This window comes from Aliikangiella maris (genome assembly GCF_040719265.1).
In the GTDB taxonomy this organism is placed as follows: Bacteria; Pseudomonadota; Gammaproteobacteria; order Enterobacterales; family Kangiellaceae; genus Aliikangiella; species Aliikangiella maris.
Window position 1 is genome coordinate 1 of the sequence record NZ_JBFDAH010000007.1, and the last position, 57,671, is coordinate 57,671.

Here is a 57,671-nt window from a genome sequence, read left to right on the forward strand (position 1 = left end):
TGGATTATTCTCATTTAATTCAGGCATTGCCAACAGCAAGGGTATCGGTGTTTTAATGTGTGCAATCACCGGTTCGGCAGCAAGCAACTGTAAATTATAAACCGCCAATTTAATAATTCGCTCATACTGAGCTGAAAAATATAAACCTTCGTCAATTTCAATTTGGATTTGTTCAAATAATTGAGAGGGAACCAAAGCTAGTTTGGCGGGCTCTCCCTGACTATTAGAAAACTCACTTTCAGCGTAGGCACAAATACCCGCTTTAAAAGAAAAATAATTCATTCGACTACTATCACCAATGGCGGTAATCAAATTGGTGGCTGCGATGTAAACTGGGGGATATTGCACGTTAAACTCCTTTTTAAAAAGTACTTTGGTTTCCGTTATATTGTTCGAGCTTGTCTTGTTCGGTTATGTCTTGTTCGGTTATGTCTTGTTCGGTTATGTCTTGTTCGGTTATGTCTTGTTGGTGTTCTGCTTTGTGTGCAGTACAACACTCTTTCACTTTTTAGTTAGCTTATGTAGCTTATTGCCTAAAAACACATTAGACCAGCCAATTAATTAAAAAGCAGTGAAACAAATCACAAAAATAGCTGGCTATTAAAGTTATGCTAGCTATTATCATATTATATCGACTTTAGCTCACCTCTCTTATCTGAATCTCTTAAAGCTCAATAGTTAAAACAACTCAATTGAGATTTTAAGTGTATTGCTTTCATCAAATTCATTAAGCTAAGCAAACAACCAAAACTATTTAGACAAAGCAGAAGACTAAACTAAATATAGTCTTTTAAAAAAGACTTATGAAGCCGGTGCAGTTTCATTTCATATAAAAAAGGCGCATAAAACTATGCGCCTGAAGTAAACTACGGTTCAGTGTGTTGTAGATAATTAAATAACACCACGCCTTTCTTGGTCACGTTCAATTGAATCAAACAGTGCCTGAAAATTACCTTCACCAAAACCGTTATCACCTTCACGCTGAATTAACTCAATAAAAATTGGGCCAAATAAATTTTTAGTGAAAATTTGCAATAAATAAGTATTATCCGCTTGACTATCCACTAAAATTTGATGTTCCTGAATACGTTTTTTATCTTCTTTGACAAAAGGTACTCGCTGAAAAACATTTTGGTAGTAATCATCACCAATATCGAGCGTATCAATTTTATTAGCATCCAGTAAATCACACGACTTAACCAAATCATCCGTTAAAAAAGCTAAATGTTGAACGCCTGGGCCATTATAAACATCCAAATATTCATCAATCTGATTGTTATTATCATCCTTACCTTCATTAATTGGAATGCAAAAATTACCACATGGGCTTTGCAGTGCATAAGATAATAAAGCGGTTTTGCTACCTTTAATATCGAAGTAACGTACTTCAGTAAATCCAAAAACCTCTGTGTAAAAATTTGCCCAAGTTTCCATTGTACCTTTATAAACATTGTTAGTAAGATGATCGATTCTTAAAAAACCTTTATCTTCAACAATAATCGGCTCAGGTAAATCTGCAAACTCAGTATCCCAAATAGCATTACCTGGCTGATAGCGATCGATAAAATAAATCAAACTGTCGCCAATACCATAAATGGCTGGATAAGGTAGATCTTTTGCTACATCATCAGCAGGTTTTGCGCCGCGTTTTACGGCTGTTTCAAAAGCATAGTCGGCATCTTTCACTCGCCATCCCATTGATGCAATCGCAGGCCCATGCGACTTTACAAAGTCTGCTGTAAAACCTTTTTTCTCATTGTTAAGCAAAAAGTGAATATCATTTTGTTTGTAATAAACAATATCTTTACCTTTAAACTTTTTCAATTTTGAAAAGCCGAACTCAAGAAACACATCATGCATAAAACCACTATCTGGTGATGCAAACTCGGTAAAGTCGATACCTGTCAGCCCCAATGGATTATTATTTGCTGTCATCTTTCCCCCCTTAACTTACTTTTCTAACCAGCTTTGGTTATAGTCTTTAACCATGCAATTTCTAAAATTATCCGTTAACTTTAGTGGAACAAAAGTATCCACCATAACGGCATATTCAAATGTATCTTCAACACCAATTGACTCTTCAGTTTTACCGGGCTGAGGACCATGAGGAATACCTTTTGGATGTAAAGTAATAGAGCCGGGTTCTATATCGGTACGACTCATAAAGTTACCATGTACATAGTAAAGTACTTCATCACTGTCGATATTGGTGTGATAGTAAGGTGCTGGGATTGCTTCTTTATGGAAATCATAAAGTCTTGGAACAAAATTACATACCACAAAATTATTCGCCGTAAATACCAAGTGATCAGAAGGTGGTAAATGAATTTGTCCAACTTTGGGGGCAAACTCTTTCATGTTAAATGCCCAAGGATAGCAAGCACCGTCCCATCCAACCAAATCATAAGGATGCCACTGCAAAACTGAAACCTGATATTGAGCGCCATATTTAATCACCAGCTCAAACTCACCTTCTTCAACTTTTGCATCTTGTAGAATAGGCGTACGAATATCTCTCTCACAGTAAGGTGCCGATTCAGTCAGTTGACCGGTCGGAATACGATAATGTGCAGGAATCGTCACCATTGTCGCTGACTCAATAACCATCAACTTATTGTCGCTATAGTCATCAAATTTAAGTTGATAGGTCGTACCTTTAGGAATAACCAGATAGTCATATTCTTCAAAACGAATATTGCCGTATTCAGAGGTCAGCTCACCACTTCCTTGATGAACAAATACAATTTCATCGGCATAAGCGTTTCGATAAAACTGTGATGTATCTTCTGTAACTTTTGCCGTATAAATTGCAACATCATCATTAAACAAGTGCATTTTGCGTGATTCAAAAAAGTTACCTTCGCTGTTACATTGTGAAGTGTGCACTTTATAATTTTGTAGTAAAGAATCTCTCCATTGTTCGCCATGAAATATCTGATGAGGTTTCACTTCACTAACTTTACATGGCATATTGTGATGATATTTATTTGAATAAATATTTGAGAATCCATGCGTCGAAAATAACTCTTCGCGATATAGCTCTCCATTTTCTTTTTCAAATTTAATGTGTCTTTTGTGTGGGATTTTTCCCTGACGAATATAAAATGGCATAACTTTTCTCCTCAATAAGTGATTTCAATTTGAGGAATATGCTACTCACAAAAATTATCATTCGATTGATCTAAATCAATACAATTTCCAAATCAAAGTGGGAAATACCGATACAGATCATCTGTTAAAACGATTATTTAACATGAAACTATATAGATTTATTAGATTTTAATTCGAGCAAATTGAACATAAGGTTTTGTAATTTAAAATATTTTTGTTAGCCCTAACTAAATACCAAACTCTAGTTCATCATAACCAATTCCTTGTCGTCGAATGAGTGTACCAGTGTATGATTTCTAGATTTTTCAAAATGCCTATAGCTAGCCTAACCGATGATATGCTCTAAAATTCAAACTATAGACTTCAACCCAAGCGATTATCTTGTTCAAATAAATTGAAGCCAAATAATTGCAAAAATTAGTGAACACAAATATTAAATTTAAACAATTGCTAAAACAAATAAGCGCTCCCAAAAATATTTTTCTTATAATCAATACTCAACCTGTTCACTTAAAAACCATTAAGCAACCAACCACTGTTCAAAAAATCATAATTAAATAAGCACACGAGAAATGTGTGTCCATATAAAAGCCTTCATAATCAGTAAAAACATTTAACGAGACTTCTGAATATGAAAAAAGTTAAAAGATATTTAGTTAGCGTAATAGCTTGTGACTTTACTTACTATTTATTTTACTTATTTTCGCTGCACCTCGGTCCAGTAATTAATAAAATAATCAAACTACAGCTTACTTCTGAATAAATTGATCAAAATAAATTCACATAACACCATCTTTAATTATGCAACACTACGTAGTGACCACAAACTGGTCAGCATTCAATTTTTATTAATTATTTTTTCAAAATCTCCAACTTCAATACCGTTAACTAATTCTCATCGAAAAAAATATTACAAGCCAAGACTCTTTAATTTTAAAATCTTGGTATGCAATCTTAGACCAAGAAAAACAAGCCAATAAAAACATTTTAAAATATATCTCTTTTTTTAGATTTATAACTAGCTATTCAAAAACGTTTGATTTTTTTTAAACAGTTTCGTAAAAAAATAATTAATAAGCTTGTCACAAATCAATGAGAGCATCTTTGTTGCTTACAAAAGAAACGAACAATTTTTTATTTTCTTACTTTTTTTATTTGCTCACTGACGCACAGAAAATAAATTTAATTCACCTATATTGGCAGTTGCTTTATCTGCTTAAAAAAATTTAATCACACAAACAAAGATTCAACTGGAGGCTTTCAGTGAAATATGAAATTACAAATGGGACTATCAATCAAGTTATCGTTGATGATTTTGATCCAGAAAAAGTAACAGATGCTGAGCTAAAAAAATTAAAAGAACTTATATATAAAAACAAAATTGCTGTGTTAAAAAATCAATTCTTAACACCTGAGCAATATATAAATTTATCAAAGCGCTTGGGTACGCCTGAAGAATATTATCAACCAATGTATCACCACCCAGAAGTTAAAGAAATATTTGTTTCATCAAATATTCCTAAAAATGGTGAGCAATTTGGTGTACCTAAAACCGGCAAATTCTGGCACGCAGATTATGCGTTTATGCCAAAACCTTTTGCGTTTACTCTGATTTACCCACAAGTTATTCCGCAACAAAACAGAGGTACATTCTTTATCGACATGGGAAAGGCTTACAACAATTTATCCGATGAGCTAAAAGCAAAAGCAGAATCATTAATTTGTCGTCATAGTGTTCGTCGTTATTTTAAAATAAGACCAACTGATATTTATAAACCTATTAGCGAAGTGCTAAAAGAAATTGAACAAGAAACACCCGAAGTTCAACATTCTTGTGTGTTTACTCACCCTATTACACAAGAAAAAACCCTTTATATTTCTGAAGGATTTAGCGAAGGGTTAATCGATAAAAACGGTAAATCACTTGACCAAGGTGAACTAGACGAATTACTTGAAGCTACTGGTCAAAAGGATAAAGCTTATAAAAATCCAGCTATCCATTTACAAACCTTTGAAAAAGGCGATATTCTAATTTGGGATAATCGTAGTCTTGTTCATTGCGCACTACATACTTCAGCACCAGAACCCGCGGAGTCATTCAGAATCACACTACATGATGAATTTGATTTTTACGAAGGTGTTAACGACTTTAACCAACAAATCGCTGCGGTTGCCTAAATAAACCGCAATTACTTTAAACTTGAATATTAAATACTCGGAAAATTGAACATGATAGTTTCAGAAAGTTTACGTGAACAAATCAAATTTAACGATGATCCAGATTTAATGGCAAAAGTTCTCACTCCATATAAAGATCATTGTCAATATTTAAAAATTGCTACCGTCACTTCGGAAGGTAATCGTGAAAATGAAGAATATCTAGCTTCATCAGCTATGTTTCAGATCCCGGAGTCTTGCTATATCGACGATACGGGACATTTTAATTCGGTCGAATTTAACATTTGCTATAACCAGTTGATGTATTACACCATTGCTAAATCAATTGCAGAAAATGCCTCGCCGATGTTTGCCGACTGGACAATGGAAAAATACTGGCAAAAACAACTACCTGACATTTTAATTATCAACTTCAAAAGTAATTTTAAACGACCAATCAATGCTTCACGATTTAGTGGCGAAATGGAGTTTATTAAAACCACATTCAAGAAAAATATTCAATTTGTTAACACAATTATTCGTTATTGGGACGACAATAATGGCTATTGTGAAGGTGCAGTTGATCTAGCTATCGTTAATATGTAAAGGAAGTAAATCTATGTCTTCAGGTGTATTAGATACCATTCAAAACAAGCCGCAATCTGATCGTAAAGAAGAAATTCAGCGATATTTATCGAGTGAATTTAAGAAGTCGCTTTTTATGCAAGAAAATGAAGAAATCCCCTTACATACCAGTGTATTTGATTTAGGCCTTAATTCACTCGGTGCAGAAGCATTAAAGCAAACATTTGAATCAACGCTTAACTGTCAGATTGATACGGTTGACTTTTTCAATCATCCAACTATTGCTCATTTAACAGAGCGCTTATATAACGAACTATTTAATACGCCTGGGTCATCATCGCAGCTCAATCAGGTGCAAGACGAAACGCGAGAAACGGTTAGTGCCATGTTAAATTCGATGTATCAATATTAGAGACATCATTTAGCAGATAATTTCATAAAGCTATTTTTTCCTTGGTCGTTTATTTAATTTTTAATAAACGACTGAGGTGTTATTAACGTACACAGGTTTAATAACAGCGCCATTTTAGTACTTTTTACCGCGCTAGCTTTTAATTAGCGCAGCAAGATTAAACACAAAATTCAGATAAGCAATTATCAAGTTAAGCAAATTATATTGTTGTTCAAAATGAATCACTTTTATTGATGATAAGTGCTTAAACTAAATGCCATTTAAGGCTAAAAAACCAATTTAATTGACTGAACCATAAATACATAGCAAAGCGTCATATCCTATTATATTTGGTTCGGTTATCTAAAAAATCTGTTAATAACAGGAGATTCCACGCGATGGAAACTATTGACAATTCAACTATTAGTGCCGAAAAACAGCAATTGAATGCACTATTAATGGAAAAATATGAACCTATCGCAATTATCGGTATAGGTTTGAGACTTCCCGGCAATAACTTAACCAGCGATGACTTTGTACAGTTTTTAAAAAATAAAGGTGATGGAATTGTCGATATACCTGTCGATCGCTGGAACAATAAAGAGTTTTATCAAAATTCACCAGAGAGAGGCAAAATAAAAACCAATAAAGGTGGTTACTTAAATAACATCACCGATTTTGATGCCAAATTTTTTAACATTTCGCCCAAAGAAGCCCACTATATTGATCCTCAACAGCGTATTGTTCTAGAGTCATCCTGGGAAGCATTAGAAAATGCCAACGTCAATATTGAGGCTCTCAAAGGCAGTGATGGTGGCGTTTTTATGGGGGTCAGTTCAATTGATTATTCACTTGAAGTTGTTAGCTTGCCTAATGATGAATTGGCAGCACCAATCGGTACAGGTACATCACACAGCGCAGTTGCCGGTCGTATTTCTTACTTTTTAGGTTGGAAAGGCCCAAGTGTGAGTGTAGATACGGCTTGTTCTTCTTCATTAGTCGCACTGCATCAGGCGACGCAGGCGTTACGCCGTAAAGAGTGCAGTATTGCTTTGTGTGGTGGCGTAAATGTGATTCATCATCCACGTAATTTAATGATATTTTCCGACGCCAATATGCTTTCTGCCGATGGAAGATGTAAAACTTTCGATGATACAGCCGATGGTTATGGTCGCAGTGAAGGTTGCAGTGTTGTTGTCTTAAAACGTTTATCCGATGCTATGCAAGATGGTGACCATATTTATGCAACCGTGCGCGGCTCAGCCGTTAATCAAGATGGCGAAAGTGGTGGACTAACCGTTCCCAATGGAATTGCCCAAGAATTTACCATGCGCAATGCATTGAAAGATGCAGCATTATTTCCAGAGGACATCGACTTTGTTGAGGCCCATGGCACAGGCACCAGTCTGGGCGACCCAATCGAAGTCAATGCAATCAATAATGTCTTTAAACAATCTCATAGTAAACAAAATCCACTGTATATTAGTTCGGTAAAAGGCAACATAGGCCATACCGAAGCAGCCGCCGGTATTGTTGGTGTAGTTAAAGCTGCGTTGCAATTAAATCATGCAGAAATTTACTCACACATATCGATGCATACACCATCAACGCACATACCCTGGCAACAATATATTGTTGAAGTGCCACTTGAATCGAAACCCATGCAACCTAAAGTTAACCGCGGTCTGGTTAATTCCTTTGGTTTTGCCGGCACATTATCATCAATTGTTTTAGAACAAGCCCCTAAAAAACGCGTTGATAATAACAATCAATCTGCAGCGGATAATAAACAAACCACTCAATATCCAACACCAATAATTTGTGTTAGTGCTAAGAGTAAAGCAGCGTTAAGCAATCAACTAAGCCGACTCAAAAACTATATGGAAAATAACCCTACAATTGATTTGTCTGCTTTGGCCCACGCAACAAATCAACGAACGCATTTTAATCAGCGTTTAAGTTATCCAGTCAATGTTGATGCATTACAATCTCCAGAAAAAAATACTGAAGTGTTAAACTGGCTCTCAAAGCAAATTGAAAAGTTAGCTGAAGGTAAATTTCAAGAGTCAAGTTCACCCAAAGTCGCTTTATTATTTACAGGGCAAGGTTCCCAATATACAGGGATGGGCGCCGAGCTTTATCTGGTTTCACCAATCTTTCGTGCTGCGATTGATTTGTGTGATCGCATGTTTACCCCTTATTTACAGACATCAATCAAAGCAATTATGTTTGGCGAAGATGGCGAAGCAGCACAAAAAATTAACCAAACCTTGTTCACCCAAACCAGCTTATTTACCTTTGAATATGCAATGTCTCGCTATTGGTTTAGTTTAGGTATTCAACCAAGTTGCGTCATTGGTCATAGTATTGGCGAGATTGTTGCCGCCTGTGTTGCCGGAATGCTCAGTCTGGAAAACGCAATTAAACTGGTCGCCAATCGAGCGATGCTAATGCAGTCAGTCAAAGCACAAGGAGGAATGCTCGCAGTAAAAGCCACCGAAAGCCAACTACAAAACTATTTAAGTGACTTTCCTGCCCTTGGCTTTGCAGCCATAAATAGTCCGCAACAATGTGTTATTTCGGGTGAAATTACCCAGCTTGAATCATTACAATCCGCATTGGAATCCCAAAGTATCAGTTGTAAGAAGCTCGAAGTTTCACACGCATTCCATTCACAACAAATGGAAGTTGTTTACGATGAGTTTTATCAAGCAATTAAAGATATTCCCTTTAGAGAAGCAGAGATTACACTCATCTCAAATTTAACAGGTGATGCGGTTACCTATGAACAAGTTGCCGATCCAAATTATTGGGTAAGACATATTGGCGAAGCCGTTCGTTTTGCTGATGGAATCAAGGCGATAGAAGCGCGTGGTAAGCATTTATGTATTGAGGTAGGTCCAAGTGCCGCACTAAGCAGATTGGGGCGACAAACTGTAGAAGGATTTTACTGGGTTGCCAGCACCAATCAAGGGAGTGAAAATCGAATCACTATTGCCAAGGCGGTTGCAGACTGTTATCAGGCAGGACTGAATATTGACTGGCAAGGCTACCATCATGGGTTAACTTACCCAACGATTAATCTCCCTTACTACGCTTTTAATAAGCAACCTTACTGGTTAAATATCAATCCAACAACTCGATTTAGAAACCAGCAACAAACAAGTCAGCTCCATCCATTACTTGGCGAAAAAATTGTGGCCCCAGATATTGCCACACCGCTTCAAATGACCACAACATCGACATCAAGTAATTCGTTAATCACTTTTAAGAGCAAAATTTCTTCACAGCAACCAGCCTATTTATTTGATCATCAGGTTTTTGGTCAGGTAGTTTTTCCTGGTGCTGGATTTGTCGAAACACTCATTGCTGTTGAACAAGAATTATTTGGTGAAAACGGTGGAGATATCACACAAGTTCAAATTCATGAACCACTTTATTTAACTGAATCACTTATCGAATATACCACGACTTGTCAGGCTCAGGTTGACGGTGGCTACCAGGTAACCATTCATTCACAACTATTAGATGAGGCAGCAAGTAATACAACCATTGCCTCTCAGAATGATCAAGTCAACCACAACGAGCAGCGCGACTCCATTCGTCGTCTGCATATTACCGCGACGTTATATCCATGTGAGGAGCAAGAACCTCATCAAGTAAAAATCAATAGAGGTGATGAACTGGTTGAATACTCGCAAATAAAACAGCAGAACAATACCCTAAACTCAATTAATGCCGATGACATCTATCCTGAATTTGAAAGTATTGGTCTTAATTATGGCGACGAATTTCAGCGAATTATCGATATTCAAACTGATAAAAATGAAATTGCGATAGCCCAATTAGGTTACAGTAAAAATAATGCAACCTATCAAATCAATGAGTTTATTACACCAACCCTGCTCGACTGCACCATGCAAACGATTACCACTGTGGTTAAAGGCAACAAAACCTATCTACCGGTTGCATTTGATAAAGTAAGCTTTTTTAAAAAGCCCCGCGGCCTATTAACCAGTTACTTAAAGATTACCGAATTCAATGAACATCAAGTCAAAGCTGATTTTGTTATTCGTGACCAGCAACGAACCGTTGCTTGTGTGAGAGGTTTTACTTTGCAACCTGTCTCACATGTAAATACTGCAACAAGCGCTCGTCGTTTTTTGCATACTGTCAACTGGAAAAAGCGCTCTTTATTTTCACAAAGTGAGCAAACAGAAATTCCAGCGGTTATCGCTATTAACGCACCACAAGCAATCAATCAGACAGTTTTGGCGAATACTCAAAGTAAATGGCAACTAATTACCAGTGAAACAATAGCACACCATATTACGCCAACGACACCCCCATCAACTATTCTCTTTTTCTGGCAGTCTGCTAATACACTTGAAGAAAACTATCGGGCATTGCTATCTACGATTCAATACTTGCAGCAAGACTCACTTAACAAGTTGCAATTTAGATTTTGGACCGTGACACAATCAGCACAGTTATTACCTGAAGACATTCAAGCAATTAAGGCAAACCATACAAGCAACGACAAAGCAAATTCGAATAAGTTAGATAGCCTTCATGCTGCCTCAGTATGGGGTTTTGTACATACGCTAATTAATGAATATCCTCGCTGGCAAGGTAAAGTGATCGATATGCCTGCAGAAGAGACAACTGACAACTTCATCACGCAAATTGACAACGAAATTATTTTGCAAAAAACTAATAATGATATGTTTGTCGCCTATCGACAGGGACAACGCTTTATTAAAAAAATCCAAGAGGTACTTGTCGTTAAAAATATCGACGAGAAAAATTTTGAATTACAAATTACAGAATATGGATTATTCGAAAACATTAAGCCCATTGAAGTACCACTAGAAGCTCCGCAACCGGGCGAAGTTCAAATCGAAATTCGTTCAGCCGGTTTAAACTTTAAAGATGTATTAAATGCTCTCGGTCTCTTAAAAAAATACGCAGACGAACATCAAATTGAATATACGCCACTACCGCTGGGATTTGAAGGTTCGGCAGTTGTTGTTCAATGCGGAGCAAATACCACTTTTCAGGTTGGCGATGAAGTGATGTTAAGCCAGTTAGGCTGTTTTAAAAAACGCCTCAATATTTCGCAGGACTATGTTGTCAAAAAGCCTGCGCGACTAACTCATGCACAAGCAGCGGGCATTCCAACGGCTTACATTACCGCTTATTACTCACTGCATACCCTCGCTAACATCAAAGCTGGTGATAAAGTGTTGATTCACAGCGCAGCAGGCGGTGTTGGACAAGCGGCAGTACAAATTGCTAAAGCTGCAGGTGCCATTATTTATGCAACAGCCAGTCCACGTAAATGGCCATTTTTACAAAGCCAGGGTATTGAGCACATTTTCAGTTCACGCGATCTCAACTTTAAACAAAAAATACTTGAACTCACCAATAACGAAGGCGTTGATATTGTATTAAATAGTCTTAATAAAGACTTTATTCCCGCGGGACTCGATGCACTCGGCAATGGCGGTCGTTTTGTTGAAATCGGCAAGCTTGACATCTGGAGTAATGATCAAGTCAAAGCTTATCATGATAACATTGATTATTTTAATTTCGATTTAAGTGAACTGCCCGAACAAGAACTCAATCAATTAAACAAAGATATTCTTAATCAGGTTGCACAACAAATTGAAGCCGGTAATTATCAACCCTTACCCGTTAATGAATTTGCGTTGGATGAAGTCCAAGAAGCATTTGCCATACTTAGCCGCGGCGCCAACACCGGAAAACTGGTGATTAATCTGACCCAACAGGCACCAGAGGCAACAGATATTACAATCAATGCCAATGCATACTACATCATTACTGGTGGGTTTGGTGCACTTGGTCAGTCACTCGCCAGTAAACTGATAGAGCGCGGCGCACAGCATATTGTATTGTGTGGCAGAAACCTACCTCAAGAATCACAACTCTCGCAACTACGTCAAAACTGGCCGCAACACGTGACACTTTATCCGGTCAAAACTGACATTTCCGATGCCGATTCAGTCAATAATTTATTTAATCTACTAGCGAATGATACTCGACCAATTGGTGGCGTTTTCCATACAGCCGGTGTATTAGCTGATGCGCCAATTAAAGGCCAAACACTGACTTCAATTGAAACTGTGTTTGCCCCTAAAATTACTGGAACTGATTTATTACTGGCCGCACTTAACAAATATCAAAGTGATGCATTTTTTGTCGGCTTCTCTTCAATTGCGGCCATGCTTGGTTCAATGAGCCAGGCTAACTATGCCGCCGCCAACGCCTACATCGACTACCGACTCGCGGTAGAAAATGCTACAGGACAAAGACGATGTTTAAGTATTAATTGGGGTCCTTGGGCAGAAATCGGGATGGCCGCTGAGTTAACCGAAGCACAAATCAAAGGCATCGAAGAAAAAGGTATTTTTATGCTAAAACCGAAGGATGGTTTACGTTTATTAATGCGCAGTTTATCTAGCCAGTTTGCACAACTGGCCATTTGTGAATTTGATTGGGATTTACAAACCGCTAGCAGCAATGAAGTTAATAGTTATTTTAGTGACTTATCATTTGGTGGTGGCAGCCAAAAGAAAACCACGATTAATCTTGACGAACTGACAACTGCCAACAGTGCTGAACGCCACGATAAAATTTTAGAATTTGTGCGTGCCAGTATTGCTGGGGTATTGCATTTTGAAGATATTGAAGATGTTAGCAGAGATGCAAAAATTGCAGATCTCGGACTCGACTCATTAGTTGCCGTTGAATTAAAGAATACCCTTGAAGCTAACTTAAGAGTGCCTTTGATGACTTCATTAATTTTTGACTATCCCACAATTCCATTATTGGTTGAACATCTGCTCAATGAGTTATGGTCCGATAAAAAACCAGTAGAAAAAAATAGTGACATCGATACGGTTACCCAGCTATCAGATGATGAACTCGACAAAGAACTCGCATCCCTGATGGAATAGTCGTTTTAACAAAAATCGATCTGCCAATCCGCATTATCTTGGCAGATCGTCAGGCAAATCAAATATTCAATTAATAAAAACTGAAGACAAAAAGTATGACTTACTTACCCATCAATCATTCTCACACCGAGGAGAGGTACAATGGAAACAATGTCTGTCGATAGAAAAAATTATTTTGATCATATCGCTAAAAATTTTTACCAACAAAGTCTCAGTGTAAAAATCCCTTTTCGTTATCGCTTTAATTATTGGCTTTATTATGTTTTGTTAGCACGTAAAGGCACACCGGTTCACTCAACAACGCAAGATGCACTCTATGCTGATGGCCGATTAAAGCGGGGTTACGAAAAATATCTTGCCAAGATCAACCAGTGGATATGCCAAAATTATCCCGAAACAGAGCATCATATCCAAATTCCAACATTTAACGCCGATGAAATAAAAGAATCCGAAGTGCCCTATTTAATGAACTTACGTATTCCTTTTGTGCTCAAAGGGGGGACTCGCGATTTAAAAATGATGGACTGGGATCTGGATTATTTTGAACAAAACTTTGGTGACTGTGATATTCCCATTAACACCGCCCCAGATAAACCCGCACAAAATAAGTTCGAAAAAACTAAAGCATCAAACTACTATGACTTTCGCCCGGGTAAAGTCAAAGAAGTCATTGACTCAATTAAACAAGGCGGCAACTTGCGTTCAGTTGCCGTAGAAGATGTTATGCACCAGCAAGATGGTCGATTAATTAGCGACCTAAATATTCCTAAATTTGAACGCATGAGCGGTTGGATTGATTACCAACATGACAAACTAAAATCGCGCTTTAGAGTGGGCCATATTTTGTCAAAACAATTATTTTTACAGCCCAGTTATGCCTACACAGTATGGCATCTCGAACCGGGTGACAATTTCTTTTTACTCAATTCAGGTCACAAAACCTGGACTATGGCACATCCTTATTACAGCGCGGCATTTTTTCCAAGAGTGAAGAAAACTACCACTTATCATGGAAGCAGTATTGATGTGCGCGAGGACAATGAAGCACAGCGGCAACGTGGTTACGATGCTTATACCCGAATTCCTAAATTACAGTTTGATGTAGAACCAGGAGATATCGTCAGACTACCCAATTACTGGTGGCATACGGTAGAAACCCATGCTGAACAATATGCCATTGCAGTTACTTTAAGGGCTTCGTGTATGCCAAACACAACATCCATTGCTTATTTAATATTACGTATGCTCGATGAAGATTATCATCAGTTAGTTAAACGTATACAGCAAGGTGGCCGGGTTACCGATGAAGATGTTGATTTAAAAATATTTTCAGATTTAGATCAGTCAAAAAATTAAATTGAGAAAATTGTTTAAGAAGCAAATAAACTTAAATTTAGCAATAAAAAATACAATTAACCATTACGATGTTAACGCAGTTATCAATAGTGGTTAATTTTTTTATTATCTCCCAAAAAGCAAGTTGCATATTGTTTGTTACCACACATTTAAAAACAGAAGTAAAATTTTATGCGAGAATATATAGAACAAATACAACAGATGTCCCATAAACAACTCGTTTTATTACTAGCGAAAAAAAAGCAAGAAGAAACCGCTCCCCTGCCAATTGTTGGCTATGGATTTCGTTTTCCAGGCAACATTAATAACATCGAAAAACTGTGGCAGAGCATGACCGATAAAGCCATTCATATTATAGACTACCCCGAAGGACCACCGGGCACTCAAGCAAGGCCACGCTGGAATCCCCAAAGCTATGGCAACCAGTTGACACTGCGGCACGGCGCATATCTCGAGTCGTTAGATGCGCTTTATCAAATGGACAATATGCAAACCGACGAAGCCACCTATCTCGATCCGCAGCAACGTCTGCTAATGCAATGTTGTCACGAAGCAATGGCCAGCGCAGGACTCCCACTCGATGCTTTAGCCAATAAAAAAGTCGGTATTTTTATTGGCATTAGTACCGCAGAATTTTTTCATGCCAGTTTACATAACCAACTAACTGCCGCTCAACTCTCACCTTATATGGGTACGGGTATTGCACTCAGTGCGACGGCAGGCAGACTGGCTATGATGCTGGGTAGTCAAGGGCCAACTCTAGCCATTGATACCGCCTGTTCGTCGGGACTAAGTGCACTGCATACCGCAAAAAACAGTTTACGCCGCGGCGAGTGTGATTGGGCATTAGTTGGGGTTAGTCATTTATTACTTTCCCCGTTTACTTCACTGGCTTTTGAACAAGCCGGGATGCTCTCCCCTGACGGACAGTCACGCCCCTTTGATATGGCTGCTAACGGTCATGTCAGAGGCGAAGGCGTTGGTGTCATATTACTTACTAAAAAATCCATTGCAGAGAATGAAAAACTAAACATCAAAGCCTGGGTGAAAGGCAGTGCTATTCATCAGCAAGGTAATCGCCCGGCTATGTCAGCTTCAACCGGAAAAAGCCAGCAACACATTTTGTGTGAGGCACTAGAAGATGCCGGTTTAACAACTAACGACATTGACTATATTGAAGCACATGCGGTTGGCAACAAATTAGGCGCACAAATTGAAATAGAAAGTCTTCGTGCTGTTTATGATAGCAACAAATATGATAGTAAAAAAAATATTTATGTGGGTTCTGCTAAAGCCAACTGGGGGCACCTTGAAACGGCATCAGGCTTGTTGAGTGTAATGAAAACTATCGCACTCATGCAACATCGAGAAATTCCGCCACAAACTGCCATCGAGCAATTGGATGAGTGTATTGACCAACCGCAAAGTCATATTCAAGTTAACTTACAACCCGTCTCGCTAAGCCATCAATTACCAATTCGATGCGGGATCAGTAGTTTTGGTTTTACCGGAACAAACGCGCACGTCATACTGGAATCAAATAGCGCAGCTAATATTGATGATAGAAATTCAAGTAGCCAATCATCAACAACTATACCAACTACCCATTTATGGCCCACTAATAATGTCTGGAAATAGGATATACCATGATTCATTTTGCTGAAATTAATACACTTGCCCAAACACTGCCTTTTCATGCCGAACGAACCCCAGAAAAACTGGCGCTGGTTAGTAAGGATGGTGAGGTAACTTATCAACAACTCAATGAGCTTAGCGGTCGCGCTGCAAATGCATTACTGGCAGAAGGTATTCCATCTGGTTCAAGAGTTGCTTATCTCGGTAAAGAAAGTCAAGCCTACTTTGAATTAATTTTTGCCTGTGCAAAAACCAAAAATGTTATTGTACCCATTAACTGGCGTTTAACTTCAGATGAAGTTAAACATATTTTGTCTGATTCCGAATCGGTTATTTTAGTCGTTGATCATGATTTAACTGCTATTATTGATCCAATAAAGTCCGAACTAAAACACCTTAATAAAATTTTACTGGCTGATAGCCCACATTCACTTTCTCAAAATTCACCAACACAATCACAGAACAATACCGATTTAGTAGAGACCACTAAAGACTACACTTATCAAAATTGGCGTGACAGCGCCAGCGACACTCATATAGAAATTAAAGTAAAAGGTAAAGATGCCGTTGCGCAACTTTACACCAGTGGAACAACAGGCTTACCCAAAGGCGTGGTACTGCCCCATCAAAGTTATTTTAAAGTGAGAGATGCACTACAGAGTGAATCGTTACATTGGATCGACTGGCAAGAAGGTGACAACAGTTTAATTGGCATTCCTGGTTTTCATGTAGGTGGATTATGGTGGTCTGCGCAAGGTTTTAATGCGGGAATCACCAATATTTCGATTCCGGTTTTTTCATCTCAATTGGCAATCAAACTTATTAAAGACTATCCCATTACCACTATGTGTGTTGTGCCAGCAATGATTCAAATGATCTTGAGTGAAAAAAATATACAATCCAGTGACTTTCATTCACTTAGAAAAGTGGTTTATGGCGGCTCGCCAATTGGCGAAACATTATTAAGCCGCGGCATCGAAATAATGGATTGTGATTTCGCACAAATTTACGGATTAACTGAAACCGGTAATACTGCGGTTTGTCTGCCACCCGAAGCTCATCAAATTGGTTCTGAATTATTAAAAGCCGCAGGCCGCCCTTATCCTGGTTTTGCATTAAAGATCATTGATAGTAACAATAATATTTTAACCACGGGTGAAGTCGGCGAAGTCTGTATTAAAACGCCTTCGCATATGTTGGAGTATTGGAAAAATCCCAAGGCGACTTTTGAAACACTGGTAGACGGATGGATTCACACCGGCGATGCCGGTTATTTAAATGCTGCCGGATACTTATTTATCTGTGATAGAATAAAAGATACAATTATCGTCGCCGGTGAAAATGTATACCCTGCTGAGATAGAAAATGCACTTGGCAAATGTGACGGTGTTGTTGAATCAGCAGTCATTGGTATTCCAGACGAGCGTTGGGGTGAAGCCATTTTAGCTTTTATCGTTTTTGATGAGTCGGCAGAACAATCTATTCGTCAAGTCTGCCTGGCATTACAAAACAAATTAGCCAGCTTTAAAATTCCAACTCAATTTAAAATTGTCGATAAAATCCCACGTAATGCCAGTGGTAAAATTTTAAGACGAATTTTACGCGATGAGTTTTGGAAAAATAAAGAACGTATGGTTAACTAATTTTTTAATTCATTTTAATTACCATTTTATAATCAGTTGTGAGCGTCTTATGAGAAATACAATCATTAAAATAATTGGCATAGTCATTAAACTGGTGAGTATTTTCTCAACGCAAAAAGCAGTCGACATTACCTTTAAACTATTTTGCTTTCCTGCGGGTCGTCCACCGGTCAGACCGCAGGAACAAGCCATTTATGATGCGGCACAATGTGAAGAAATGACCTATAAGGATGACGTTGTAAAAATTTATCGCTGGGGCGTCGAAAATAACAAACCGGTTTTACTCATTCACGGATGGGAATCGCGCGCCTCACGTTACTACCGTATAGTAGAACGACTCGTAAAAGAAGGATACAGCCCCATCAGTTTTGATTTACCCGGACACGGCGACTCAGGCAGCAACAGCACGACCATTTTAGAATGTAAAGAAATCTGTCAGTATATTCAAAATAAGTACGGCGATTTCGAAGCGGTTATTGCCCACTCTTTTGGCGTACTCTGCGCTTTTTATGCGGTAAAAAATCAATCAGTCAAAGTGAATAAAATTGTTGCCATTGGCGGTGTTACCGAATTTAAATACCTGGTTGATGAATTTGGGCGAATGTTTTCATTAGCACCAAAAGTTAAAAACGGATTAATGCAAGCCGTGGAAAATTTATTTTATCTCGAACAAGATATCTGGCATCAGTTTTCAGCTTATACAACCCCCGAAAAACTTCACCAACCAATTTTAGTGATTCATGACGAAGATGATGATGTTGTTTCAGTTGAGCAAGGTTTAAAAATCATGCAATCATACACGGCACAAGCTGAGTTTTATCAAACGAAAGGACTCGGCCATAAGAAACCTTTATTTAACGATAAAGTTGTTGATCGTGTGGCGGATTTTTTGGCAGCTTAGGGGGAATCGGCAGATTATACGGTAAAAGCCGATATTCAAAATAATGCCTATTGGCATAATTCTTTAATTATTGGTGTAAGAGTTGAACCAACAACTTATCAATTAAGATACGGAAGGATAAAACGCACCAATAAAATACGCTTTAAACAATAGCAGTCCCATTTTTTCTCTTCTTCTATTTCTTCATAGGTAAGGCGAACCACATCATCATAAGCGCAATAAAAAAATGAATTAAAGCTTTTCTATCGTTATTTTATTTTCCTAAAACTAAATTTCAATCCATTTATTTAAATCACTGACACGACTAATATTCAACACATCAAAAATAAACACCATTGGCACACAAAATGCTAAACAACAATAATTAGCCCAGTTGGCAAACTATTCAATACGGAGCTTAACAATGAAGCATTTAACCCTGCAAAAATCAGAATTTCATTTTTTGATGATCTCGGCCGCATTAATACCACTGTTCAGTTTTATTGCTGGATTTTTTTTAGCCTCAAACAATTCAACCCAAACAATGCCTAACGCAATAAAACCTACTCAAGGCCAACAAGAAAAACTATTTAATATCAGCAGCTTAGAGCCAAAATCAAAAGAAAAGGATATAAGCTCAGTAGAATCGATTGCGCTGACTAACCAGCAGGAAATTAAATCGGTAACAAATGTTGAACCAGCGAAAACCGAACAGAAAGCAACTAATGATGTCAGCCAATCACCGCTGTTTGCAGCTGAGCCAAAGTATATTATTCAAGCCGGTAGATTCTCAAAAATAGATAACGCCAGAAAAATGTCAGCCATACTAACCACCAAAGGTATCAACAACCAAATAATTGACGATTCTACCACCTCCCCAACAACCTTTAGAGTCGTTACCGGCACATATCGCTTAAAAGAGACCGCCAGAGTTCAACTCCAAAGACTCCAAAAAGCCCATACCATTCGCTTATTTTTAACAACAACGACATTGCCTAAAAAAGCATCACAAATTGCTTTGCTATAATTAAAACCTTGTAAAAATTAAATCTGGTAATTATTGAAAGTGCAGCGTATGTTAAGTGCGAAAAGAATAACGTCTTAAAATGGCGTCAGATTTAGACTTAAGAGCAGAATAATGAAAGTAACAATCGAAGTATTGGTAAATGCTCCACTAGAAAAGGTTTGGGATACTTAAACATCAGCAGAGCACATCACTCCCTGGAATTTTACCAACGACGATTGGCATTGCCCGGCAGCACACTCCGATTTACAAGTAGGCGGCAGATTTAGCTACCGAATGGAAGCTGAAAATGAAAATGAAAATGAAAATCAGGTTGAACTACAACAACAAGGCTGGCAAGCTATTTTAAATAATTTTAAGCGGTATACGGAAAATCGTTAATAAAACGCCATCAGATACAAGACAAGAAAGACAATTTAAATTGTTCCCGGTGATATAATTTTAATTTTTAAAAGTGCAAACGCAATAAATGACCCAACTTAAGTATCGCATAGATATTCAAGGATTAAGAGCTGTCGCAGTTATCTTGGTCTTATTATCTCATATCAAAATTCCTTTATTTTCTGGAGGATTTATTGGTGTGGATATTTTTTTTGTAATTTCGGGATATTTAATTAGCGGATTACTGTTAAAAGAATATTCAGAGAAAAAGACCATCAATCTTTCTAATTTTTATTTTAGACGTTTAAAACGACTATTACCCGCACTTTTTGCCATGTTAATCGGCACACTACTGATTGCATCGATATTATTATCTAGTGTCCAATTAGGAGAGCAGACTAAATCACTAATCTACGCATCAACTTGGACAAGCAATTTATTTTTTACTTTTGCAGAAAAAAACTATTTTGGTCAACAGCAACAACTTGACCTGTATTTACATACTTGGTCATTAGGTGTTGAAGAACAGTTTTATTTAATATGGCCAATTTTTATCTTAATCATTGCTTACTTTTATTCTACCAATTTAAAAGCATTTACACTCATTTTACTCATCAGTCTAGTTACTAGCTTTTCGCTTTCGATTTATTGGTTAAATCAAGACTCACAGTGGTCCTTCTATCTTATGCCTGCCAGAGTTTGGCAGTTTTCACTCGGGGCCTTGGTATATCTATGGCATTCGATAAAAATTTCATCGACAGAGCCGACTTTAAAACTAATTTCTTTTCTGTCAATTGTTGGTTGTATTGTCATTATCAGTTGCTCTATAATACTCGATGACCAAACAGTTTATCCCGGTTATTGGGCAATTCTACCTTCAATTTCAACTGCATTGATACTCGCTAACCGCACTGAAAATATTTTATATAGACTTTTTGTGTCAAGCCCACTTGTTTGGATAGGTAACCGTTCTTACTCTTTGTATTTGTGGCATTGGCCACTATTGACAATTTGTTTTTCTCTAGGTTTTACCGGCAAAGATATTATTCCAGCCGTTATTCTTACTATTATTTTTGCTGCCATTAGTTACCGTTATATTGAAAAACCTATATGGAAAGGTAACATTTTTAATATGCCTGCCAAATTAGGCGTATCTATTTCTATCTTAAGCATTTTAATTTTCACTTACGGTTTGCATAAATACATCGAGTTAGCAGCAAATAATCAGCACCATCAATCAATTCAAATGTTTAGCAACGCGAAAGCAGATGTACCCATTATTTATAATCTGCACTGTGACTCATGGTACAAAAGTGCCAAATTAGAACCCTGCATATTTGGCAACCCTACAGCTTCAAAAACAGTTGTCATATTTGGCGATAGCATAATGGCGCAGTGGTTTTCATTTTTTCTTGCTTATTTCGATAATGAGCAATGGCGAATCATTGTTTTAACGAAATCATCTTGTCCAATTATCGATATTGAATTCTATTACACTATGATTGGAAAGAATTACACGGTTTGTACCACATGGCGTAACCAAGCCATTGACTATTTACAACAAATAAGACCCGAGTTTATTTTCGTCGGTAGTGCTATGTCTTACAGTTTTTCAGAAGAACAGTGGGTTAAGGGCTCTAAAAGTATTTTAACTCAACTATCAGAGCTTTCTAAACAAGTTGTTGTTTTTAAAAGCACCCCCAACCTAAGTTTCTATCCAATATCTTGCTTAACTAGACAAGTTGAATCTATTAGTTACCGGATTTTTGCAAGTGGTGCAGAATGCCAAGAAAAGATTAATTTGCAGAAGCTAGAGCAGATCACGAATTACATTCAAACGGCTATCAAAGATCTCAAGAATGTACAACTTTTAGATTTAAATGATATTGTATGTCCGCAAAAAATCTGTCGCGCACGAACGCCTAACGGAGAAATCGTATTTCGAGACAACCAACATATTACCAATTCATTTGTAGAGTCCCAATTTGATTTAATTGTAAAAGAAATAGATAAAATTGTCCGGTAAAAACTTCTCTATATTTATGATTGAATATTAAGTTCATCATAATTATTACCAAAATGAGACCAAGTTAGCCTTTCAAAATAATATTGTTTGAGATATTGATAACTTATGCTATTAAGTTTTCTAGTATCGTTTATATAAATATAAAACTCATATATGATTGAGTAGAAACAAAAATCTAACCTTAGGATATCAATATCTTATGCAGGCATCAGCATCACGATTAAAAATTATACTTTTCTCAATTTTCGCTCTTTCTGGTTTTTCCGGTTTAATCTACGAGTCAATCTGGACTCATTATATCAAGCTGATTTTAGGTCATGCAGCCTATTCTCAAACTTTAGTGCTTTCTATTTTTATGGGTGGAATGGCGATTGGTGCAGCATTAACTGGCAGGCATAAAGATAAACCGCTAAAAACGCCATTAAAATATTACGCGCTAATTGAGGGAGTCATCGCTATTTTCGCTTTTGCTTTTCACAGTGTTTTTGTGGCCAGTGAATCATTGCTGCATGAAACACTCATTCCTGCACTCGACTCGGTTATTTTAATTGAAACAGTTCGCTGGGGATTAGCAGCATTACTCATCTTACCGCAATCTATTTTACTAGGCACAACATTTCCGCTCATTGGCACTGCTGTCATTCGACTAGACGAAAAACATTCTGGCTCAACATTGGGTATGCTGTATTTCACCAACAGTATTGGTGCAGCAATGGGAGTGTTAGTCAGTGGTTTTGTATTAATAGGTTTAGTTGGTTTGCCTGGTACCATTATGACAGCTGGAATTATTAATATTTTTATTGCTATTGTTGTATGGGGGCTAAGTAAATCGGAAAGAACACCCGAAGATATCCTAGCCAATAATCTAACTACGCTCGAATCAGAGCCGGTTAATCCTCAAAAGGATTTTTCACCCAATTGGCTATTCGCCATTGCATTACTCACTGGACTGGCATCATTTCTCTATGAAATTGGCTGGATTAGAATGTTAAGCCTAGTGCTTGGCTCGTCAATGCAAGCATTTGAACTGATGTTATCAGCATTTATTACCGGTCTCGCCTTTGGCGGATTGTGGATACGCAAACGCATACAATCAACCACCAACCCTGCATTTTTTCTTGGCAAAATTCAGATCATTATGGGGCTTTGTGCAGTCGCTACCCTCCCTCTCTATACCCATATGTTCGACTTTATGGGCTTTATGGTCAACAGCCTGAATAAAAATGAAGGTGGTTATTTACTCTTTAATTTAAGTAGCCACTTAATATCAATGCTAATCATGCTACCCGCTACATTTATGGCAGGGATGACACTCCCATTAATCACTTTTACGCTACTCAAATGGAAACAAGGTGAAGCCAGCATAGGAAGAGTGTATGCATTTAATACAGTCGGCGCCATTATTGGGACATTAATTGCGGTTCATTTACTGATGCCCTTAATCGGCACAAAGGGGCTTATCGTTACCGGCGCACTGGTCGATATTGGGCTCGGCTTATTTTTAGTCTTTAAATTCATTGAAAATAAACCTCGCTTAAAGGTACAAATTTATTCTGTAGCATCAATTATTGCATTTTTGACTATCTCGGTGGTGATTGAGTTTGATCAATTGAAAATGGCTTCAGGGGTTTATAGGCATGGACGAGCAGACAGCGTCGAATCGACTCGTACAATTTTTTATAAGGATGGTAAGACCGCAACGATTTCAGTAAATGAATTTAAAAGTGGAAGTAAATCCATTTCGACAAATGGTAAGCCAGATGCCATGATTAGAGCAAACACACAAGAGCATTCTCTAGACGAAGCCACCATGATTTTAGCAGCAGCTTTGCCACTATCATTACATCCAGAAGCAACAAGCTTTGCCAATATTGGGATGGGCTCGGGATTAACATCGCATACACTCATGACTTCTGGAAGACCGATTACCCTTGACACCATCGAGATTGAATCGGCTATGGTTGAGGGCGTTTCTTATTTTGGTGAGTCAACCGAAAAATCCTACACAGACTCGCGCAGTAAAATATACATTGACGATGCTAAATCTTTTTTCTCCCGGAATAAAAAACAATATGATGTGATTATTTCAGAACCATCTAACCCTTGGGTATCAGGTGTTGCCGGTCTATTTTCTGAAGAGTTTTATTATCATATCAACCGATACTTGGCCAATGATGGCGTTTTAGTACAATGGCTTCAATTGTATGAAACCAATATAAGTTTATTTGCCTCTGTCTTTAAAGCACTCGATAAAAACTTTAAAGATTATGCTATCTACACAAGTAATTTTGGCGATATTATTATTATTGCCTCAAACGGCCGCAGTACTCTTCAGCTAGATAGCCAATTATTTGATGACCCCAGTTTAAGCAATCAATTAAAAAGAGTGAAAATAAACAATCGAGATGATTTACAAGCCACTCTAATTGGCAACAAACAACAATTTCAACCTTATTTCAACTCGATTAAATCACCGACTAACTCTGATTATTTTCCCTATCTGAGTTTAAATGCCCCCAAAGCAAGATACCTAAGAGAAAATATTTTTGATATAACAGCACTACTCAGTTCACCGTTTCCACCTTCCATGCGAACACCTTATTTCACTAATAAATTAAGCAAAGAAGCAATTGGTTCCGAAAACATAACGAGTATTTTACAAAGCAATGCTAGAGAGATTGCACGTGTATTTAATTTTTCTTTAAGCACTGAATTAAATCAAACAAATCTGAATAATAAATTATCGGCTAGTGCATTATTAATATCACAATTTACCTCTCAATGTCATAAGTCGACTGAAATAGATAATGTTATTGATGATAACCTACACTATCTAGCACTACATTTAATTCCCTTCAGAGGAAATCAAGAAGTGAACCAGTTTTGGGATAAACTTGTTAATTCAAATTGCATTGAATATTGGCCAGAACATTTAAAATTATGGGTCAATCTTTATTTTTCAGTCGCTTATAACAAACACAAAGAAATAATAAAGTATGCCAAAATAATTATTAATAGTCATCCACCTAAAAGTCGAAATAAAGCTTGGTTTCTATTAGGCGCGGCACTGAATAGTTTTATTTTATTAGAAAAAACGGCCGACGCTCGAGAGTTTAGAGATAGCGTTTTTAAGCAAATAAAACTACCCAATAATTCAAAATACCCTTTGTACTTAGAGATACTTCTCTTTCAAATAAACGAATAAAATGAGCAAATAAAACATTTCAAAAAGTGTCACTCCCATTGAGAAGTGACATTTTTTGTCACCCTAGAAATATAATAAATTTTGTAGGGCTACATTAAACAACCCAAAGAAAAAACAACTCATTTTAACCAATTGATTTTATTAGTTTTTAATCTAAATGGGTAAAACCGTTAATTGCTAAAATATATTTTCTCCCTCTTATTTTTTTTGGCATCGAAATTGCTAGAATTTAGTATGATTAAATATTTGTAGTTTTTATAAAACAAGCTACCTTTATATTCATGCTCCATCTATTTCATTTAAATTACTGAGGGTATTCTCTATGAAAAAAGTTCAAGCGGGTTTTACATTAATTGAATTAATGATCGTTATTGCGATTATTGGTATTTTAGCGGCATTTGCGATTCCAGCTTATCAGGATTACGTTGCTCGTTCACAAGCAGGCGAAGCTTATTCTTTAGCTTCAGGATTAAAAACTTCGGTTGGAGATATTTTTATGGATGAAGGTAACTTTGATAATGCTAAAAGTGGCTCATTTGGTATTCCTCCTTCAGGTTCTGTACAGGGGAAATATGTCTCCCAAGTCAACTTGGACGAAGGTAAAATCATAGCAACTCTAGGGCAACCGGCTGCTAGTGATAAAATTAATGGTAAAACGGTTACTTTATCACCAGTTGATAATGGTGGTTCAATTTCATGGACCTGTAAATTTTCAGGTGAGGCAAAGTATGCCCCTAAGGCATGCCGCAATTAATAATTAGTTCTAGCCGATCAGCTTTTACAGTCTTCGTGTTAAAGCTGATCCAAATATTTCTTAGCCTAATTCAATCGAGGTTCCAATATGCATAAAAAGGTGTCTGCTTTTACCCTTATTGAACTGATGATTGTTATCGCAATTATAGGAATATTAGCCGCTTTTGCCATTCCAGCTTACCAAGACTACGTTGCCAGATCACAGGCGGGTGAAGCCTTTATGTTATCTACTTCGCTTAAGGTGATGGCGGGTGACATTTTTATCGATGAAGGTTCATTTGATAGCGCTGACAGTGGTTATTTAAATATCCCCCCAGCTTTATCTGTAACCGGAAAATACACCAAGCAAGTATTAATCGAAAATGGTGTTATTATTGCCACCATCGGCAAAAGCGCCAGTCAGACAATTACTGGAAAAACGGTTAAACTTTCACCGATTGAAAATGGAGGTTCATTCACATGGTTATGTACCTTTGATGGTGAAGCTAAATATGCACCAAAAGCCTGCCGTACAAACTAGTTACCGATAAAAATATAATTCATAACAAAAAATGCTTTTGACAAATTATTTCCATAGAAATAGTTTTACCTACTTATATTTATTTCTTGTCTGTTTTGTTTCGGGAATTATATTTTGGCAAGGTACTTCTGGTAGTTTTCTATTCGATGACTTTGCCACTTTATCAGAACTTAAACTAGTCACTAACTTTCAAACCTTCACTCAATATGTACTAAGTGGAATAACTGGCCCAACAGGCAGGCCAATATCACTCTTGGTATTAGCGTTTAATTCTGATGCTTGGCCATCATCACCGCAAACTTTTATTATAACCAATATTGTCATACATTTAATAAATACAGTTTTAGTCTTCTTCGTCGTTAGACAAATTACTAAGCTGACTCCCTACAAAGATCAACGACTTATATTTGCACTACTTACTGCAACTATATGGTCAATTCTTCCCAACCATGTATCAACGGTCATTTATATCGTTCAAATTATGACAATGCTTGCAACACTATTTGGGCTGTTGTCAATTTTATTCACCGTTAAATATATTCTTTCAGTTGAAAGGCAAACACCTAATTTAATATTTTGGCTCATTAGTCTTTTTTTCTTGGTTCTTGGAGTCCTCAGTAAAGAAAATGCCATTACTATCCTTGTAGTTAACTATTGTTGTTTCTTTTTATTAAGCCCTTCTAAAAAACACTATTTACAATTTCAAGTCATTAAACTCATTAACAGTAGTTTCGTTCTCATATTATTTTGCTATTTAGCTTCGTTTATATTTACAGCAGAAGCAGATTACCGTTATAGAGACTTTACTTTATGGGAAAGGTTGCTAACGCAAAGTAATCTATTTATCAAACATTTTTCCTATTTTCTATTTCCAAGACCTGTAACAACGGGATTATTTAACGATCAAATAATGATTGTTCAGTCAACATTCGAGTATGCTATTGCAATTAGCATAGGCATTATAATCATCCTATTAAATTGTTTTTGTATATATCGGTTAGTAAAGCATCGGTGCTATTTTTCGTTTTGTTTATTATTTTTCTTTGCCTGCCATCTAGTCGAATCAACTGTAATTGCATTAGAGCTCTATTATGAACACAGGAATTATCTCCCTTATATTGGACTATCAGCAGCACTTGCCTATTTATTAATAAGACTTTTTAAGTATCAAAAAAATTTGGCAGCAATTGTTATATTAATAGTCATTTCTTCAAACTTATATTGTTTATATCAACGAGCCGACCTATGGGGGAAACCACTAAAAGCGGCTGCGTTTTGGGCACAATTAAATCCTAATTCAATTCGAGCTCAAGAAAATGCAGCAGTTAAATTTTCTAAAGTCTATCAATATGAACAAGCTATCTATTATTTAAAGAAAGCTTATGAACTCGAAAAATCTCCATTTATACTGTTAAATGCCATCAATTTAGCATGCAAAGGGAACTTTATATTAAATGATATTACGGTCTCACCGGGAGTATTTAAAACAACATCGCCATCTAACCGAGACTGGTATGTTGCTTTAGAGACAGTGACACTACATACAACGAGTAAGTGCTTGAGCTTTTCATTAGGTGAACTTAAAACAATGATTAACAATATGATCGACAATCCATATAATCAATCTGATGCTAAGCAACAAAAGTATTTACACTTAAGAGCACTCTTATACTTAAAAGAGAAAAATGTTAATTTAGCAATTAACGACTTTTCAAGCGCACTTTTATTAATACCGAAACCAGACATTTTATTATTGCATTCGGCAACTTTAGCAACTAATGGTTTTTGCGAGCAAGCCATTAATTATTTAGAAAATAATCAAGAAATTTTATTCAAACTCAACGAACGTGAAAAGTTAATAGACTGGTTATATCCTAGTCAAAACGAAATAGTAGAATACCAACAAAGGCTCAAGCGAAACTGTTCAAAAGAAGAATCACTGACGAATACTTAAAGCTTCATCGAAGTATTCTCTATATTCTAAAGCCATCCTCATCAATGTAAATTTTTGACAAACTTTTTCTCGATTGTACTCGCCATACTCTTTTCTCAGTGGTGGATTTTCAGCAAGCATTTTAATACCATCGACAAATTGTTGAATATTTCCTATTTCGCATAAAATACCACCCCGTTCATGATGCACCAATTCAGGTATAGCAGAACAATTACTTGAAACCACAGGCAAACCACAGGACATAGCCTCAGCTATAACCAAACCAAATCCTTCTCGTACACTTGGAAATAAAAATATATCAGCTTGTTGATATATTTGATGCATATCAAGATAATTAACCTTTCCTAAACATTGTAAATTAGAATGAGAATAGCTAGCAGGAATATTTCTCAGGCCACTGGTATATTGTATAACAATATTTTTTGGCAGTTTTTCTGCAATTAATGGCAGCCAATGAGTACCTTTTCTTAAACCTAAATTACCACAAAAAAGAACTTTGATTTTATTTGATTGTTTTATTCTTTTCTCACTAGGTATAAAACGCTGGTGGTCGACACCATTGTAAATTACTTTGATTTCTTGATTAAGATTTAGTTCCTTTTTAACTTTATTAGCCGTATATTGGCTTACTGCGCTAATATAGTCAGCGCGCTTTAAAGACAAAGCGGTAAACAATTTTAAATCTGTCAAACGATGTAAATTTTGCAGTCTAGTGAGATAAGGTCGCATAAAGTTGTCTAACGCGAAACCATGAAACGTTAAAAAGAGAGGTACGTTTCTGTGTGCATGGAAGTATCCATAATCGGCATAAGTATGTACAAGATCCGCTTTAATATTTTTACCTACTGAAAATAATGATGGCGGAAATAACGTACGATAAGGATGATAGCTAATTAGCTGATAGTTTTTAATATTTTCCGCCAACATTTTATGTACGACGTGCGCACCATTACCGCTAGCAATTGGACTAATAATTTTCAAAGCATCCCCAATAACTCATTTAACAATTCAAAAGTTTATTTTTCAACCAGCGATAGCTTAAATATAGTGGCCAGTACACATGATAGATATAAAAAAGAGATTTAGAATTACAATACTTATAATGGATTGATTGCTCTTCTAAAAAACGCTTTCTCAAAAACAGCCAGGATTTATTTGAACTAATTCCCCCATCGCCCATTTTAGCAATAACTTCGGACAAACAACCTATCTTAATATTTTTTCTATAGACCCTTAACATATGTTCATAATCCATACAGATCCGATAGGTAAGACTATAGCCACCATATTTTTCAAACAATTCACGCTTATAAATAATTCCTTGATGACATGAAAGCATTTTAAAATTTATCCAAAACATTGTGCTTTTTGGATTTAATAAAATGTTGTTTTTTCCAAAGCACACCGCAAAAAGACTTAAATCCCAATTTGAAGTATTAATTCGATACATAGCCTGCTCTAAACTGTTATTATTTAAAAACAGGTCATCCGAGTGTATAAAAATTAAATATTCACCTGATGCTAGCTTAATACCTTTATTCATTGCATCAGCTATACCTAAATCAGGCTCACTAATCCACGACGCGATTTTTTTCTCGTGTTTTTTAATTAAGGTAACAGTATTATCTTTTGAACCGCCATCAATAATGATATGTTCTTTGTTGAGGTAAGTCTGCTCTGCAACACTTAAAATACAATTTTCAATAGATTTTTGCCCATTATAAACTACACTAATAATACTAATACGGGGACTTTGTTGTTTCATAAAATACCTAAATCATTCCAAAGTGCTCTGAAATTCCAATCTACTTTTTCTTGAATAATATACCGTAAATATCATCATATTTAAAAATGCAATCAGTGTAGCAATTGCTGCACCATCTAGATCTATTAATCTTATTAGAATATAATTTAGTAGAACATTCATTAATACACTAGCTAGCGCAATTTTTGCAATAATTCTGGTTTTATTTTGGAGAAACAAATATCCAGAATAAACTTTTCTGATACCTTCTAAAGAATAAGCTAAAGAAACTATTATTATAATATATTCAACTCCGTGATACTCTGTTGGAAGAACTAATCGATAAACGACTGAAAAAAAGCCGCCGACCATAACACCTAGGATAATTGAAAACAATGAATATATCCTAGCATGTCGATTAACATCTCGCTCATCTTTAAGTGACTTAATAACTTTTGAATAAAAATAAGGATTCCAAGCTTTTAAGAAGCTATCATGAAAAACACCAACTATCATACCAAACATATATGCAACTGAGTATTTCGCAACCGCATCGGCACCCAACAAAGATTGAATGATTAACCTATCACCAACATTTAAAAATGTAAAAGATACAACATGCACAAACACAGGTAAAAGAAATGTTAGCGCACTAGTAAGAGCATTTTTTAAGTTAGCAAATTCGACTAGCTTTAAATGTGGTTTAATCACTTTTAATAGAAGAAACGCTAGCAAAATACTCCCCACCAAATCGCCAAATACGCGAGAACTCCAAGTATCATTCCAATAAAGCAAAGTAACACCTATTCCATTAGCAACTAATATAGATAGCGTTTGAAGGCTTACTAAATAGATAGCACGCTCCTGAATTTGTAATAAAACACTACAGATTTGGATAAATGCAAGTAGTAGTGATGAAAAAAGAACAAGTAGTATTAAAGTCAAATAGTCAATATGTTGGAAAAAAAATGGAGCTAGCAATAGTATTAATGGGAAGCTAACAACCAAACTAATAGGGATAAGGATTACACAAATCGTAACTTTTTCATTAAACTCAGCTATACCATCCCTTGAATATGAGCTCAGCAAATAGCTATCAGGCTTTAGACCAACAAGCAGCGAAAACATCGCCAAAAAAGCAATAAAACTTGCATAATTTCCAAACTCTTCTATTGGCATTAATCTCGTGTAAAGTGGCAATAATAAAAAAGGGATTAACTTTTGAATACTCGCTCCAACTAAATAAACCAACGCTTGTCTTCGTAGCATTGATTAAGCTCTTAAAAATTCAGCTAAGCTTAAACGAGGAAATACTTCAAGATGACCACCAACACTACAGTTATATAGTTTTCTCCCAGCTAATTCATAATTTAGCTTGGCTACTCGATATGCTAATTCACTTTGTTCTAAGTCTGGTAGTTGCCATTTAACACCATTAGAAAAATAATTTGGATCAAAATGATTAGGATCAGATTGCTCTGCAATGACTGTTTTATTAGCCTCACCTTTTGTTTCAAAATTATGATCACACCCAACTAGTGCAACTTTTTCAAATCCAAAATGAAAAGCTAATTGCATTGCTACAAATGTTACAGTGTAGCCTTGATTGATACTCATTGAGCAATCTGGGGCAAATTCGCCTGAAAAATCGGATGAATGCAGATAGCAAATATTACTACGTGCACTTAACCCTAATTTATCCGCATAAGAATCAAGAAACAAAGGTATTGAAGTATTGGCAAAATATTCCTTATTTTGCTCTAAAACATACCTATTCACCGCAACTATAGACTTAGGTCGAAATTTTACTTTTTCAAATAAGAGGTTTATTTTGTTCAAACCAAATGTATATATATTAGATGAGCTAAGCAGATCAAAATCAACTTCTAATAAAGATGGACCATTACACAAAATAACACAACTTTTTGCTAGCTGACTATTTTTAAGACTTTTTAACTTTCGGCGAGAACGCCAAGAATTTAAATTAAAGTCCCAAGCCACTCTCCCCCAAAGGAGTGAGGCAGCTCTTTTATATGGATTTAGTGTTTTCATGTAATAGTCTCAGCTATGATGGATCATAAAGTCTTGCACCAATACCACCATTAATTTCTAAAGTTGCCCCATTTAAAAAAGGACAACTATCAGAAATTAAAAATAAAACAGCTTTTGCAACTTCTTCTGGTGTACCAATTTTATTGGAAGGGTGATACAAACTAAGTTGGTTGAGTTGTTGCTCAGTGTCAAAGCCAGAAATTAACATGTCAGTTTTAATTGCGGCAGGTAAAATTGAATTCACTCGCACATATTTACCAATATCAACAGCTAGAGATTGAGTTAAACCATTTAGTCCAGCTTTACTAGTTGCATAAGAAATAAACCTTGATTTGGTAAGTTTAGAGTGAATGCTACCAATATTTATAATCGAGCCAGAGGAATACTTCAACTTATCAAATAGTAATTTAGATAAAACCAGAGGAACTGTTAAATTAATATCCAGTGTTTTTTGAAAGTCTTCAATAGATAACTCACTCAAACTTGATAAAATTTGAATTCCTGCATTATTAATAAGAGCAGATAGCTGATTACTAGATAGTTTTTCTTCCAGCAGAGCAACAAATTTTTCTCTGTCTATTTCACTATCAATTAATTTTTGTAAATCGTAACAAATAAAGTTTTTTAAATTATTTTTAGTAGAGCTTTTATCGCAACCTATTACAAGATAACCTTGCAATGCTAATTCATCACAAATAGCTCGACCTATCCCGCCATTTGATCCAGTAACCAAAACAGCTTTCAAACTAGTTTTCTCCTAAAAATTTCAATAATTTTTCTATTGCAATTTTATTTGTTCTTTCCACAGCTTCAACTGTATTCGAAGCATTATGAGACCCCAATATTGAGTAAGGATGCGCTATTAAATAACTATCTTTCGGTAGCGGTTCAATTTCAAAGACATCTAACGCCACTGAGTGAACCTTATTATTTTTTAAAGAACAAATGAGTTCGCTTTCGTTAATAAGCGCTCCTCTTGCTACATTAATTACTCTAACACCGTTTTTGCACTGTTCCATTTCTTTTCTATCCATCATATGATGATTATATTTATTAAGTGAACAAGTGAAAATTAGAAAATCACAGTTTTCAATTTTATCAGGCCACTTTTCAGCTTTAATATGAGCGTTCTCGCTTTGCATATACTGTGGGTCATAAATAACAAGTTGCATTCCCAATGCTTTTATTCTTTTGGCAACCTGTCTACCGATATCACCATAACCAATTAAACCAACAACCTTATTATCTAAAGAAATTCCTCTGTTTTTTGGCCAATAGCCAGCTCTTACCTGCCGATCTATAAAGTAACTTTCTCTTGCTAATCCAATCAAATAACCAATAGCTAAATCTGCAACTTCATTACCAAACATATTAGGTGTATGATCAACTAATATGCCAAATTCAGCGCAAGCACTAAAGTCGACATTATCTACGCCAACACCCCATTTTACTGCAGCCTTTAACTTTCCTTTACTACCTTTCTCAAATACACATCTTGTCGCAGGATCGTCGCCGATAATCCAACCATCAAATTCATGGATAATTTCTATTAATTGTGACTCCTTCATTGTCTGCACAATATTGGGAAAAATAACGTCTATACCATATCTTAAAAAGTTCTGTTCGATCTTATCTTTTAACGCATACATAGGAGGACAGGTAATTAACACTCTCATTTTAGCTCTTCCTTAACGCAATTGATTCAGCCAAGTACCAATCAGTTTCGGTATCAATATCTATCGATTCCAGAGGAGGCGTTTCCCATTTTATTGGCGTTTTACCGATACGTGAGTTTGAGTTTTTAAAAGACGCTTTAGTAAAGATGTAAATACATGAATTCTCTTCATACCAAGGCGTTAAATCTTGAGTTCTAATTAACTTTTTAGGATCGTGATTTAATGGAGTATTGTCTTCATCATAAAATCTAGACAAAAATTTATTAACTGAAAACAAAGTATCATGCTTATCTAAGTTGTCTAAATAGCATTGTACTGCGTCACTGATAGTAGATGGAGAAATTAGAGGATTAGTTGCATGAGTCATAAAAAACACATCAGCGTCAATACAGTTTATGTCATCTTCTAATATAAGATTCATACTCACATCATCACCACAGAGTTCTTTCTTTCTCGTTCTAATAACTATTTTTTCACTTTCATTCAAGCCATTATCAATCAATAGTTCTTTAGCATCTGTATTGATAATAACTTTTTCAAACTTATCACTAATAACTAGAGAATCAAGCATCCATTTAAAAAGTGGCTTTCCTGCAAATTTTCTAAAGTTCTTATTTTTAACTCTTTCACTATTTGCCTTAATAGGAAGTAACGCGACCATTTTATTTTTCATTTTAGTTCTCAATTATTTTTAGGATAAAAGTATTTTAATTTAGCTTGTCTAGATAACTTTCTATGCATACGATTCCCTTTATATGCTCCCCAGTATTGGAAAAACCTGAATTTCACAATAGAACTAATTTCCTTAATCAAACACTGTTGTCTGAGTGCAATAACGGTATCGTTATATATAGCCACAAATATATATTTGAACATATCAAAAATATTAAAGTGAATTTCTGGCATGATTTTCTGCAAAGCAAGAGCTTCTCTTTCATACCTTCTTTTTACTTGAGTCCAACTTTCATTATGAATGTGATATACACATGAATTTTCTACATAGCCAATTTTTTCCTGAGAATTAAATATTCTCTTGGCTAACTCTAAATCTTCTAGTCCTGTAAGAGACTCATCAAAATAATATTGTTCCCATGTGCTTTTATTAATTGCTGCATTAGCATTATTACAAAAATAGTTCCCTTGTGCTTTATCCTTGTTTTCCGGAAAGTACTTCTTAAACAATTGATATTCACTGAATTTAGTTGTATCTCTACCAATTTGTCTTCCATAAACATAACTATATTCTTTTTCTTTAAGTGGATTGACTAAATTAACTAACCAAGCATTATTACTTGGAACACAGTGCCCACTAATAAATACTAAATATTTACCTGATGCAAAATGGCATCCTAAATTCAAAGAACGACCAAAAGTGAAATCTTCTTTATCAATATGTAATATATTAACTTGATGCTTTTTGGCAATATCTAAAGTATTATCGGAAGAGCCAGAATCAACTAAAACAACCTCAACTTTATATTTATCAGTTATCTGATTTTCGATCGCGCACAGCAATTCATTTAAGTACCGAGACTCATTGTATGTTCTAATTATTATACTAATTACTTCAATCATTTTTTAAATCAACGGTGAACACCTTACCTGATAGTGGATAGTTTTTTAAATCAATCGAATTTAGTTTGATATTTGCACTACTAACAAATAACATTTCATTTTCGTTATAAATACAACTGGTTGGTCTTTTCGCAGCTAAAAAATATTCGTCTAATACGGTTCCATCTTTAGAGAATCGAACTACTTTATTCCCATCCCAAAAGGTGATAAAAATATCGCCTTTTGTGTTGATACACCCTCCGTCGGGCGTGCATTGAAAATGACTAAAATCTAACCAGGTCTTTTTATTAACCACTTGTGACCAATCTTGATTAAACTGAAATCGATATATTTTCTTTTCTAACGAGTCCGATATTAAAATACTAAAACTATCTTTTAATAAGATAAAAGTATTAGGAATCGAAATCCCTTCATAGCAAATAGTTAAAGTCTTATTTTTTACAAGAATAACCGCTCCGTCATTAGGTGTATATTTCTCATTCATTATTCCATAAATATACCAATCATCATCTATTTTAGTACCATCATTTGAACGATATTGTTTTGACCTATATTTTTCTGGTGATGTAATGATTTGCTCATAATTTTTACTCAGCAACGAAAACTTATAAAGCCCAGTAGCTGTTGCCAAAACTAATTTATCTTCATAACAATCTAAAATTACACTCGCACGTTCAGGTAACTGAAAAATTGTTTCGTTCTGCTTTGAAAAACAATATCTTATTAGCTTCTGCTGTTCTATATCTAACCAATATAGCTTATTCTCTTTCTCATCTAAAAATAACGATTCTCCTAACGAAGCAACATAATCAGATTCAAAGTATCTTTTTTTCATTTCTTCAAAACTTCCTAAATCTTTATTTACTTTTAAAGAACTTGCTTTAAATACCAGTCATATGTTTCTACCAGGCCTTGCCGAATTTTGACTTTGGCTCTCCAACCCAGTCGATTTATTTTACCACTATCCAATAATTTACGAAGCGTTCCATCGGGTTTGTTTAAATCAAACTTTAACTCCCCTTTGTAGTCGATAATATCAATTAACATTTTTGCTAGCTGCTCAATTGTCACTTCTTCCCCTGACCCAACATTTATGTGCGATTCCATCGGGCTGACTACTCTAGAATATGATATTTTATCAATTGACATTAAATGCACAGCAGCTTCAGCCAAATCGTAAACATGTAAAAATTCACGTAAAGCTTTACCGCTTCCCCAAATAGTCACTGATGGTGCATTTGTTTTCTTCGCATGGTGAATTCTGGCCATTAAACCTGGAATAACATGTGAATTTTCGCTATCAAAATTATCAAAAGGCCCATATAAATTTGTTGGCATAATACAACGATAGTCACGTTTAAATTGACGATTATAAGATTCGCTCAGTTTGATTCCCGCAATTTTTGCAATCGCATAAGGTTCGTTGGTTGGCTCTAACTTTCCAGTTAATAAATACTCTTCTTTAATCGGTTGATTAGCCAATTTGGGATAAATACACGATGAACCTAAGAATAGCAATTGCGGCACATTATTTTGGTGAGCTGCGTGGATAATATTACTTTCTATCATCAGATTTTGATAGATAAAATCTGCTGGAAAATCATTATTGGCCCCTATTCCACCAACTTTAGCGGCAGCAATATAAATCAGATCAAAAGGATTATTTTTGAAAAAATCGTTTACTACATTTTGATCCAATAGATTAAGCTTATCACGACCAACTGTTGTTATATGGTTATTTTTATCTTGTCGCAGTTTATCTACAATTGCTCTACCAACCATCCCTCGATGACCAGCAACAAATATTTTTTTACTCAAGTGATGACTTCCTCAGTTTTATTCACCGTGGTTTAGATGAACATCAAAACCGTGCTGTTTCAATAAACGGTCTTTTCTAGCAACTTGTAAATCGTGTTCAACCATTTCTTCAACCATTTCTTCAAAACTAATTTTGGGTTGCCAATTCAATAATTTTTTTGCCTTGTCCGGATCACCAAGCAAAGTCTCAACTTCTGCCGGTCGATAATAACGAGGATCAATTTTTAATATAATATCTCCAGGCTTTATTTGAATATCTGTGGTTAAATCGACTGTCACAACTCGAGCAACTTCATCAATACCGTTACCTTCAAAGACTAATTCTATGCCTAATTTTTTAGCCGCAATCATTACAAACTCTCTGACAGAATATTGCTGTCCCGTAGCAATCACAAAATCATCTGGTTTTTCCTGCTGAAGCATTAGCCATTGCATTTCAACATAATCTTTTGCATGGCCCCAATCTCTTTTAGCATCGATATTGCCAAGATAAAGTATTTTTTCTAGTCCTTGAGAAATATTCGCTAATGAGCGGGTAATTTTTCGTGTCACAAAAGTTTCACCACGTCGTTCAGATTCATGATTAAATAGAATTCCATTACAAGCATACATTCCATATGCTTCACGGTAATTAACGGTTATCCAATAAGCATAAAGTTTAGCAACACCATAAGGTGAACGAGGATAAAAAGGTGTTCGCTCAGATTGTGGTATCTGTTGAACTAGCCCGTATAACTCAGAAGTTGAAGCTTGATAATAACGACACTTTTTTTCTAAACCCAAAAAACGTATAGCTTCTAATAAGCGCAATGCGCCTAAGGCATCGACTTCAGCGGTATACTCAGGACTTTCGAAAGATACTGCTACATGCGACTGCGCACCAAGATTATAAATTTCATCGGGTTGCACATCTTGAATAATTCGGGTTAAATTTGAAGCGTCTGTCAAATCACCGTAGTGCAGAAAGAAGCTTGGATTTTCCTGATGTTTGTCTTGATAAATATGATCAATTCGTTGAGTATTAAATGAAGAAGCACGCCTTTTAATACCGTGTACTTCATAATTTTTAGCTAGCAGGTATTCGGCCAAATAAGAGCCATCTTGTCCAGTAATACCGGTAATTAACGCAACTTTTTTCAATGTTTAATACTCGCTTATAGTTAATCAGTTTGGTACAAATTTATTTCTACGTCCTAAAAACTATGAGGTAAATTTAATATTGCTCAAAGTATTTTTGATAATCTCCTGCAACACTTTGCCAGTCGAACCTTTGTATCACACTTTCTCGACCATTTTTAGACAATCGCAGCAATTCTTTCGAATTTTCCATTAAAAATTCAATTTTATTGGCGAGCATATGGGCATCACCAACAGTGAACATAAGACCATTATAGCCATCTTGCACAACATCACGGATAGCAGGCAAGTCAGAAGCAATGACAGCGCATCCACACCCCATTGCTTCAATTGCAACCAAACCTAAACCTTCCTGATCACCACCTTGACTAACAACCGAAGGCATTACTAAAATTTGGTGTTGTGTTAAAAGTTCAGGTAATTGCTGATGACTTTTGCTACCAACAAACTTGACATAATCTTCAATTTTCAGCTGTTGAACCTGAGCCAAAAGGTCTTGTTTTAGTGGCCCATCTCCAACAATTGTATATTTTAACGAAATTTCTTTTTGCTTTAAAATAGCAACAGCCCGTAACAGTATAGGCAATCCCTTTTTCTCAACCAAACGACCTACAAAAATAACATTTTGGCGTTCAGCAAATCTCATTTTATTATTAAAAGTATTAACTAAATCAACCCCCATCGAACGAACGGTAATCGAACAATTCCTGTCAACGTTTAAGTATTGGTAACAATAGTCTTTCATTGCAGCACTTACAACAATGAGCTGATCAGCATTTTCAATCACCCACTTTTTAATTCGATTCAAAAAGGGGCTATTCAGTCCATAAAGATCACCACCATGTGATGTAATAACAACTCTTATCGGCAACTTAAAAAGCTTACGTGCCAAAATAGCGACCAATCCTTGCGGGATTATCCAATGCGCATTAATCAAATCAATATTCTTAAGTTTAACCGTTCTGTGTAACGCGAACAGTTGGGCAAGCATTAATAAAGGTATTAATAAGTAATTTAACCGATTTCTTTTTAAGTTTTCTAAAATACCACCACCGTAGGCCAAGGTTTCCCATCGCCGAAAAACACCATATGCATAACGAATAATCCGTATTTTTCCGCGCTTTTCATTTTCCAAAGCCCCTTTTGCGCGTGGCGCGAGAACATAAATTTGAAAATCATTTTGCAGGTATGAAGCCAAATGATAAATAAATCCAGGCTGATTATCCTGCAGGTTTGTGGGAAAGGTCGTTGTGGTGATTAATAATTTTTTCACACAAGTATCATCAATAAATTATCGCTAAAGCTATAAATATGAATAATTCTGATTAATCTCGCCGACTATTCATAAATATCAAGGTATTGATCTGCTCTGAAACCAAACCAATCAAAAAAATAATTACTGAGGTTGTGAACAAAATCACACTCATGTTGGTTAACTGACCAGAGGAGATGAAAGTATATAAATAGTACAAAGTGGCAGTTAAAAACATTAAAACACTAAATGGTGTAAATACTTTTAGCGGCGAATACAACGTTCCAACTTTAAAAATGATAAGCAAAAACCGAAGCCCATCACTCAACGGATTAATATGGCTTTTACCAATTCGATCACCTGAAACAGCTTCAAAATGGTAACCAACCTGATAACCCGCTCTCAAAAAAGCCATGGTAATCGTGGTTGGATAAGAAAAACCATTTGGCAGTAAGTGTAGGAACTCATTGAATTTTTCTCGATAAACACATCTTAAACCCGAAGTCAGGTCTTTTATTGGATAATTTGTAATCTTTGAGGAAAACCAATTGTAAAATCCATTGGCTAACATGCGACTTTTACTGGCTTGCGCATGGCGTTTTCGCGCGCCCACAACCATGTCAAACCCTTGGGAAAGCTCGGTTAACAACCGCCCTACCGACTCTGCCTTATGCTGCCCATCTGCATCCATAAAACATAAAATTTCGCCTTTCGCTTTTCTTGCACCAGCCTTTATTGCCGCACCATTGCCTCGAGAAAAAATATGGGTCACCAAAGTCACCCCTAACTCTTCACAAACTTTCACGGTATCATCTTCGGAGCCGTCATTAACAATAACTATTTCCAACAGATCTGGATACATCGTTTTTAACTGAGGAATCAGTATCTTAAGGCTAACAGCCTCATTTTTGGCGGGAATAACAACACTGGTCTTGTTAAGCATCGTGATCAACTTCCGATTTATTGTACCAATATCAAACTCTGTGAATGAGTAGATATAAATGTGATGTAAGTTATGAATTTTAGCGTATATCTATTTGTTTTTTAATAAAAAAGATGAATTTTCTTTACGTTGCAATTATACTCAATAAATAGAGTAAAATGTAGATGACTGAGATTCACCCAAAATTCGCAATTTTGCGTATTTAAATTAAAATCAATAGTCATTAACCCAACAAATATAGAGAGCTATGGCTGCACCACAGACTAATATCGTACTAAGCGGGTTAGCACGTCGACTAATTCATGATGAGTTTTTGGATGAACCAACCGCTCTGGATGCTATCAGTAGCGCTCAAAAGAATAAGCAAAATCTGGTCTCATATCTGGTTAATAATAACCTCGTCGACTCCTTGTCTATCGCTGTAGCGGCATCCATTGAGTTTGGCGTACCATTGTTTGACTTACATGCCATCGATATGTCACAAATTCCAAGTGGCGCCGTTAGTGAAAAACTCATCTCGAAGCATAATGCTATCCCTTTATTTAAACGAGGTAAACGTCTTTATGTTGCTGTCTCCGATCCTACTAATTTATCGGCACTAGATGAGTTTAAATTTCATTCAGGGCTAACCACCGAGGCGGTGCTGGTTGAAGAGTCAAAACTTTCATCAATTATCACCAAAATTATTGAAGAAAAAGAAAGTGAAGAGCTGGGTGATTTTGATGATACCGATCTTGAAAATCTCGATTTAGACGCTGTCGATGAAAATGCACAAGATGACGAAGTCGATACCAATACAGATGATGCACCTATTGTCCGCTTTGTTAACAAAATATTATTAGACGCCATTAAAAAAGGTGCTTCAGACTTACATTTTGAACCTTATGAAAAACGATATCGGGTTCGCTTTCGTGTCGACGGTATCCTTTCCGAAGTCGCTGGGCCCCCCATCACTTTGGCAACTCGTATTGCTGCACGTTTGAAAGTTATGTCAAGGCTGGATATTTCAGAAAAGCGTATCCCACAAGATGGACGTATTAAACTGAAGCTATCTCGTAACAAAGCTATCGACTTTCGTGTCAGTACACTGCCCACCCTGTTTGGTGAAAAAGTCGTTATGCGGATTTTAGACCCAAGCAGTGCTCAGTTAGGTATTGATGCATTGGGCTATGAAGAAGAACAAAAAGCCCTCTTCCTTGATGCCATCCACAAACCGCAAGGTATGGTGCTCGTCACTGGGCCAACTGGGAGTGGTAAAACCGTCTCGCTCTATACCGCTGTAAATATCATCAATACGGCTGAGAGAAACATTTCAACAGCAGAAGATCCCGTTGAGATCAACCTCGAAGGGGTCAATCAGGTCAACGTTAACCCCAAGGCAGGTTTAACTTTTGCGTCGGCATTGAGAGCATTTTTACGTCAAGATCCCGACATTGTTCTGGTTGGGGAGATTCGAGACCTTGAAACTGCAGAAATTGCCATTAAAGCCGCCCAAACCGGTCACTTGGTACTTTCAACCTTGCATACCAATAGTGCGCCAGAAACATTAACACGTATGGTAAATATGGGAGTGGCTCCGTTTAATATCGCCACCAGTGTTAACCTGGTAATTGCACAAAGGTTGGCAAGACGACTTTGTGAATCCTGTAAGCATGAGGTTGATTTACCACGCGAAGTATTAATCAGTGCCGGATTTAAAGAAGAAGAACTAGGATCTTTTAAAATATTTGAACCAGTTGGTTGCGATAATTGTACAAATGGCTATAAAGGTAGAGTTGGGATCTACCAAGTTATGAAGGTCTCCGAAGAAATGGGGCGAATTATCATGGAAGGCGGAAATGCCATTGATATAGCCGATCAGGCAAGAAAAGAAGGGGTGAATGACTTACACCGTTCTGCGCTGCTCAAGGTTATTCAGGGAATTACTTCTCTTGAAGAAGTTAGTCGCGTCACTCAGCATTAATCAGCAGGACTTAATTTATGGCTGTTCAAGCAATTAAGAAAGAAAGAAAAACCACACAGAGAAAAGCCGCTAAAGCGCCTAAGCAGTTTAGCTTTAGTTGGGAAGGTGCTGATAAAAAAGGCCAGCGTGTCAAAGGCGAAATGATTAGTGAGTCGCCTGCAATCGTTAAAGCGCACCTTCGCAAACAAGGTATTAGCCCAATAAAGGTGGTAAAAAAAGCACAGCCATTATTTGGTGGTGGTAAAGGCAAACCAGTCAATGCATCAGATATTGCCCTGTTTTCGCGTCAAATTGCGACAATGATGAAAGCAGGCGTCCCTTTAGTGCAATCTTTTGACATTATTGGTCGTGGTAATGAAAAGCCTTCTGTCCAAGATCTTTTACTTGGTGTTAAAAGTGACGTTGAAGCAGGTAATACTCTAGCAGAGTCACTTCGCAAACAACCCAAATATTTTGACGATCTCTTTTGTGATTTAGTGGAAGCGGGTGAACAATCCGGTTCTCTTGAAGGAATGCTAGATAGAATTGCCACTTATAAAGAAAAAACTGAAGCACTTAAATCAAAAATTAAAAAAGCATTAACATACCCGATTGCCGTTGTTGTTATTGCGGTTGTGGTTACGGCTATATTATTAGTTAAGGTTGTCCCACAGTTTCAGGAAGTTTTCCAAAGTTTTGGCGCAGATTTGCCCGCATTTACCTTAATGGTAATTTCCATGTCCGAATTTATGCAGGAATACTGGTGGATGTTTCTATTTGGTACTATTGGCTTTTTTATGCTGCATAAACAATTACTTTTGAAATCTAAGGACTTAAGAGATCGAGAAGATAAGTTGTTATTGAAAGTCCCTGTTATTGGTGCAATCTTGCATAAAGCTGCCGTTGCCCGTTATGCTCGAACCTTATCAACTACATTCGCAGCCGGTGTACCACTGGTTGAAGCACTCGACTCTGCTGCTGGCGCTTCTGGCAACGCACTTTATCGTGATGCTATTTTACGTATACGCGATGATGTCACAACCGGTATGCAAATGAACCTAGCCATGCAATCAACGGGCGTATTCCCCAATATGGTGGTACAAATGGTGGCAATTGGTGAAGAATCTGGTTCAATTGACACGATGCTTTCAAAAATAGCTGACATTTATGAACAAGAAGTCGATGATGCTGTTGATGGTTTAAGTGCATTACTTGAACCACTGATCATGGCAGTATTAGGGATACTAATCGGCGGCTTAATTGTTGCGATGTATTTACCTATATTCCAATTGGGCGGTGTGGTTTAGTCGATTTTACTCAAAAATTGAAGAGTAGCGATTTAACCTTTTGTTCAGTTACTTAAATTCAACTCAAATAACATCCAAATGCGTCAGTAAGTTAGTCCAATAACTTACTGACTATAAATGATAATTTATGAATCAAATAATTCAGGCACTTGAGTTTTATCCCAGCATTCTCATTACAGTCACCTTAATATTTGGACTTTTGGTTGGCAGCTTTTTAAATGTTGTCATCTTTCGCTATCCAATCATGTTGTTTCGTGAGTGGGAAAACATGGCGAAAGACATGCTCACTGAGCGAGGATTTCAAATAACTGCGCCTGAAAAACCTGTTGATAACTATCCAGCAAATTTTAATTTAGTCACCCCCCGCTCAGCTTGCCCTAAATGCGATCATAAAATTTCAGCTTTAGAAAATATTCCAATTCTTAGCTATCTCTTTCTGCGAGGTCGTTGTAGGAACTGCGCAACCCCTATTTCAATACGCTATCCATTAATAGAACTATTAACTGGTCTGTGTTTTGCTGCTTGCGCTTATCAGTTTGGCTACGGTTGGCCATTAGTCATCTCGCTGGTAATCACGGCTTACTTTATTGCCATGAGCTTTATCGATATCGATCATCAATATTTGCCCGATACAATGACGCTCCCATTGGTATGGTTGGCTATTATTGCGGCTATGCAGCCTTTATATGTGTCTTTGAACGATGCACTAATTGGCGCAATTGCTGGTTACTTAAGTTTATGGAGCGTTTACTGGGTCTATAAGTTACTGACCGGAAAAGAAGGCATGGGACACGGCGACTTTAAACTGTTAGCCGTTATTGGTGCATTAGTAGGTTGGCAAAAGCTGGGGCTGGTGATTATTCTTTCGGCCGGCGTTGGTGCCATAATTGGAGGCACTTTATTACTAATTCAGGCAAAAGGTATGCAAACGCGAATCCCTTTTGGTCCCTATTTAGTGGTTGCAGGCTGGTGCACTTTCCTTTGGGGAGAACCAATGATGCAAGTCTATTTAAACCTGATTGGCGTCGCATAATCACACCTTTCATTAGAAAGTACTTGTTAAGAGACATTCAGATTGATGACGCCAATAACCAATAACTCAACATTAAAAATATCACTAACAGGCGGTATAGCTTCAGGTAAGTCACAAGTAACTCGACTATTTTCTCAACTCGGTATTGATATTATTGATGCAGATAAAATTGCTCGAGCATTATTTGCCCCTAAAGCTGTATTACTCAAAGATTTAAGACATCAGTTTGGCGATGGTATATTTTTTGACAGTGGCGAGTTAAATCGCGGTGCTTTAGGAAAAATAGTCTTTAATAACAAAGCAGCTCTAAAATGGCTTAACGAATTAACTCACCCGCTGGTTGCAGATAAAATCAGTCAACAACTGACTCAAGTGCAGTCTGATTATGTGATTTTAGATATTCCCTTATTAATCAATCAACAAGGCATCATTCCCACACATTTAAAAGCCGTTACCGATCGTGTTTTAGTGGTTGATGTTTGCCCTGAAATACAAATACAGCGCTTGTGTAAGCGCGATAATATTACTCAAGAACAAGCATTATCAATTATTAATAATCAATCAACCCGCCAACAAAAATTAGCACTTGCTGATGATATTATTGATAATAACACAGATTTTTCTACACTAGAGAGACAAGTCAATGAATTACACAGAGTTTACTTGTCTCTCGCAAGCCAATCAAAATCGAGAAATTAAATGTGACCAGCAACACTCAAACAGATTCAACATTAATTTTTGAATACCCGGCAAAACCACAAGTTCGCAGTTTTCTCAGGTTAGAATCACTTTTCAAGCGTTTCGAAAGAAACCGATTAGCAACCCACCCTGATAATCATCTATTTGCACTTAAAATTTTATTGGAAATTGTCGAAATACTTGAGCATGGTGATACTCGTTCAGAATTGACCAAGGAACTGGCAAGACTCTCTGAACAATTTTCTATTTTAAGAAAAAATCCAGAAGTTGATGTGAAAAAATTAGATACCTTTTTAGTCCAAATAAACCAACTAAAAGATTGGGTATTTGGTTATGAAGGACGATTCGGTGAAAAAATTCGTAAACATCCGTTTATTGAAAATGTGAGATATCGAACCAGTATTCCGGGTGGATATTGTCAATTTGATTGCCCAGAATTATTTTTATTTCTTAATAAAGAATACAGTGAGCGACAACAACTTTTATTAAACTGGCTCGAAAATATAAAAGGAATAAAAACCAGCGTAGAAGTCATCTTAAAACTATTGCGTGATACAACAAAGTGGCAACATCAAGAAGCACCAATGGGGACATTTTTAATTGAAGCGACCGATCCGCCTTTTCAATTAATTCGTGTAAAGCTTGAAAAAACCTTGCATATTTTTCCTGAATTTAGCGTAGGAAAACATCGGAGTACAATTATATTTAAATCGTTTAATCAAGATTACAAAAAAATTCCTCAACAAAAACAGGTTCCATTCGAACTCGCTTGTTGCCATTAAAAAAAGCCGCAAAACGGCTTTTTTAATTTTAAATATATGCCAGAGTTTTAGTTTTTACTTTGTCTTCTTGAAATGACTATCAATCCGCTCAGCAAAGCAATAAACCACCCCATCGCACCACCACCCGACTCATGACTATGAGTTGCCTCTTCTCGGTGAATCGGATCGGAATCAGTACCGACAACATCAAAATCAAAATCATAGTTATGAGACTCAATACCTAGCTGCGATAAAGCGGAAAAGTCTTGCGCCGCATTGGCAATAATTTGGTTAGTCACGACATCGATCAATTGAATCTGTACATCATACCAACCAGGTATTTGACCATTTTCAAAATAAATATCGATATATTCCGTTTGATTTCCTAAAACAAAGTTTTCCGTTTCGACATATGATGAATTAAATGTCAATGTATCCAACAAAACCACTTTTGCATAAACATTGCGTCCAGCAGCGTAAGTGTCAATATCATAGGTCAAAGATAAATGTGTATAAAAGCCATCCCTGTCACCATCCTCAGACAACTCCGATGAAACATAAGTAATCAGCGTGCTATCACTATTTAGTTCATGTTCATTATCTTCTAAAGGCAGCGCATAAAGACTATTAAAAATGTCAGCATCAACGGTATCAACAAAATCAGGATCTCCATACTCATACAGATCAATCAACACATCATAATGGTCAGTCGGAAAATCATAATTCAAACGTGTTGTTACCGAATAATAATCATCACTATCATTGCCATAAATCGTAAAAGTATCTGTAGTTTTATATAAAACCCAAGGGCCTCCATTTTTACTTAAATACAAATCTGCAAACACCTCAGCATACCCACCAGAATAGTTAGGATCAAAGTTAACCGTAAATTCTGAATAATAACCATCACCATCATGATCATAATCCAAACTGGTCCATGCCTCATAAATGACAAAGTTATGAGCGTTGTGGCTTTTTTGAGGTGTTTGACTACGGTAAATTGGTTGCTTTTGAATTTGCTGTTTATTCAGTGCGCTTGCGTGTTTTTCCGTATTGTTTTTAGCGCTCTCTTTTACGACACTACGGCGACTTATCTTAGCACTATTATTTTTGCTCGCAATCGAAACATCTTGAACTGAACGACTTGCAGCTTGCTGAATAACGGAAACATTTGGAACGACGGATTCGAGTTTAAATGAACTATTGTTCAGACTTTTAGTAGAATCGTTGAGAGTGTTATCTGTAGAACTAGCGTGTAATACACCAAGCGGAGATGCTATCAATAATATTGTCGGTATCAGTTTTTTCATGAGTAAACTCCTAACATTTATCAGCTTGAAGTGATTAAAACACTACCAGACTGAATTGAGACTGAACCGTATTTAAATGATTAGCAATAAATTTTGACGTGATTTCATCGTTAATCTCTGCATTCTAATCAACGAGATGTTAGAATGAGCGCTGTTTATTTCAAAGCCTATTATGCTTAATTTTGTATTTCGGAGTTAAAATGAAGCTTAAATTAATCAACTGTTTTATTTTCAGTCTATTTATTTTAGGCTGTAATCAGCCCTCAACGACAGATTCAACTTCGGCTGAACAAAACACGAAAAACAATCAATTAGCAGAAAGCGCGACGATCAACAACCAGATTCCATTACGTTCAGCTAATCCTAGATTTAACATTTACCAAACCGTAGCGCTGACCAGTGATTTATCCCATTTAAGTCAAAACCAAAAAACCATGTTGGGATTATTAATCGATGCGGCCCAAATAATGGATGATTTATTTTGGCAACAGGCATTTGGCAATAAACAAGAATTACTTGAATCTATAACCGATCCATTAACCAGAGAATTCATTGAAATCAATTATGGTCCGTGGGATCGTTTAAATAATAATAAGCCGTTTATCAAAGGCTACGGTGAAAAACCTGAAGGTGCCAAGTTTTATCCAGCAGATATGCAAAAATCAGAGCTGGAAACGGCCAATTTTAAAGACGCTCAATCACTTTATAGCTTAATTAAACGCAATGCTGATGGCGCTTTGTATGCGGTTCCTTATCACGAAGCTTACAAGACTGAACTTACCCAAGCTGCCACATTGCTTCAGCAAGCGGCCAAATATGCCGACAATACTCAGTTTGCTGAATATTTAAATATGCGAGCAGACGCATTATTAACCGATAACTATCAGCCCAGTGATTTTGCCTGGATGGATATGAAAGATAATCCTATCGAGTTGGTCATAGGTCCAATCGAAACCTATGAAGATTTGCTATTTGGCTATCGCAGTGCTTATGAAGCCTATGTGCTTATCAAAGATCAACAGTGGAGTCAGCGATTGACAAAATATGCAGGCATGTTACCTGCGTTACAGCGGGATTTGCCTGTCGATGAGAAATATAAACAGGAAAAGCCCGGCTCCAATTCAGATTTAAACGCTTATGATGTGATTTATTACGCCGGACATAGTAATGCGGGTTCAAAAACAATTGCCATCAACTTACCCAACGATGAGCAAGTTCAACTAGAGAAAGGAACTCGTCGCTTACAATTAAAAAACGCCATGAAAGCTAAATTTGAGCATATTCTTGTTCCCATTGCTAACGAGCTGATTGCCCAAGATCAACGTCAATTCGTGAAGTTTGATGCTTTTTTTGCTAATACCATGTTTCATGAAGTTGCCCATGGTTTAGGAATAAAGAACACAATTAATAATAAAGGCACTGTACGTACCGCTCTCAAAGAAGCTGCGTCTGCATTTGAAGAAGGCAAAGCCGATATTCTGGGTCTTTATATGGTTTCTAAACTATATGATTCCGGACATATGAGCGAAGGTTCATTAATGGATAATTATGTGACTTTTTTAGCTGGTATATTCCGCAGTATTCGCTTTGGTGCAGCCAGTGCACACGGCAAAGCCAATATGGTACGTTTTAACTATTTTAAAGAAAAAGGAGCATTTACTCGCAATGAGCGGACCGGATTATATCGTATTAACTTTGACGCGATGACTATTGCAATGAATGAATTATCAAATATATTGCTAACCGTTCAAGGTAATGGCGATTATCAGCGTGCAGTAGAAATCCTCGAAAACTGGGGAACAATTGGCGAGCAATTAGAAAAAGATCTACAAAGAATTGATAAGTCAGGAATTCCGGTGGATATTACCTTTAAACAAGGAAAAGAAATTTTAGGTTTAAAGGGTGTCAAAGCTCGCTAATTAAATAGAACCAAACCAATTAGATGGATGACTTAACCAACTCAATCAGTTGTAAGATTGTTGAATTGAGTTTTTGTGGTTAAAAACCAAACAATAAGTGATGACTAAGACGGTTTATCAAGTAGTTCAAGTTTTATTCAACTGAAACACCTGAGAGTTAATTCGTGATTGGTTAATATAAAATTTAGAAAAAGGCCATCTCCATCCGGGAGATGGCAACTAACCTAACTTTGAGTCTATTTCTCGATAGGTTAACAATCTACTCAGATGGATAATAGTGGATAAAACGGTTAAATCATAATTTTAATTTCGAATAGCTACTATTTTCAAAATCAATTAGCTATTAAAAATATCAATTGTTGATAGTAAACTTTCTAATGCCAGACCAGTTTGTCGCCGCAAGTTTCTCGCATTTTTTCCAAATAGGCTTCATGCGCCTCGATCTCGCTCTCATTGGCTTTTAACACTTTAAATGGTTGCCTATTTTGAGGTAAGCGCCTAACGCCATCTTCATCGCGCTTTGCCGAGAAATAATCTTGACGCTGAGTTAAGGTCAAATCAACCTGCCCGCCAGTCATTGCCAAATAAACATCGGCGAGTATTTCAGAGTCAAGCAACGCACCATGCAAATCTCGTTGAGAGTTATCGATAAAATAGCGTTTGCATAACGCATCCAAACTGTTTTTCTGTCCTGGGTGCATTTGTCGCGCCAGTACCAAGGTATCGAGAATCGAACAATAATCCTCTATTTTTCCCAGATTGGGGTCGTAAGCTTTAAATTCATGATTAATAAACCCCACATCAAACGGCGCATTGTGAATTATGAGTTCTGCACCTTTTACAAATTCAATAAAATCTTTCACAACATCCTGAAAGAGAGGTTTATCTGCCAAAAACTCATTGGTAATACCATGAACTTCAATAGCCCCATCATCCACTTCTCGCTGAGGATTAATATACACATGGTAGTGGTTTCCAGTTAATCGTCTATTAACCAGCTCTACACATCCAATTTCGATAATTTTATGGCCACGAGAAGGCTCTAAACCAGTTGTCTCTGTATCTAGTACAATTTGTCTCATTGATAGTCACTCAGAATCAATTAGTGATTGAATAATGTATTAACGCGATTAGCCATTTATGATTTAATTGTTTTAAGGCTGTAAATGATTATTTGCTTGAGTTCAATTCGTCAATTCCTTGATTAGCCAATGTGTCGGCTCTTTCATTTTCAGGATGTCCACTATGCCCTTTTACCCAACGCCATTCAATATCATGACGCTGATTCAATTGATCAAGAATTTGCCATAAGTCGGCATTTTTAACCGGCTTTTTTGCTGAGTTTTTCCAGCCTCTTGCTTTCCAGCCGGGAAGCCACTCGGTAATTCCTTTACGCACATATTGAGAGTCAGTCGTTAAAATCACCTTACTCGGGCGTTTAATAGCTTCGAGTGCTTTTATTGCTGCGGTGAGTTCCATGCGGTTGTTTGTGGTTTGCGATTCACCACCATAAATCTCTTTTAAGTGTTCTCCAGCGCGTAATATTGCACCCCATCCACCAGGACCAGGATTACCACGACATGCACCATCGGTAAAAATACTGATATAACTCAAAAATTAAACCTTAATAATTAATTTATAAACTGTTTTGCAACTTCAGATTGCTATTATTACTTGAACCAAAGACAGATTGAAGTCTTTCAGCAAATTATTTAAGCGCCTTATAAAGCTGCTTAAACCAGTTTTCAACTTGTGAAGTGACACTCGGCTCGGCCAAACGAGGGGGAACTAACTGCTTGTTTCGTCGCCAGCTTGGCCGAATCGGCGTTAAAGTAGATACCTTTTTACGCGCAACGATAATGTAATAACTGCAAAAATAATCACAAAACAGTTGCACTACACGCCTGACCCATGGGTAGGCATTACTTTTCTGCAGCTTTTCATTGGTCATACTGATATTAATTGTACTTTCAGTTTCTAACCCTAATAACCTAAACCAGTCAGCCAACCGAGTTCGGCTAATATCTTTATGTTTTTTCAGTTTATCAATACGTCTTTGACCAAACCAGTGTTTAATGCCATACCAGCTCAGCGGGTTTCGTCCAATAACAACTAGCACACCTTCTGGAATTAAAACCCGTTCAACTTCTCGCAGTATCTGATGAGGGTTATTACTTTGCTGCAATATTGCTGGAAGCAATGCAAGATCGATACAATCAGCGGCAACCGGCAATTCTTCAAAGCGGCACTTTACTGTCAATTGATTACCTTGCGGTCCAATGACTAATTGCTGCTTAATGCGCAGCGCATCACCACTCAGCTGATAAGCTAAATCACTGTATAAAAGCGCATTATAACCAAAGACCTGCGCCAAAACCGGGTTTAGGTTTTCTGCGATTAATTGTATTCTTTTAAGAGATAAATCACGGTGATTACTCTCTTTACCTAAATCAGACATATAGCCCTCGCAATATCATTTACGCTAGAATATCGGCTAAACCAACTTATTAATCATAGCTCAAGGTCAATATGATAGCTATCACTCCGATTCAAGCATTTAATGACAACTATTTTTGGGCGGTTCATAACAAAAAAGAAGCAATTATTGTCGATCCTGGCGATGCAGAGCCAGTAAAGCAGTTTTTGACAGATAATCAGCTTAACTTGAAAAGTATTTTAATCACGCATCACCACTGGGATCACACCAATGGTGTTGAGACATTAAAGTCGCTTTCTGGCGCGACGGTATATGCCCCCAAAAGTACCAAAATTACCGTTGCCGATATTCGCTGTCAGGATGGCGATGAAATTACACTGCTTGACGGTTCACTCCAATTAAGAATTATTGAAGTCCCTGGACACACTCTCGATCATATCGCTTATTTTTCTGCTAAAAATGCACAACACGCTAATTTGCTATTTCCCGGAGATACTTTATTTTCTGGAGGCTGTGGTCGTGTATTTGAAGGAACACCAACTCAAATGTGGCAATCCTTACAAAAACTCGCATCATTACCAGAAGATACACTAATTTATTCTGCCCATGAATACACTTTATCTAACCTGGCTTTTGCTAAATCGGTAGAACCCGGCAATTTGCAAATACACCAGCATATTAAAAAGGTTGAGCAACTACGAAAGCAGCATCAGCCTTCGTTACCCACAGTATTAGGAACAGAAAAAGCTATCAACCCATTTCTGCGAGCCGAAATCCAGCAAGTGATAGAGTTTGCTCAATCTCAAGAAAATCAACAGCCATTAACACCATCCGCGGTATTTAAGATTATTCGTCAGTGTAAAGACAATTTTTAAGCATAATTTGACACACATCGAAGTAAAAAATACCATTAGCTGTCAATATACTGAATACACTTAGAAATAGCATAATATTTACACACAAATGCATTGCTAAAATATGTGTTCAAAATCAGCAATCAAGAGGAATATCATTTGAAGTTCAAGTTGTCACTAGCCAGCCTTTTTATCGTTTTAAGTGGTTGTCAGTCAAACCTTTTGGTTCAACAGTCCGCAGATCAATCTACAGATCTTAATGCCCAACCCAAAATTCTTGCGCAGAACGATCAATTAAATACTGCTACACCACAACTCACCGAGGCAGAGCAGATTTTAGACTACCTTAATTCTTGCTTAATAGAAACAGATGCAACCGATAAAGATGCCTATTTAGACGTATGGAATCGTGTTCATTCACAACTGACTTTTCAAATTCCAGATAATCGAAGAGTCCGCGCTCAAAAATCCTGGTACTCTAAACATCCCGAATATATGAAGCGAGTAACTAGCCGTGCAGCGCCTTATTTGCATTTCATTGTAGAAGAACTAGAAAAACAGCAATTGCCCATCGAACTGGCATTGTTGCCAATTGTAGAAAGCGCCTTTGATCCTTTTGCTTACTCTCATGGCAGAGCTTCGGGTATGTGGCAATTTATTCCAGGAACCGGTAAGAATTATGGTTTAAAACAAAACTGGTGGTACGACGGACGACGAGATATTTATCTATCAACCCAGGCAGCCATTAAATACCTGACCTATTTACACAAACGATTCGATGGTAACTGGTTACATGCCCTGGCCGCTTATAACTCGGGGGAAGGTAACGTCAGTCGTGCAATCCGTAGAAACAAAAAACGCGGAAAACCAACTGACTTTTGGTCATTAAATTTGCCGCGAGAAACCAAAGCTTATGTACCTAAACTGCTAGCACTAAGCGATATGTTAGCCAATAAACACGATAATCCCGAGTTTTGGACCCCCATTTCTAACTTACCTTATTTTGCAAGAGTAACGACAGACTCTCAAATAGATTTAAGCTTGGCAGCTTCATTAGCAGAAATTTCAATGAATGATTTTTATCAGTTAAATCCCGCTTATAATCAATGGGCAACTGCACCTCAAGGACCTCATCATATTTTATTACCCATTGATAAGATTGAAGTATTTCAAAACAATCTGGCTAAAATTCCCGTTGATCATCGAATTTCTTATAAGCGCTATACCATTAAGCCCGGCGATAGCTTAATTTCGATTGCCAAAAAGTTTTCTACTAGCGTTGCTCTGTTAAAAGAAAACAACAATATTCACAACAATATGATTCGAGCTGGAAAAAGTCTGTTAATTCCTGTGGCATCGGCTAAACGCGACGAATATCATAAAAGCACCGAACAAAGATTAATTGCCAAGCAAAATACCCGACATAAAGGCCATAAGACCATCTATCAGGTGAAATCGGGCGACTCTATGTGGGAGATTTCTCGAAAATACAAAGTCAACATGAGAAAACTTGCCAAATGGAACAATATGGCACCAACAGACCCACTCAAAGTTGGACAGCAACTGGTGATATGGAATCAATATACGCCTAAGCTCGCCAGTTTATCCCAAGCGAATAAGAAGACAAAAAAAATACACTATAAGGTTAGACAAGGAGACTCTCTGGCACGAATTGCCAATAAATTTAACGTTAGTCTTGGCAATATAAAGCGTTGGAACAAAAGTACGGGTACTAAAAAATATCTACAACCAGGCGACTTAGTGACTTTATATGTTGATATTACTCAGCAATACTAATTGAAAAAGACTTAATATCAAGCTTATTAACTAATACTTTCTAGCGCGTTTTAGACTTCGTATAAAAAGTTAAGCAAACTCATTTGGGCTGATAAACCATATAAATATCAGCCCGTTGATAAATTGACTCAGCGCTTGGATGTGGTTGCTCACAAAAGCCCAATTGATGATACAAATTAATTGCAGGAACCAGTTTCCTATTCGATTCAAGGTACAACAATTGACAAGTTGACTGCTGATAATAATCAATTGCTGCTTTTGCCAGTATTTTCCCAACCCCAAGTCCTTGATAACATTCATCAACGGCCATTTTTGAAAGTTCAAGTTGATCGCCATTTGCAGGAATAAGTGCCACGGTTCCAATGATATCTCCCTGATATTGAGCAAAAAATATTTGTCCGCCAGCATCAATAATATATTTTTGTGGGCAGCCCAATACCTCTTTGTCATGTTCTTCAAGATAAAAGTATTTTTCCAGCCAGGCTTTATTCAGTGCATAAAACGCATTGTCATACTGTGCATCGTAAGCCAAAATTTGAATTTCCTGCTGTAATTTTTTCCTTTCCAGATTGGCAACCCGTCGTTTAATGCTCTGCTCTTGCAAAGCGTGTTCCAGCTGTTCAATATTCGCCAAAAGACCAAATCGGGTTTCTTTGAAAATATCGATGATGGCTTGTTCAATCCATAGCCATAGAGGAAGCAATGTTTTTACAACCGCCAAACCCTTTACAGAGAGAAACAATAATCGTCTTCGCTCATCAGCTTCATCTATGGTATGTTGAATCCACCCTTGTTGCTCCAACTTTCGACTCAATTGGCTGATTGCTGAGTGGGTCAAGCCTAAGGCATCCGCAAGCTCACTAATCGACAGCGCAGATTCAATACCAATATTTTCGGTTAATTCGTTAAGGCTTTGCGTATTTTGCTGATATTCATTGGGCAATAGCAGCTGTAACAATGGAAAACAGCGGCTTTGCAAGGGAATACCACGCGACAAATATAGCTCATCACACTGTCGGTACAACAACTCGCTAATTCGTCTAAAACGAGAACCCAACGCCATATATCCCATTTTCTCAAGACTTTGCATATCTTTTAATCCACAAAACAGTATTAATCATTTAAATAACGAATATAAAATAAAATACAATATAAAATATTATATAAGGCAATACGTAAGAATTTACATATATACTCGAAATATATACCAAAAGTAAATAGATAAACCGCTGACACTACTACCTGATTTTCATTAACACTAACTTAGCCTGACATACAAATAACTGAAAGGCCTCTTGCTGCTCTTGAGTTATTTGGGGTCCGTTAACGCCGTTATCAGCATAAAAACAACCGATAACTTTACCTTCAACAATGAGAGGTCCCCACAGTGATTGCCCTACTCCAATACGATGTTGAATCTTTTTGCGCGTTGAGCCATTTTCCCGCAGCTCTGTCTGACGCAAAATAGCCTTATTATTTAACACCTTTTGATGAATTTCGGGAATATCCTGAAAACAATCAAACTTAAAATTTTCCTTAATCTGACTCCCCATTCGCTCAACAGAATGTTTAGCTGATATACGACTCCGATCAGGACTGAGTAATCCCACCAACGCACAATTAAATCCGCCGCCTCGCTGAATTCCTTCAAGTAATTGCTGTAAAACAACATTAATATCAATTTTTTCTCGGTACAGAACCGATAATTCTTGAATAATTTCAAGTTGAAGGGTTTTATCAATATTTATCTCTAGCGGCTCGTTCACGCTTTCTCTTTCAGGCTCATTGGCTAATTTTAAATCAAGCTCTAATCCCATTTTAAGCAGGCTTTTTTGGGTTTCTTCTGTTGCCTCAATAATTTTTTCTGAAACTTTTTCAGGTGCTTTACCCGTATAACGACAAATTGACTTTATGTGCTTTTCTACCGCTTGATCCATACCTTTAATTTCACAATAGCTGGCAAAACTGTTACCCAACAATATGCTTCGCAATGGACTGGTCTCGGCATAGTGCCCGCCTATCATCTCACCAATCATTGGAGCAATATTCCATGTTTGACAAAGCCCTAATGTTAAATCGTTAAAAAAACAGCCTATTAGGTCTTTTTCTTTACCATCATGCAATGGATAAGCATTATTTAGCGGTTGATAAACCGGACTATCTTCATGAATTGTCGAATATACTGAAACTTCGCCCAAACTCATTAATAAGGCTGAAATAAATATTTCTTCAGTATTTTTTTGGCCATAGAGCTGAGCAATATTTTTTGCTTGAATAGCAGAGTGAAAACAGCGAGATAAGAGTAATTTTAAACTTTTTGAAGATTCTTTTTTCAAAAAAGATTCTATCAACATACAACTGGCACAAACTTCTTTAATGGAACGGTGTCCCAATATCATAATTGAACGACTGATGGTACGAATCGTACGGCCAGAAGTGTTGAACAAGGCACTGTTCGCCATTTTTAAAACGGAAGCGGTTAAATTAGGATCTTTTAAAATAGTCCTGGCCAGCTCTGAGGAATGTTTTTGCGTATAAGCTTCGACACTTGATAAAGCCCTTACATTTTCACCAAAGCTGGGTATTGAAGACTGCTTTAATAACTTTAACCACTCGTCTTTATTCTGCGGTGAATCTGACATCTGAAGTTTATCAATACTAAATTTATTTAAGTATAGACAAACTTCTCAGATAACCAGATTTAATTATGTAAAAGCTAATTTTTAATCTACTAACCGACTAAGATTGATATTAAAAATATCAGAATATTCGGAAAATATAAGCCAATTAGTTTCGAAATAAGACTTGTTCGCG

46 protein-coding genes and 1 pseudogene (1 of these 47 running past the window's edge) are annotated in these 57,671 nt (G+C 36.7%); 23 read left to right on the plus strand and 24 right to left on the minus strand.

The genetic code is table 11. The features are described from left to right. The 4 genes from ABVT42_RS07965 to ABVT42_RS07980 form a co-directional block, all read right to left on the minus strand. A partial coding sequence (locus ABVT42_RS07965; protein ID WP_367023621.1) for a hypothetical protein occupies positions 1-348 on the minus strand: 348 nt, incomplete at its 3' end. A 13-nt stretch (positions 349-361) separates the two neighbouring features. Continuing rightward, positions 362-505, minus strand: a complete 144-nt coding sequence (locus tag ABVT42_RS07970) for a hypothetical protein (protein ID WP_367023623.1) — start codon at positions 503-505, stop codon at positions 362-364. 386 nt (positions 506-891) lie between these two features. Then, entirely contained in the window at positions 892-1,935 is a 1,044-nt protein-coding gene (gene hppD / locus ABVT42_RS07975) for a 4-hydroxyphenylpyruvate dioxygenase (RefSeq protein ID WP_353874206.1), read from the minus strand. Positions 1,936-1,950: 15 nt separating this feature from the next. Continuing rightward, positions 1,951-3,111, minus strand: a complete 1,161-nt coding sequence (locus ABVT42_RS07980; protein WP_353874207.1) for a homogentisate 1,2-dioxygenase — start codon at positions 3,109-3,111, stop codon at positions 1,951-1,953. A gap of 1,263 nt (positions 3,112-4,374) precedes the next feature. On the opposite strand from ABVT42_RS07980, the gene scoE reads away from it, so the two are divergent. The 15 genes and pseudogenes from scoE to ABVT42_RS08055 all read left to right on the plus strand — a co-directional run bounded on the left by scoE (position 4,375) and on the right by ABVT42_RS08055 (position 28,601). After that, a complete protein-coding gene (gene scoE, locus ABVT42_RS07985; RefSeq protein ID WP_353874208.1) occupies positions 4,375-5,289 on the plus strand; it encodes a (3R)-3-[(carboxymethyl)amino]fatty acid oxygenase/decarboxylase in 915 nt (304 codons plus the stop codon). Positions 5,290-5,340: 51 nt separating this feature from the next. Further along, positions 5,341-5,874 carry an FcoT family thioesterase gene (locus ABVT42_RS07990; RefSeq protein WP_353874209.1) on the plus strand — a complete coding sequence of 178 codons (534 nt, stop codon included), beginning with the start codon at positions 5,341-5,343 and terminating at the stop codon, positions 5,872-5,874. A 13-nt stretch (positions 5,875-5,887) separates the two neighbouring features. Beyond that, positions 5,888-6,265 (plus strand): acyl carrier protein, encoded by a 378-nt coding sequence (locus ABVT42_RS07995; protein ID WP_353874210.1) that lies wholly within the window; start codon positions 5,888-5,890, stop codon positions 6,263-6,265. Between the two features lie 377 nt (positions 6,266-6,642). Further along, on the plus strand, positions 6,643-13,224 hold the full coding sequence (locus tag ABVT42_RS08000) for an SDR family NAD(P)-dependent oxidoreductase (protein WP_353874211.1): 6,582 nt from the start codon (positions 6,643-6,645) through the stop codon (positions 13,222-13,224). Between the two features lie 141 nt (positions 13,225-13,365). Beyond that, positions 13,366-14,580 carry a cupin-like domain-containing protein gene (locus ABVT42_RS08005; RefSeq protein WP_353874212.1) on the plus strand — a complete coding sequence of 405 codons (1,215 nt, stop codon included), beginning with the start codon at positions 13,366-13,368 and terminating at the stop codon, positions 14,578-14,580. A gap of 171 nt (positions 14,581-14,751) precedes the next feature. Beyond that, the gene (locus ABVT42_RS08010) at positions 14,752-16,218 is read left to right on the plus strand and encodes a beta-ketoacyl [acyl carrier protein] synthase domain-containing protein (protein WP_353874213.1); all 1,467 of its coding nucleotides are present in this window, start codon (positions 14,752-14,754) and stop codon (positions 16,216-16,218) included. An 8-nt stretch (positions 16,219-16,226) separates the two neighbouring features. Then, a complete protein-coding gene (locus tag ABVT42_RS08015) occupies positions 16,227-17,858 on the plus strand; it encodes a long-chain-fatty-acid--CoA ligase (RefSeq protein WP_353874214.1) in 1,632 nt (543 codons plus the stop codon). 49 nt (positions 17,859-17,907) lie between these two features. Then, a complete protein-coding gene (locus ABVT42_RS08020; protein ID WP_353874216.1) occupies positions 17,908-18,759 on the plus strand; it encodes an alpha/beta hydrolase in 852 nt (283 codons plus the stop codon). A 403-nt stretch (positions 18,760-19,162) separates the two neighbouring features. Beyond that, a complete protein-coding gene (locus ABVT42_RS08025; RefSeq protein ID WP_353874217.1) occupies positions 19,163-19,765 on the plus strand; it encodes an SPOR domain-containing protein in 603 nt (200 codons plus the stop codon). Between the two features lie 183 nt (positions 19,766-19,948). Then, a pseudogene (locus ABVT42_RS08030) lies at positions 19,949-20,143 on the plus strand (SRPBCC family protein); the annotation flags it as partial. Positions 20,144-20,231: 88 nt separating this feature from the next. Next, positions 20,232-22,169: an acyltransferase family protein gene (locus ABVT42_RS08035; RefSeq protein WP_353874218.1), complete on the plus strand. Its 1,938-nt coding sequence runs from the start codon at positions 20,232-20,234 to the stop codon at positions 22,167-22,169. A gap of 199 nt (positions 22,170-22,368) precedes the next feature. Further along, positions 22,369-25,374 (plus strand): fused MFS/spermidine synthase, encoded by a 3,006-nt coding sequence (locus ABVT42_RS08040; protein WP_353874219.1) that lies wholly within the window; start codon positions 22,369-22,371, stop codon positions 25,372-25,374. Positions 25,375-25,696: 322 nt separating this feature from the next. Continuing rightward, positions 25,697-26,128, plus strand: coding sequence for a pilin (locus tag ABVT42_RS08045; RefSeq protein ID WP_353874221.1), 432 nt, complete (start codon positions 25,697-25,699; stop codon positions 26,126-26,128). 87 nt (positions 26,129-26,215) lie between these two features. After that, positions 26,216-26,647, plus strand: a complete 432-nt coding sequence (locus ABVT42_RS08050; protein WP_353874222.1) for a pilin — start codon at positions 26,216-26,218, stop codon at positions 26,645-26,647. A 37-nt stretch (positions 26,648-26,684) separates the two neighbouring features. Next, the gene (locus ABVT42_RS08055) at positions 26,685-28,601 is read left to right on the plus strand and encodes a tetratricopeptide repeat protein (RefSeq protein ID WP_353874223.1); all 1,917 of its coding nucleotides are present in this window, start codon (positions 26,685-26,687) and stop codon (positions 28,599-28,601) included. Here the strand turns inward: ABVT42_RS08055 and ABVT42_RS08060 are convergent. The 13 genes from ABVT42_RS08060 to ABVT42_RS08120 form a co-directional block, all read right to left on the minus strand. Further along, positions 28,584-29,582, minus strand: a complete 999-nt coding sequence (locus ABVT42_RS08060) for a glycosyltransferase family 4 protein (RefSeq protein WP_353874224.1) — start codon at positions 29,580-29,582, stop codon at positions 28,584-28,586. The two genes, ABVT42_RS08055 and ABVT42_RS08060, sit on opposite strands and share 18 nt — an antisense overlap. A gap of 19 nt (positions 29,583-29,601) precedes the next feature. Then, positions 29,602-30,366 carry a glycosyltransferase family 2 protein gene (locus tag ABVT42_RS08065; protein ID WP_353874225.1) on the minus strand — a complete coding sequence of 255 codons (765 nt, stop codon included), beginning with the start codon at positions 30,364-30,366 and terminating at the stop codon, positions 29,602-29,604. A 12-nt stretch (positions 30,367-30,378) separates the two neighbouring features. Then, positions 30,379-31,614, minus strand: coding sequence for an oligosaccharide flippase family protein (locus tag ABVT42_RS08070; protein WP_353874226.1), 1,236 nt, complete (start codon positions 31,612-31,614; stop codon positions 30,379-30,381). 3 nt (positions 31,615-31,617) lie between these two features. Then, positions 31,618-32,397: a 6-hydroxymethylpterin diphosphokinase MptE-like protein gene (locus ABVT42_RS08075; protein ID WP_353874228.1), complete on the minus strand. Its 780-nt coding sequence runs from the start codon at positions 32,395-32,397 to the stop codon at positions 31,618-31,620. Positions 32,398-32,410: 13 nt separating this feature from the next. Beyond that, on the minus strand, positions 32,411-33,142 hold the full coding sequence (locus ABVT42_RS08080) for an SDR family NAD(P)-dependent oxidoreductase (RefSeq protein ID WP_353874229.1): 732 nt from the start codon (positions 33,140-33,142) through the stop codon (positions 32,411-32,413). Between the two features lies 1 nt (position 33,143). Continuing rightward, a complete protein-coding gene (locus tag ABVT42_RS08085) occupies positions 33,144-34,073 on the minus strand; it encodes a phosphoglycerate dehydrogenase (protein ID WP_353874230.1) in 930 nt (309 codons plus the stop codon). A 1-nt stretch (position 34,074) separates the two neighbouring features. Then, the gene (locus ABVT42_RS08090) at positions 34,075-34,746 is read right to left on the minus strand and encodes an acylneuraminate cytidylyltransferase family protein (RefSeq protein WP_353874231.1); all 672 of its coding nucleotides are present in this window, start codon (positions 34,744-34,746) and stop codon (positions 34,075-34,077) included. Between the two features lie 8 nt (positions 34,747-34,754). After that, a complete protein-coding gene (locus tag ABVT42_RS08095) occupies positions 34,755-35,648 on the minus strand; it encodes a glycosyltransferase (RefSeq protein WP_353874232.1) in 894 nt (297 codons plus the stop codon). Continuing rightward, positions 35,641-36,483, minus strand: coding sequence for an SMP-30/gluconolactonase/LRE family protein (locus ABVT42_RS08100; RefSeq protein WP_353874233.1), 843 nt, complete (start codon positions 36,481-36,483; stop codon positions 35,641-35,643). Before ABVT42_RS08100 ends, ABVT42_RS08095 begins: the two co-directional genes overlap by 8 nt. Before the next feature lie 32 nt (positions 36,484-36,515). Beyond that, positions 36,516-37,466, minus strand: coding sequence for a GDP-L-fucose synthase family protein (locus ABVT42_RS08105; protein WP_353874235.1), 951 nt, complete (start codon positions 37,464-37,466; stop codon positions 36,516-36,518). Positions 37,467-37,484: 18 nt separating this feature from the next. Then, entirely contained in the window at positions 37,485-38,606 is a 1,122-nt protein-coding gene (gmd, locus tag ABVT42_RS08110; RefSeq protein WP_353874236.1) for a GDP-mannose 4,6-dehydratase, read from the minus strand. A gap of 73 nt (positions 38,607-38,679) precedes the next feature. Further along, the gene (locus tag ABVT42_RS08115; RefSeq protein ID WP_353874237.1) at positions 38,680-39,876 is read right to left on the minus strand and encodes a glycosyltransferase family 4 protein; all 1,197 of its coding nucleotides are present in this window, start codon (positions 39,874-39,876) and stop codon (positions 38,680-38,682) included. Between the two features lie 52 nt (positions 39,877-39,928). Next, positions 39,929-40,798, minus strand: coding sequence for a glycosyltransferase family 2 protein (locus ABVT42_RS08120; protein ID WP_353874238.1), 870 nt, complete (start codon positions 40,796-40,798; stop codon positions 39,929-39,931). A gap of 247 nt (positions 40,799-41,045) precedes the next feature. Between ABVT42_RS08120 and pilB the strand changes: the two genes are divergently transcribed. The 5 genes from pilB (at position 41,046) to ABVT42_RS08145 (ending at position 46,561) form a co-directional block, all read left to right on the plus strand. Further along, positions 41,046-42,761 (plus strand): type IV-A pilus assembly ATPase PilB, encoded by a 1,716-nt coding sequence (pilB, locus tag ABVT42_RS08125; RefSeq protein ID WP_353874239.1) that lies wholly within the window; start codon positions 41,046-41,048, stop codon positions 42,759-42,761. A gap of 17 nt (positions 42,762-42,778) precedes the next feature. Then, positions 42,779-44,047 (plus strand): type II secretion system F family protein, encoded by a 1,269-nt coding sequence (locus ABVT42_RS08130; RefSeq protein WP_353874240.1) that lies wholly within the window; start codon positions 42,779-42,781, stop codon positions 44,045-44,047. 127 nt (positions 44,048-44,174) lie between these two features. Continuing rightward, on the plus strand, positions 44,175-45,080 hold the full coding sequence (locus ABVT42_RS08135) for a prepilin peptidase (RefSeq protein ID WP_353874241.1): 906 nt from the start codon (positions 44,175-44,177) through the stop codon (positions 45,078-45,080). 45 nt (positions 45,081-45,125) lie between these two features. Beyond that, on the plus strand, positions 45,126-45,779 hold the full coding sequence (gene coaE / locus ABVT42_RS08140) for a dephospho-CoA kinase (RefSeq protein ID WP_353874243.1): 654 nt from the start codon (positions 45,126-45,128) through the stop codon (positions 45,777-45,779). 2 nt (positions 45,780-45,781) lie between these two features. Further along, the gene (locus ABVT42_RS08145; RefSeq protein WP_353874244.1) at positions 45,782-46,561 is read left to right on the plus strand and encodes a cell division protein ZapD; all 780 of its coding nucleotides are present in this window, start codon (positions 45,782-45,784) and stop codon (positions 46,559-46,561) included. 47 nt (positions 46,562-46,608) lie between these two features. On the opposite strand, the gene ABVT42_RS08150 is transcribed toward ABVT42_RS08145, so the two are convergent. Further along, positions 46,609-47,850, minus strand: coding sequence for a choice-of-anchor H family protein (locus ABVT42_RS08150; RefSeq protein WP_353874245.1), 1,242 nt, complete (start codon positions 47,848-47,850; stop codon positions 46,609-46,611). Positions 47,851-48,050: 200 nt separating this feature from the next. Between ABVT42_RS08150 and ABVT42_RS08155 the strand changes: the two genes are divergently transcribed. Continuing rightward, complete coding sequence (locus ABVT42_RS08155; RefSeq protein ID WP_353874246.1) at positions 48,051-49,769, plus strand: dipeptidyl-peptidase 3 family protein; 1,719 nt, start codon at positions 48,051-48,053, stop codon at positions 49,767-49,769. Between the two features lie 374 nt (positions 49,770-50,143). Here the strand turns inward: ABVT42_RS08155 and dnaQ are convergent, their stop codons facing one another. The 3 genes from dnaQ to ABVT42_RS08170 all read right to left on the minus strand — a co-directional run bounded on the left by dnaQ (position 50,144) and on the right by ABVT42_RS08170 (position 52,227). Further along, a complete protein-coding gene (gene dnaQ / locus ABVT42_RS08160) occupies positions 50,144-50,851 on the minus strand; it encodes a DNA polymerase III subunit epsilon (protein ID WP_353874247.1) in 708 nt (235 codons plus the stop codon). An 88-nt stretch (positions 50,852-50,939) separates the two neighbouring features. Beyond that, complete coding sequence (gene rnhA, locus ABVT42_RS08165; protein WP_353874248.1) at positions 50,940-51,383, minus strand: ribonuclease HI; 444 nt, start codon at positions 51,381-51,383, stop codon at positions 50,940-50,942. Between the two features lie 94 nt (positions 51,384-51,477). Beyond that, on the minus strand, positions 51,478-52,227 hold the full coding sequence (locus ABVT42_RS08170) for a class I SAM-dependent methyltransferase (RefSeq protein ID WP_353874249.1): 750 nt from the start codon (positions 52,225-52,227) through the stop codon (positions 51,478-51,480). Between the two features lie 71 nt (positions 52,228-52,298). On the opposite strand from ABVT42_RS08170, the gene gloB reads away from it, so the two are divergent. Together gloB and ABVT42_RS08180 are read left to right on the plus strand one after the other, a co-directional pair. Then, positions 52,299-53,081, plus strand: a complete 783-nt coding sequence (gene gloB / locus ABVT42_RS08175) for a hydroxyacylglutathione hydrolase (RefSeq protein ID WP_353874251.1) — start codon at positions 52,299-52,301, stop codon at positions 53,079-53,081. Positions 53,082-53,219: 138 nt separating this feature from the next. Next, positions 53,220-54,857, plus strand: a complete 1,638-nt coding sequence (locus ABVT42_RS08180; RefSeq protein WP_353874252.1) for a LysM peptidoglycan-binding domain-containing protein — start codon at positions 53,220-53,222, stop codon at positions 54,855-54,857. A gap of 79 nt (positions 54,858-54,936) precedes the next feature. Here the strand turns inward: ABVT42_RS08180 and ABVT42_RS08185 are convergent, their stop codons facing one another. The 3 genes from ABVT42_RS08185 to ABVT42_RS08195 all read right to left on the minus strand — a co-directional run. Further along, positions 54,937-55,947, minus strand: a complete 1,011-nt coding sequence (locus ABVT42_RS08185) for a bifunctional helix-turn-helix transcriptional regulator/GNAT family N-acetyltransferase (protein WP_353874253.1) — start codon at positions 55,945-55,947, stop codon at positions 54,937-54,939. Between the two features lie 148 nt (positions 55,948-56,095). Further along, positions 56,096-57,499, minus strand: coding sequence for an HDOD domain-containing protein (locus ABVT42_RS08190; RefSeq protein ID WP_353874254.1), 1,404 nt, complete (start codon positions 57,497-57,499; stop codon positions 56,096-56,098). Between the two features lie 145 nt (positions 57,500-57,644). Then, positions 57,645-57,671: the 3' portion of an ABC transporter permease gene (locus ABVT42_RS08195; RefSeq protein WP_353874255.1), read on the minus strand. Its footprint extends 1,206 nt past the window's final position; 27 of the gene's 1,233 nt are visible here — the last part of the coding sequence; the start codon falls outside the window, past its right edge; the stop codon is at positions 57,645-57,647.

Coding starts and splice junctions, on each gene's coding strand:
- hppD (WP_353874206.1), bottom strand. CDS start 1,935: ATGACAGCAAATAATAATCCATTGGGGCTGACAGGTATCGACTTTACC.
- ABVT42_RS07980 (WP_353874207.1), bottom strand. CDS start 3,111: ATGCCATTTTATATTCGTCAGGGAAAAATCCCACACAAAAGACACATT.
- ABVT42_RS07990 (WP_353874209.1), top strand. CDS start 5,341: ATGATAGTTTCAGAAAGTTTACGTGAACAAATCAAATTTAACGATGAT.
- ABVT42_RS07995 (WP_353874210.1), top strand. CDS start 5,888: ATGTCTTCAGGTGTATTAGATACCATTCAAAACAAGCCGCAATCTGAT.
- ABVT42_RS08000 (WP_353874211.1), top strand. CDS start 6,643: ATGGAAACTATTGACAATTCAACTATTAGTGCCGAAAAACAGCAATTG.
- ABVT42_RS08005 (WP_353874212.1), top strand. CDS start 13,366: ATGGAAACAATGTCTGTCGATAGAAAAAATTATTTTGATCATATCGCT.
- ABVT42_RS08010 (WP_353874213.1), top strand. CDS start 14,752: ATGCGAGAATATATAGAACAAATACAACAGATGTCCCATAAACAACTC.
- ABVT42_RS08015 (WP_353874214.1), top strand. CDS start 16,227: ATGATTCATTTTGCTGAAATTAATACACTTGCCCAAACACTGCCTTTT.
- ABVT42_RS08020 (WP_353874216.1), top strand. CDS start 17,908: ATGAGAAATACAATCATTAAAATAATTGGCATAGTCATTAAACTGGTG.
- ABVT42_RS08025 (WP_353874217.1), top strand. CDS start 19,163: ATGAAGCATTTAACCCTGCAAAAATCAGAATTTCATTTTTTGATGATC.
- ABVT42_RS08035 (WP_353874218.1), top strand. CDS start 20,232: ATGACCCAACTTAAGTATCGCATAGATATTCAAGGATTAAGAGCTGTC.
- ABVT42_RS08040 (WP_353874219.1), top strand. CDS start 22,369: ATGCAGGCATCAGCATCACGATTAAAAATTATACTTTTCTCAATTTTC.
- ABVT42_RS08045 (WP_353874221.1), top strand. CDS start 25,697: ATGAAAAAAGTTCAAGCGGGTTTTACATTAATTGAATTAATGATCGTT.
- ABVT42_RS08050 (WP_353874222.1), top strand. CDS start 26,216: ATGCATAAAAAGGTGTCTGCTTTTACCCTTATTGAACTGATGATTGTT.
- ABVT42_RS08065 (WP_353874225.1), bottom strand. CDS start 30,366: ATGAAACAACAAAGTCCCCGTATTAGTATTATTAGTGTAGTTTATAAT.
- ABVT42_RS08070 (WP_353874226.1), bottom strand. CDS start 31,614: ATGCTACGAAGACAAGCGTTGGTTTATTTAGTTGGAGCGAGTATTCAA.
- ABVT42_RS08075 (WP_353874228.1), bottom strand. CDS start 32,397: ATGAAAACACTAAATCCATATAAAAGAGCTGCCTCACTCCTTTGGGGG.
- ABVT42_RS08085 (WP_353874230.1), bottom strand. CDS start 34,073: ATGAGAGTGTTAATTACCTGTCCTCCTATGTATGCGTTAAAAGATAAG.
- ABVT42_RS08090 (WP_353874231.1), bottom strand. CDS start 34,746: ATGAAAAATAAAATGGTCGCGTTACTTCCTATTAAGGCAAATAGTGAA.
- ABVT42_RS08095 (WP_353874232.1), bottom strand. CDS start 35,648: ATGATTGAAGTAATTAGTATAATAATTAGAACATACAATGAGTCTCGG.
- ABVT42_RS08100 (WP_353874233.1), bottom strand. CDS start 36,483: ATGAAAAAAAGATACTTTGAATCTGATTATGTTGCTTCGTTAGGAGAA.
- ABVT42_RS08120 (WP_353874238.1), bottom strand. CDS start 40,798: ATGCTTAACAAGACCAGTGTTGTTATTCCCGCCAAAAATGAGGCTGTT.
- pilB (WP_353874239.1), top strand. CDS start 41,046: ATGGCTGCACCACAGACTAATATCGTACTAAGCGGGTTAGCACGTCGA.
- ABVT42_RS08130 (WP_353874240.1), top strand. CDS start 42,779: ATGGCTGTTCAAGCAATTAAGAAAGAAAGAAAAACCACACAGAGAAAA.
- ABVT42_RS08135 (WP_353874241.1), top strand. CDS start 44,175: ATGAATCAAATAATTCAGGCACTTGAGTTTTATCCCAGCATTCTCATT.
- coaE (WP_353874243.1), top strand. CDS start 45,126: ATGACGCCAATAACCAATAACTCAACATTAAAAATATCACTAACAGGC.
- ABVT42_RS08150 (WP_353874245.1), bottom strand. CDS start 47,850: ATGAAAAAACTGATACCGACAATATTATTGATAGCATCTCCGCTTGGT.
- ABVT42_RS08155 (WP_353874246.1), top strand. CDS start 48,051: ATGAAGCTTAAATTAATCAACTGTTTTATTTTCAGTCTATTTATTTTA.
- dnaQ (WP_353874247.1), bottom strand. CDS start 50,851: ATGAGACAAATTGTACTAGATACAGAGACAACTGGTTTAGAGCCTTCT.
- ABVT42_RS08170 (WP_353874249.1), bottom strand. CDS start 52,227: ATGTCTGATTTAGGTAAAGAGAGTAATCACCGTGATTTATCTCTTAAA.
- gloB (WP_353874251.1), top strand. CDS start 52,299: ATGATAGCTATCACTCCGATTCAAGCATTTAATGACAACTATTTTTGG.
- ABVT42_RS08185 (WP_353874253.1), bottom strand. CDS start 55,947: ATGCAAAGTCTTGAGAAAATGGGATATATGGCGTTGGGTTCTCGTTTT.
- ABVT42_RS08190 (WP_353874254.1), bottom strand. CDS start 57,499: ATGTCAGATTCACCGCAGAATAAAGACGAGTGGTTAAAGTTATTAAAG.